We start from the raw sequence: 57,671 nt of genomic DNA on the forward strand, positions 1-57,671 counted from the left end.
GCAGCAGCAGGTACTCCTCACCACGGCCCAGCGCGAGGAACAGCTCGCGGAACGGCACCTCCCGCCCGTCGACGGTGACCGTGACACCCAGGTCGAACCAGTCGGTCTCCCCGTCGGCCTGGTCGGTCGTGACCGTGATCCGCAGTGAGTCGCCGACCTCGCGGTAGTCGGCCGCGGCCCCGGCGACCTCGACCCGCAGCCCGGCCTGGCCGGCCAGCAGCGGCAGCACCTCGGTCGTGACCCGCATGGTCTCGGCGCCCTCGAAGCGGGACGGCGCGGGGGTCGGCAGGGTGGGCTGGTCACCGGGGTGGGCGGCCGGAGCGGGGTGGGCGGCGCCGTCGCGCGCGGCGTGCAGCAGGTCGGCAACGGCCGGCGGCAGGTCCAGGGCGGCCAGCACCTGCCGCTCGGCGTGCGGATCGCGCCACGCCGGGCCGTCGTCCCCGCCGGCCGGCCGCAGTGGGACGCGCCTGGACTCGCCGCCGATCTCGTAGGCCCACTCCCAGGCCAGGTCAAGCTCGTGCGCGTCACCGTAGGAGGCCCGCAGCACCAGGGCCGGCGCGACCGGTTCGGGCACGTCGAACGACTCGTCGCCGGAGACGACGGGCGCGAGCCGGCGCAGCCGGGGAAGGAACTCCTCGCGGAACCGCTCCTCCGCCGCGGCCGGGACGGCCAGTGACCGCCCGTCCGCCGCGAGGCGGCGCAGCGCCGGCGCGGCCGGCTCGCTGAGGCTGGCCAGCCGAATCCGCCAGTCGCGGTGATGGGCGCGGCCATCGAGCTGGGCGCGCTCGACACAGACGACCCCGTGGCCGTCGGCGCCCACGAACGCGACCGGCACCAGGTCCGGCGCCAGCACGCCGTCGAACCGCAGGACGGAGCCGATCGTCAGTGTCGCCCCGTCGTCACCCTCCTCGCGGCGGGCGATGTCGACGACGAGGTCGGCCGCGCGGGGCGGCGCGATCGCTCCCAGGCGCTTGCGGCCGTGGACGAGACCCACCCCGAGCTGCGCGGCCTCGGCCAACATCGGCCACAGGTGCCGGCTGCCGAACGCCGTCAGGTCGATCCGCCTGCCCTCGCCGGCCTGGTAGCCATAGCCGTGGCCCTGCTGGCCGGCGCGGTAGAGCGCGAACACCTCCCGCAGCAGCCGTACCTGCTCCGGGACGAACTCGACCACGTGATGCCAGGCGGTCAGCTGGTCCCAGCCGACCGCGCCGACCCACCCGGTCCGGCCCGGCCTGACCAGGCGGGCAGTCACCCGCGGATCGGATCCTCCCGGCGGTCCGTCCACCTCCAGGCTCAGCTCGATGGCCAGCGGTGTCGCGCCGCCACGGGCACGCGGCTCCCCGTGATCGCCGGACCCGCCGTCGGCGGCCAGGCCGAGCAGGTCGCCCAGCGAACGTGCCCAGCCAGGGGCAGCGAGCCGCGTGGCCCCCTCCAGCGCCCGCGGGCCTGCCGACGGTGTCCGACCCTCCAACGCCGGCGCCGCCGCCCCGGCCTTCGCCGTGCCTCGGCGACCGGGCCCGGATGCCCCGCGCAGGGCCGTCGCGCCGACCGTGACCGGTCCGGCCCTGCGGGCGGCCGCGGCCACGTGCTCCAGGGCCTGCAGCGCCGCGTCGTGCGCCGCCGACCCGCGCGCGGCCGGATCCGGCGCGTCCGCGTCGTCGAGCCCGCCACCGGCGACGGCGAGCACCAGCGCGACGACGTGCTTGCAGTTGACCCCGACGGGGCACGAGCACCGGCCGGAGACGAACCGCCAGGACGCGGGCCCGGCCCCGGCCCCGGCCGTGTGATCGTCCGGCTGGACCCGCGCGATCGTCGTGTACCGCTGGCCGCCGCTGCCCCGGACCAGCCCGCGCAGCTCGCCGAGCTCGCCCTTCCAGGCCGCCTGGTCGACGTTCCCCCGCAGCGCGTAGGACGTGCCGCGAGCATAGGTCGCGCTCGACACGGCCTGCCGCAGGCCGGTCACGCTGGCCGGGGTCCCTCCCGGCGGACCGTCAACCGGCGAGCCGCTACCCGAAAGGCCGTGGCCCACCGGGCCGTTGCCCGGCTCGTTCCCGCGGTCCCCTGGCGCAGGCGACATGTCCGGCAACCTAGCAGCCGGCACCGACCGTCCATCGGCGTGCGCGGCTCCCTGCCGCGACGGGCTACCGGAAGGACACGCGACGCCGGCCGGCTGGCCGAGCGGCTTCGCGAGGAGGCCGACCGGCTTCCGTCGCGCCCGGAGCCCAGGCACCCGGATTCTGTCGATTCGGCCGCCAGGCGGTGGCCGACCGGGGTCGTGCCGCCTCCGGTTGGCTCCCGGATCCGCTGGGCCGCAGGGAAACCGGGCTCCCAACCGCGACCCCGGTCGACAGGTGAGGCGCCCGCGGTGACCATGACCTCGCGCCAGCCGTACTGACCCGACACGGGAGCGTGAACCATGGTCAACCTGGAGCAGGTCGTCTGGGGGCTTCCGCTGCGCCCGCCGCCTGGCGAGGCCGCCGGCGCCGGCCAGCCGACCCGGCGCCACGACCCGATCGAGCTGTGGGGCTGGTTGTGCCACACGATCGTTCCCGCGTTGCTCGCCACGGCCGGGACGCCGTGGGAGCGGGCCCGGGAGGTCGGCCGGGACATCGAGACCCGCGGCCAGCACTTCGCCGGGTGCGGCGTCGCGGCCCGCGACCGGCTGGTGGCGCCGCTCCTCGACGAGGCGGCCGGCCACGAGCCGGCGGCCGCGCGGCTGTGGCTGCGGGCCGCGGTGCTCGCCGTCGTCCGCGACGGGCTGCTCGGCCGGGAGCGCGACCTCGGCCGGCTCACGAGCACGGACGTGGTCGCGCTGACCAGGGCGATGACCTGGCCGCTGAGCCTGTACCTCGCGCTGCACCCCTGCCCGCTCGACGACGACCATCTCGAAGGCGTGTTCGCCGCGTCGGGGACGACGTGATGTCCGGCCGGCAGACCGAGCTGGACGCCTGGTGGGAGCACGCCTGCCGCGAGCTGGTCCCGCGGGCGATGGCCGCGACGACTGGATGCGACCCGGGCTGCGCCCGGGAGGTCGGCGCGGACATCGCCTCCCGCGGCCGGGTCTTCGCCCGCTGCGGCCCGTCGGCCCGGGACGTGCTGATCACCCCGTTCGTCGAGGAGGCGATCCATCACCAGCCGCTGGACGCGCCGCTGTCGGTCCGGTCGGCGGTCGTGGTCGTGGTGCGCAACAGCCTGGTGGAGCGGGACCACGCGCTCGGCCACCTCGCCGACGTCGACATCCGCGCGATCACCAAGGTGATGACGGAGCTGCTGCACGCGTTCCTCGTCATGCAGCCGCGGCCCCGCCAGGGTGGGTGGCTCGCCGGCGAGTTCGCCGGCCTGCCCGGCCGCTACCCGCGGGCGTGGAGCGCCTTCGCCGCGCTGTTCCAGGTCCTCGTCCGGGGCGGCGGAAGCGCGACCTACAAGGTCGACTACAGGGTCGGCCCGCTGCCCAGACCGCGGCTGCCCGGACCGGGCGAGATCGCCGCGCCCCGTGGCACGACCGTCCCGGGCCAGCGGGTGTCGGCCGGCCCGGCAGGGCCCGAACGGGCCGGTCCGGGCCCGTTGGCGGGCTCGGGGCTGGATCCCCGTTTCGGCGCGAGGCTGGTCGCGCGGCTGACCGACCTGGCGGCGGGGCGCGACGAGGTGCTCGCCGTGCCCAGCCTGTCGCGGATCTCCCGGCGGCACGACAAGCTGTTGCGGGTCGTCGAGTTCGCCCTGGCCCAGGGCGCTTCGGTCCTGACGAGCAACTATCTGCTGCGTCCCGGCGCCGTCTACGCGCGGTCCGGGCGGCTGGCCGTCCCGGACCACCGGAACCACGCGGCGAGCTTCGCCGACCAGCGCGGCCTCGCCGACGTCCACCGCGCCTGCGCCGAGGCCGCGCTCGCCTCCCTCGCGGACGCGTCATGACGCGCGGCGGGTGGCTTCGGCGGGCGTTGGTCCGGCTGCGCTCGGGGTGCCGCGGCAGGGCGTCAGGCGCTGCGGGGGCCGGCCACGGGTGCCTGGTCAGCGGCCAGGTCCTGCGTGCCGAGCACGCGCAGCAGCGCGAGGGCCTCGGCTTCGCGGGTGCCGGGCGGGGCGGAGTAGACGATCACAGCCTGGTCGACGTCGGGCACGTGCAGGGTGTCGCAGTCCAGGGTGAGGGCGCCGAGCGACGGATGCTCGACCGTTTTGCGGGCGCTGCGCCAGCCGCCCGCGGGCTCGCTGTCCCACAGCCGGCGGAACTGGGCCGAGCCGGCGAGGAGGTCGGCCAGCAGCGCCGCGAGGCCCGGGTCGCGTGGATAGCGCGCGGCCGTCGACCGCAGGGCGGCGGCCGCCTGGGCCGCGGTGGCCGCCCGTTCCGCTTCGGTCGCGCCGACCGGGTGGCGGACGCCGTCCCGCGCCGGATCGGGCAGGAAACGCAGCAGGTTGATGTTGCGCCGCTCGACGGGAACGATCGACCAGTCCCCGAGCAGCGCGCTGGACATCGCGTTCCAGGCCAGGACGTCGCCCTTCGCGCTGACGACCATCGTGGGCAGATCGACGAACCGGTCGATGAGGCGCAGTACGCTCGGCCGCACGTGCAACTCGATCGCCCCCGGAGCGGGCGGTGCCCCGCCGGCCAGATGGAACAGCTCGTCGCGGCCGGCGGTGTCGAGCCGCAGCGCCCGGGCGAGGGCCGCCAGAACCTGCGTCGAGGGCCGTGGTCCGCGGCCCTGCTCCAACCGGACGACGTAGTCGACGCTGATGCCCGCGAGCATCGCCAGCTCCTCGCGGCGCAGGCCCGGCACCCGCCGGTTGCCCCGCGGGCCCGCGGGCAGCCCGACCTCCTCCGGCCGGACCCGTTCCCTGCCGCGGCGGACGGCTGCCGCCAGGCCCGCGCGATCGATGCTCACCCGTCCAGCATGCGCGCGACGGCGCCCGGTGGGGGCGCCTCCCGCCCTGCGCCGGGTGGGACTGACAGTCCCACGATCGGCTGGTCCTCCCGCCGCCCCGGCCGCGGGCCCAGGCTTGGGCCATGACAACCGTGCTGATCACCGGGGCAAACAAGGGCCTCGGCCTCGAATCCGCTCGCCGCCTGGCCGCGCTCGGCTGGACGGTCTGGCTGGGCGCCCGTGAGGCCGACCGCGGCAAGACGGCGGCGGCAGAGATCACCGCGGAGCAGCCCGGCGCCGACGTCCGGGTCCTCGCGTTGGACGTGACCCGCGATGACTCGGTCGCGTCGGCGCTGGAGACCGTCCGCGCCTCCGGCACCGGTGTTGACGTGCTGGTCAACAACGCCGGCATCGCCGGAACCCGCAAGGCGCCGGCCGAGACCGTGCCCGCCGACTTCCTCGGGGTGTTCGGCGTGAACCTGCTCGGCCCGGTGCGGATGACCCACACGTTCCTGCCGCTGCTGCGCGAGTCGGCCGCGCCCCGCCTGGTGATGGTGTCCAGCGGGATGGGTTCCTTCGGGATCACCAACGACCCGGACCGCCTGGAGTCGACGCTGCACGGCCTGGTCTACCCGTCGTCGAAGGCAGCCCTGAACATGGTCGCGACGATGTACGCGAAGTCGCTGCCCGACATCCAGGTGACGGTCGTCGACCCCGGCTATACGGCCACCGACCTGAACGGCTTCTCCGGATTCCAGACCGTGACCGAGGGATCCGACGCGATTGTCGAGGCCTGCACCGCCACGACCAGGCTGGCGCCTTTCATCAGCCGCTCCGGCCCCATTCCATGGTAAATCACCCGGCTGAATGAGGCCCGGGCAGGACCATGCCCGAGGCGTTCGCGTCGGTCCTGTGGCGTTTCCGAGTGTCTCCTGATCGCCGTTTTAGCCCTCCGGTGGTCCCTACCGGGCCTGTTTCGTAGCCACCAGAGGGCGAAAACTGCGATCAAGAGGACGGGCGGACCTGGCGGTCACGGCGCTAGCGGACGTCGTGGGGGCGGAACTGGACGCTGATGCGGGGGCCGACGGGGCGGGCGGTCTTGGGGACGGCGTGCTCCCAGGTCCGTTGGCAGGAGCCACCCATCACGAGCAGGTCGCCATGGCCCAGCTCGAACCGGATCGTGGTGGCCGCGCCTCCGGCGCCAGAAGGGCTGCTGAGTCCGGTCGGGCTGATGGTCGAGGCGCCGGCACCGGGCGGTCTGGTGATGGCCGATGGGTCGCCGGTGAAGAGGCTGGGGGCCGCCGGGCCGCCGGGGGCGGAGCGCGAACCGGTCCGGGCCGGGGGAGTGCCTGGCCGCGGGCGTAGGAGCAGCGTTCGCGGGGCGCCGAGCACGAGGATCGCGACCATGGTGTCGTGGGTGGAGCCGCGGCCCAGGCGGTCGCCGTGCCAGGCGACGCTGTCGCGGCCGTCCCGGTAGAAGGCGAGCCCGACGGTGGTGAACGGCTCGCCGAGCTCGGCGGCATAGTGCTGGTCGAGTGCCCGCCGCGCCTCGTCGAGGGCCTGGTCGGGCAGTGGCTCACCCGCCGCGTAGAAGGACAGCAGCCGCGGGACGTCGACGGTCCGGTCGTACATCGGCCGCCGTTCGGCCCGCCACGGGACCTCGGCGCGCAGGCGTTCGAACAGGGAGTCCGCCCCCGTCACCCAGCGCCGCCGGACGTCGACCCAGGCGCCGCCGGCCAGCGGGCGCCGGGACAGCCCGGCCGCGACAGGGCCGATCTCCACCGACGCCGCCGTGTCCAGGAGTGACGCCTGAAACGGGGTGCCAGCCACCCGGCCAGGCTATCAAACATGTGTTCGATCCGTGCGTCCGTGACATGCGGGCCGAGGACGGGTCTGGGCGGGTCACCGGCTGTCAAGCGGCGCGGACCACGGTGGACCGGCACGGACCGGAGACCCGGGGAACTGCGTGCCGAATCGCTTGATCAGACAGCGACGTTGACTGAGATGGCACGTCCGGTGGGGAAACGAGGGTTCCGCTCGTATGGTCTCAGGGAACCCGCCCGGATCGGCGCGCGATGGCCGTCATGAGGTCCTGCCCGCAGGCTGATCCGCGCCGGGCGTGGACCTGCCGATGACGAGACCAAAGGGGACGCGCGGTGGCTCGGCTGGGCATCGACAAGGACTTCCTGTTGGACTTCGCGCGACTCGACAAGCCCGTTCAACAAAAGGTCTCCGACACATTCGCGAAGTTTCAGCAGGCCACCCATGCCGGCCTGCACCTGGAGAAGATCAGCAATGCCCGGGACGACCGGTTGCGCACCATCCGAATTGACCAGTTCTGGCGCGGTGTCGTCCTCGCACCGGACCACGGCGACCATTACACGCTGCTGAAGGTGCTGCCGCACGAGGAGGCCTATGCCTGGGCCCAGCGCCGCAGGGTGTCGGTGAACTCGGCCACCGGCCGCATCGAGATCCGCGACAGCGTCGCCTTGGACGCCACGCTGCCCGAGCTGGACCGATCGGCGCGGCGCGGGCGCGGCGGGACGCGTCCCCTGTTCGCCGACGTCGACGCCACGACGCTGCGCCGGCTCGGCATCGACCAGCAGACCCTCGCCTTCGCCCGAGCCGTCACCGACCTCGCCCAGTTGGAGACCGCGCAGGCCTTCCTGCCCGAAAGCCAGTGGACCGTGCTCTACGGCCTGGCCGCCGGCCTGTCGCCGGACGACGTCTGGCAGGAGATCGCCGCGGCCGTCCTGACCGTCAGCGGGCCGGACGAGCCGGTGAGCCCGGCGACCGTCGGGGCCGGCGCGTTCGACCCGGATGACGTGGCCGCCGCCGTGGAACGCAGCCAGGACCGGGTGGTGCTGGTCTCCGGGCCGGCCGAGCTTCTCGAGGTGCTCAACCACCCGTTCGACCTGTGGCGGGTCTACCTGCATCCGGTCCAGTTCAAGGTCGCCCACGCCCGGTATCGCGGGCCGGCAAGGGTCACCGGCGGCCCAGGCACAGGCAAGACCGTTGTCGCGCTTCACCGGGCCCGCCACCTGGCCGCCGCCGGAGCGGGGCCGGTCCTGCTGACGACCTTCACCGGGACCCTGACCGCGACGCTGCAGACGAACCTGGCCCTGTTGGAGGCTGAGGCGGCCATCCGGGACCGGGTCGCGGTCCGCACCGTCGACCAGGTCGCCAACCAGATCTGGCGGTCCGTCCACGGCGCGCCACCGCCGCTCATCCAGGGCGACGACGAGCGTGACCTCTGGAAGGAGCTCATCGACGAGCGGGGGCTGGCGTTCGGGGACCGGTTCGTCGCCGACGAATGGCGCCAGGTGATCCTCGGCAACGGGATCAACGACCTCGCCGGCTACCAGGCGGCGTCCAGGGCCGGCCGTGGCAAACCTCTGACGGCGGCGCAGCGGAGCCGGGTCTGGGCGGCCGTCGAGGCGTTCGAGGCCCGGCTGCGCGAGCAGGGCGTCCTCACCCACGCGCTGGTCTGCGCCGAGGCGACTCGGCTGCTCGACCAGGGCGCCGTGGCACCCAACCTCTTCGGCCACCATCCCGACGCGGCGGGCCGCCGGCCGTTCCGGCATGTCGTCGTCGACGAGGCGCAGGACCTCAGCCCGGCGCAGTGGCGGCTGCTGCGCGCCGCCGTGGCCCCCGCCGAGAACGACCTGTTCCTCGCCGGCGACGCCCACCAGCGCATCTACGGCCACCGGGCGAGCCTGCGCGACCACGGGATCGTCGTCACCGGCCGGGCCAGCCGGCTGACCGTCAACTACCGCACGACCGCCGAGATCCTCGCCTGGAGCCTCGGCATGCTGCGTGACGAGCGGATCGACGACCTGGACGGTGGGCTCGACAGCATCGCCGGCTATCGCTCCGAGCTGCACGGCCGCCGCCCGGTCCTCGCCGGGGCGCCGACGCCGTCGGACGAGGCCAAGGGCCTCATCGACGTCGTGCGCGGCTGGATCGACGCCGGTGTCGAGCCGGCCGAGATCGGCGTCGCCGCGCGCACGAACGCCGTCGTCGACGAGACCCTCACCGCGCTGCTGGACGCCGGCCTGCCCGCCCGGTCACTCGCGAAGCCGAAGCCCCGGGGCCGCAAGGCGGGAACGGGCAGCCAGGTCGCCGTCGGCTCGATGCACCGGATGAAGGGCCTGGAGTTCCGCTGCCTGGCGGTCACCGGCGTCGGGGCGGGCCAGGTCCCGTCGAGCGCGGTCACGCCGGCCGACGAGGACCCGTACGCGCACGCGCTGGACCTGCAGCGGGAACGCTGCGTGCTGTTCGTCGCCTGCACCAGGGCACGCGAGCAGCTCTACGTCTCGTGGCACGGCGCACCCAGCCCGTTCCTCACCGCGGTGCGCTGACCGAGCCGCTGACCGAGCCGCCATGTGCTGACCGACGCCCGGAACGCGCCGCCTCTCCCGACCGTGAGCGCCCCGGCCGGGAGACAGCCGCGCGGAGAACCGGGAAGACCGCCGCTCAGAAGCCAGGGAAGACGGCGCGCAGGGTGTCCAGCTCGATGCCTTCCGCGGAGACCCCCGCCGGGGTGTGGGCGGCGTCGAGGCGGCCGTAGGCGAGCCGCAGGAACGCCTCGGCCGGCGCGGTCAGCGTCGCGTCGGCGGAGGTCGCGCCGTCCCAGGGGGCCAGGGTCACGGCGTCACCCACCGTCAGCGCCAGCTCCCGGGCGGGTTCGGTCAGGACGACGTGGACGACGGCCTTGTCCGCGCCGGGCCGGCCGAGGAAGCCGATCAGCAGGCCGACCCCGTCGACCAGCTGCGCGACCGCGTCGGCGTCGACCGTCACCGCCGGGTCGAGCGCGACCTTGACGTCCCAGGTGTGCAGGGCGTGCTCGGCCAGCCGCAGCCGCATCATCGTCACCCCGTCGAGCTTCATCGGCCCGAGCGGGAGCTGGAGCGCGGTGAGCGTCTCGGCCGGGACGGCGGCGTAGGTGTCGATCAGCGCCTGGTCGGCGGGCAGCACGTCGGCGGCCTGCGCCTCGGGCGTCTTCGCGTTCCAGACGTCCCAGACACCCTGGAAGACGGCCATCTCGGGGAACGGCGCGTCGGCGAGCCCGGCGTCAAGGTTCAGCTTGCCGATGACGGCGCCGGAGCCGAGGTGCGACAGCACCTGCGCGATGGTCCACTCGGACGCGTAGGACGGCCCACGCAGCGCCGGGCCGTCGAGTCCCGCCGTCGCGGCACTCAGCAGGTCGTGCGAGCGGCGAAGCGCCGCGAGTACGGAGCTGGCCTCGTCGGACATCGAGATGCTTCCCTTCGTTGGGTCAGCCTGGTCGAACCGGCGGCCGGGCCGCCACGCGGGCCGCCTCGTGGAACCGCTCAGCCGGGCGCGGGCCCGGGGACGGCCGCCAGCCTGGGGCTCCAGGCCGGCCGTCGGCCACCGATCGGCATCCTGCCCGGTGGGTGCGCCGCCACCGCGGCCAGCCCCTGCGAGGGCACCTGCGCGCCGGCCTGCTGGGGCGCCGCCGGCCCGGCGCCGGCACCGGGCTCGGGAGTCGGGCGCCGCCGCGCGACCCGGCCGACCAGCAGCACGATGCCGGCGGCCAGCACCAGGTCGACGATCCCGCCGACGGCGTCGAAGAAGTAGTGGTTACCCGTCGACATGACGACCAGCGTCGTCAGCACCGGGTAGGAGGCGCCCAGCACCCGGATGACCGGCCGGCGGGCGTGCCGTGCGATGAGGAAGCCGCACCAGAGCGCCCAGGCGCAGTGCAGCGAGGGCATCGCCGCGTACTGGTTGGTCAGGCCGCCGAGCCCACGCGGCGCGCTCGCGTCGTCGTCCCACCAGCCCCAGTCGCTGACCTGGGCCATCGTGTCGTGGAAGCCGGCGCCGTGCAGCAGCCGCGGCGGCGTCGTCGGCAGCAGCCAGAAGCCGACCAGGCCGAGGATCGTCGTCAGCAGGATCGTGCTGCGGGCCCGCCGGTAGTGCGCCGGGTTGCGGCGGTACATCCAGGCCAGCACGACGGGCGTCAGGATGTAGTGCAGCGTCGCGTAGAAGTAGCAGGCGGGCACCGCGAGGACCGTGGCGTGCACGAGGAAGTTGTTGAGCGGGTGCTCCGGGTTCAGGTGCGTGACCTGCTCGAGGTGCAGCAGCCGTCGGGCGGTGCGATCGGCCCCGGCCAGATCGTCGCTCTTGAGGCCTCGGATGCCGGTGTACAGCCCGTACAACGAGGCGATGGCCGGGATCTCCACCCACCAGCGCGGCAGCCGTTCCGCCGCGACCCGGTCGGCCGCGGCGGGCGTGGCCTTCGGATCGGGCCGCTCGCCTGGTTTCTGTCCGGGCTCACCGGCCGGCGCCGGCCCGCTGCCGGCCCTGGCGCCCTCGGGGCGCGGCGGAGGCTGCGCCGAACCGGCGACGTCGTTCGTCGCGATGACCACTGGGGACCTCCTCAGGACTGCGGCAGCGGGCCGGAGCGACCCGCCCGACGGCGAGGTGGGCATGGCAGAGGACTTAACAAAGCTAAAGACCGGCCATCGGCCGATTTAGTCCCAGCAAATCCCCTCGATCCGCGGTCGCCCATGGGGCTAGGCCCACCTCCCGGTGTGGCCTACGCGACAGGGCCGTGGGCTTCCCCCGTGGCTGCCAGGGGCATCCGGCCTGGTTACCGGCCCGGAACGAGCGGGCTGCGCCGGGTCGGACGGTCCGGCGGCGCGTCCCGGCAAGTCGGGTGCGGGGCCGGATGTCGCTGGAGGTCCGGCGTGGCCACGCGGTAAGGTCGAACACAGGTCGAGAGGCGCTGCGACGGGCCGGCTGCTGGTGGGAATCACGAAGCCGGGGCCCGCCACGCTCGGCTGGTTCCACATCCCGAAGGGCGCCTCCCACACAGTCTGCGGGAGGTCTCGATGGGCACCGGCGTGAACCAGAGCCTGACAGCGGGGCACGACGTCGCCGCGCGAGGGCGCCGGATCCAGGAGCTCAGGGACCTGCTCGCCCAGCGGGTCGTCGTCGTCGACGGCGCCTACGGCACCATGCTGCAGTCCGTCGGGCTGACCCCCGCCGACTACCGCGTCGGCGGCGTCGTCCCCGAGGACCATCCGCGTGACGTCACCGGCGACCCGGACCTGCTCAACCTGACCCGGCCGGACGTCATCCGTGACGTCCATCACCAGTACCTGGTGGCCGGCGCGGACGTCATCACCACCAACACGTTCACGGCGACGAGCATCGGCCAGGGCGACTACGCGTTGCAGCCGCTGGTCCGGGAGATGAACCTCGCCGGGGCGGCGCTCGCCAGGAAGGTCGCCGACGAGGTCGCGGCCGAGACCGGCACCACCCGCTTCGTCGCCGGCTCGATCGGCCCGCTGAACGTCACGCTGTCGCTGTCGCCGCGCGTCGACGAGCCCGCCTACCGGGCCGTCACGTTCGACGAGGTCAAGGCGTCCTACGCCGAGCAGATCTCCGCGCTCGCCGACGGCGGTGTCGACCTGCTGCTCATCGAGACCATCTTCGACACCCTGAACGCGAAGGCCGCGATCGCCGCCGCGAAGGAGGCCGCCCCCGAGCTGCCGCTGTGGATCTCGGTGACGATCGTCGACATGTCCGGCCGGACGCTGTCCGGGCAGACGGTCGAGGCCTTCTGGGCGTCGATCGCGCACGCCGACCCGCTGGTCGTCGGGCTGAACTGCTCGCTGGGCGCCGCCGAGATGCGGCCGTACGTCGCCGAGCTCTCGGCCCTCGCCGGTACGCACATCGCCAGCTACCCGAACGCCGGCCTGCCGAACGCGTTCGGCGGCTACGACCAGACGCCCGCCGAGGCCGGGCAGCTGCTGGGCGAGTTCGCGACGTCCGGGATCGTGAACATCGTCGGCGGCTGCTGCGGCACCACCCCGGCGCACATCGCCTCGGTCGCCGGCGCCGTCAAGGGCGTGACGCCGCGCGCCCTGCCGGACCGGCCGGCCCGGACCCGGTTCTCCGGCCTGGAGCCGTTCGAGATCGCGCCCTCCACCGGCTTCGTCATGATCGGCGAGCGGACCAACGTCACCGGCTCGGCCAGGTTCCGCCGCCTCATCGAGGCCGACGACTACCAGGCCGCCGTCGACGTGGCCCTGGAGCAGGTGCGCGGCGGGGCGAACCTGCTCGACGTCAACATGGACGCGGACCTGCTCGACGGCGAGCAGGCCATGACGACGTTCCTCAACCTGATCGCGACCGAGCCCGAGGTCGCCCGCATCCCGATCATGATCGACAGCTCCAAGTGGAGCGTCCTGGAAGCCGGGCTGCGCTGCGTGCAGGGCAAGGGCGTCGTGAACTCGATCAGCCTCAAGGAGGGCGAGGAGCCGTTCCTCGACCACGCCCGGCTGATCCGCTCGTACGGCGCGGGCGTCGTCGTCATGGCCTTCGACGAGCAGGGCCAGGCCGACACGACCGAGCGCAAGGTCGCGATCTGCGGCCGCGCCTATGACCTGCTGACCCAGAAGATCGGCTTCCCGGCCGAGGACATCATCTTCGACCCGAACGTGCTGGCCGTCGCCACCGGCATCGCCGAGCACAACGGCTACGCGAAGGCCTTCATCGACGCCCTTCCGCTGATCAAGGAGCGCTGCCCCGGGGTGCACCTCTCCGGCGGCATCTCGAACCTGTCGTTCTCGTTCCGGGGCAACGACGTGGTGCGCGAGGCGATGCACTCGGCGTTCCTGTACTACGCGGTGACCGCCGGGCTCGACATGGGCATCGTCAACGCCGGCCAGCTCGCGGTCTACTCGGACATCCCCGCCGAGCTGCTGGAGCTCGTCGAGGACGTGCTGTTCGACCGTCGCGAGGACGCCACCGACCGGCTGGTCACGTACGCCGAGGAACTGCGTGCCTCCGGTGGCGGCGCGACCGGCCCGCGCAAGGGCGCCGACCTGTCCTGGCGGGCGGGCACCGTCGAGGAACGGCTCTCGCACGCGCTCGTCCGCGGGATCGTCGACTTCATCGAGGAGGACACCGAGGAGGCCCGGGCGAAGTCGGCCCGGCCGCTCGACGTCATCGAGGGCCCGCTGATGGACGGGATGAAGATCGTCGGCGACCTGTTCGGCGCCGGCAAGATGTTCCTGCCGCAGGTGGTCAAGTCCGCCCGGGTGATGAAGCGTTCCGTCGCCTACCTCGAGCCGTACATGGAGGCCGAGAAGGCCCAGGCGCTCGCCGAGGGCCGGATCGCGCCTGGCCGCGGCGCCGGCAAGGTGGTCCTCGCGACCGTCAAGGGCGACGTCCACGACATCGGCAAGAACATCGTCGGCGTGGTGCTGGGCTGCAACAACTACGAGGTCATCGACCTGGGCGTCATGGTGCCCACGGCGAAGATCCTCGACACCGCCGTGGCCGAGGGGGCGGACGCGGTCGGTCTGTCCGGACTGATCACCCCGTCGCTCGACGAGATGGTCTCCGTCGCCGCCGAGATGGACCGCCGCGGGCTGAAGCTGCCGCTTCTCATCGGCGGCGCGACCACCTCCCGCCAGCACACCGCCGTGCGGATCGCGCCCGCCTACCAGGGCACGACCGTCCATGTGCTCGACGCGTCCCGGGTCGTCGGCGTCGTCTCCGACCTGCTCGACGCCGACCGCGCCGCCGCGTTGGACGTGCGCAACCGGGCCGACCAGGCGACCCTGCGCGAGCAGCACGAGAACCGGCAGGTCCGGCCGCTGCTGTCGCTCGCGGCGGCTCGGGCCAACCGGGAGCAGATCAGCTTCGACAACCTGCCCACCCCGTCGTTCACCGGCCTGCGGACGCTGACGCCGTCGATCGCCGAGCTGCGCGAGTTCATCGACTGGCGGTTCTTCTTCCTCGCCTGGGAGCTGAAGGGCAGCTACCCGGCGATCCTCGACGAGCCCGTCGCCCGTGAGCTGTTCGACGACGCCACGGCGCTGCTCGACCAGGTCATCGCCGACGGGACGCTGACCGCGCACGGCGTGCACGGCGTCTGGCCGGCCCACGCCGACGGCGACGACCTCGTCGTCGCGTCGTCCGACGGCGACGTCCGGTTCCCGATGCTGCGCCAGCAGACGGAGAAGCCGGCCGGCCGGGCCAACCGCAGCCTCGCCGACTACGTCGCGCCCGCCGGCGGCGGCGACCACCTGGGCGCGTTCGCCGTCTGCATCCAGGGCGCCGACGCGCTGGCCGCCGGTTTCGAGGCCGACCAGGACGACTACCGCTCGATCATGATCAAGGCGTTGGCCGACCGACTGGCGGAGGCGTTCGCCGAGTTCATCCACCTGGAGGCGCGCCGGGCCTGGTTCGAGCCCGACGCCAGCCCGGCGATGGCCGACCTGCACGCCGAGCGTTTCCGCGGAATCCGGCCGGCGCTCGGCTACCCGGCCTGCCCGGACCACACCGAGAAGCGGGAGCTGTTCGACCTGCTCGGCGCCGAGACCCTCGGCATGCAGCTGACCAGCTCGTTCGCGATGACCCCGGCGGCGGCCGTCAGCGGCCTGATCTTCGCGAACCCCGAGGCGCGCTACTTCACGGTCGGGCGGATCTCCCGCGAGCAGGTCGAGGACTACGCCGCCCGCCAGGGCAAGCCCGTCACCGAGGTCGAGCGCTGGCTGCGGCCCAACCTCGCCTACGACCCCGCGTAGGCCCCCCGCGGCTCTGCCGGCCGGTCGGGCCGGCTCTGCCACAGGTCGGGCCGGATGATCGGCCCAGCGTAGGCCGCGGTGGCTCTGCCGGCCGGTCAGGTTGCATGATCGGCGTTTTGGCCCTCGGGTGGTTGTTGTCCGGCCTGGTTGGCAACCACTGGAGGGCCGAAACGGCGATCATGCGCCTCGCCGGGAGCCGCTCGCGGCTCGCTGGGGCGGGCCGGCTGGGGCCGCCGGGCCGGTATCGTCGTTCGGTGCCGTTGCTGGATGCCGATGACCCGTTGCCGCGCCTGCCTCGGCGGGTGGTCGTCGCCGGCACGTCGGGCTCCGGCAAGACGACGCTCGCGCGCCGGGTCGGCGCGATCCTCGACATCCCGCACGTCGACATGGACGGGCTTTTCCACGGCCCGAACTGGGTACCGCGGGAAAGTTTCCTCGACGACGTGGAGGCTTTCACCAGCCAGCCCACCTGGGCGACCGAGTGGCAGTACAGCTCGGTACGCGGACTGCTCGCCGACCGGGCCGACCTCGTGCTCTGGCTGGACCTGCCCCGCAGAACCGTCATGCGCCAGGTCATCTTCCGTACGGTGCGTCGCAGGCTGCGGCGGGTGGAACTCTGGAACGGCAACTACGAGCCCCCGCTGAGTGCCTTCTTCACCGACCCTGAGCACATCGTCCGCTGGGCCTGGCGAGGGCATCACAAGACCGCGGCGCGGATCGCGTCACTGCGTGAGCGGTGCCCCGACCTGACCATCGTGCGCTTTCCCAACAACTCCGCGGTCGACCGCTGGTGCGACGGCCCGTTACGGGCCTCTCAACAGGAGAAACCGGCGCCGGATCCGCCCCAGTCATCCTGAAACGGGCACCCGCCGCCCGAGTGCCCCTGACGGTTTGATCCCCGTCCGCGGTCGACCACGGTGTCTTCGCGACCCGCGGCGGTGACGAGCTGTGACCTATGAGCGTCCATTTCAGTCTGGCAAGCTGTGCATATGGGCTCGGGTGGGGAGTCGGGCGGCTCGCCCCCCGCGCGGATCGACTTTTTCGTGTCCTATACCGGTGCTGACGAGGCGTGGGCGACCTGGGTCGCCGCGGCGCTGGAGAAGGCCGGCAGGACGGTCTCCCTGCAGGTGTGGGACTCTCCCGCCGGGACCAACGTCGTCGTCTGGATCAACGAGCAGATGACGGCCGCGAAGTGGACGATTGCCATCTGCTCGCCGGCCTATTTCGACGCACACTGGTCCACCTACGAGTGGGCCGGGGCGCTGGCCGGAATGAAGCTGATCCCGCTGCGGGTCGCCGACTGCCCGCTGCCTCCGATACTGGCCGCAGCGAAACGGCGAACTATAGTGCGAATGGTGACCCAGGTCACATGGCGCTACGCCCGTGCCGGTGCGCTGATCTTCGGGGGTTCGCGTCGCTGTTCGTTGCTTGCGAGGTGAGCACCCGCGTCCGGGCTTGGTCGGCTCGGGTTGGCGTGGACCTGGTGGCCCTCGACGCGCATTGTCCCCGGGTCGGTTCGGCCTTTCATTTGGGCGGCGGTGCATTCCACGGTAGCGGTCGAATTCGCGCCGTATTGGCTCCACTGTATTCCGTGAATCGACGGTTTTCGGCGGCCGGCTCGACTAGAATCAGAGGTAACTAAATAAGGCGGCCCGGAGCGGTGGTGGAACACCAACTCCGGGCCTTGACCCAAACCTTGATGCAACCAAGGAGTGGACCCAATGGTGATTGTGCCAGATGGGGTGCGGGCGCTGTCCTTCACCCGTCATGCGGTTGGTTCGATGCGGGAGTTGCCGGTTCAACGGGCGGTGTTCACGGCGGCGTGTGAGGCGCATGGCTGGTCGGCGGGTGGCTCGGTCTGCCAGATCGGCCGGGGGCTGCGGGCCTGGTGGTCGGTGGTGCGGATGGTCCGGTCGGGTGCGTATGACGTGGTCGTGGTCGACACCTGGGAGCGGATGTCCGCGACCGAGGCCGGTCAGCTCTGGGTCTTGTCGCTGCTCCAGCGCTCGGGGGTGCGGCTGCTGGTGGCCCGGGACGGCATCGACACCGGTGAGCCGGTCGGCTACGGCCTGGTGGGTGCGCTGCTGGACATCTGGGGCCGTGAGGCGGTGGCCCGGTGAGCGGGTCGGGTGAGCGTCCGGGCGTGCGGCTGGTGGAAGTGTCGGCCGGGGATGACGGCTGGCATTTCCTGACGGTGCGCTCGGGTGCGACGACACCGGAACTCGTCGCGGGTGTCGCGGCGCTCCCGGCGTCGATCCTGGTCGACGCGCTGTCGATGGACCGGGCCGGCTCGGGCGTGGTGATGACGTTCCGGGACTTCCCACCCGGCGTGGTCATCGACTCGGCGCCCTGGCCCGGCCAGACTGCTCCGGAAGATCCGGCAGACGCGATAACGGCCGCACCGGTCGAGGGCTCCGGTTGGGTTCCGGAGGTCGGTCAGGCGGTCGGTCCGGATCGGGGCCTGACGCCGTTCGAGCAGGCGGTGTGGGAACTTGTCTCGGCGGCCCGCGACGGCGCGGCGGCGGCCTGGATCGCCGTGCTGATCCGCCGCGTTCCCCCACAAGGCGTCGTGGCCCTGGCCGACCTTGCCCTCGGCCGACACTGCGGCTGCCGAAACGGCGGTCGGCACTCGTAGGCGGGGGCGTACCGTCGAGGACGGCCGGCAGCTTCCATCCCCCCGTTGGAGGCCGCCGGCCCTTCGCATCGCCGGGGCCTCGGGGCTTTGCCCCTGCATTCCTCGGGCTGAGCGGGGCTCCTCCGGCGGGCAGGCAAGCCTTGCTTTGCTCCAGGGTTCTCGGCCGCGCAAGACCCGCCGTCGCCTCTCGCGCCGATCGACGCGGGTGCGGGTCTTGCGCGGTCGGGGTTCCTGGAGCAACCCTCCGGGTGCCTGCCTGCCTGCCGGAGGAGACACGCGGACTCCCGCCGTCCCTCCCCCTCCTCTGGTGGAAGGGCCGGGGTCCGGGGCAGAGCCCCGCTCGTCTTTGTTCCGCTCTGCGAGGTCATCGGCGCGCCCGCTTTCCGCTGGCTCCGGGCCTGGCTGACCGGCTGGGTCCGTCCGCTGTCATGCTGCGGGTATGCAGGTGGACGAGTTCTGGTCGATCATCGAGGATTCGGCCGGCGCGGTCGATCTCGGTAAGGAAGACCGAGCCGACGGGCTGGTGGCTGACGCGGTCGAGGCGCGGCTTGCCGGGCTGACGTTGGACGACATCCTTCAGTTCGACACGCACTTCCGGCTCGCGCACATCCGCGCCCATACGTGGAGCCTCTGGGCGGCTGCCGACCTCATGCTGCGGTTCTGCTCGGACGACAGCTTCATCGACTTCCGCGCGGGTGTTATCGCACTCGGTCGCGAGACCTATGAGCAGGTCGTCACGGCGCCGGACACGCTCGCCGAGCATCCACTGGTGATCCGGATCGCCAGCGGGGAGGCGGACAGGTACGCCTTGCAGATGGAGCAGCTCAACTATGCGGCGGGGAAGGCTTACGACCGGCTCGCGGGCAAGGAACACGCCTACTGGGACAGAACAGCCGACGAGCCGCGCGGACCGTTCGCCGCCGCGTACGCGCCGGGTGAGAAATTCCAGTTCCAAGACCCAGCACAGCAGCAGGCTCGCCTTCCGAGACTCTGGAGGTTGTTCCGCGGCTCCGATGGCGCGCCGGCCGCCCTCAGATAGCGAGACGACCTCTCGCCGGCCAAGGCGCGCAGCGATCATCGTTTTCAGGTGCGACGGGGCGACGCTCCGACAGGCGCGGGCGGGGTGGCAGGCCGACACGCCCGGGGTGCCGAGCGAAGCGAGGCGGGGCCCCGGGGCGTGTCGGCCTGCCGGGGCCCCGGCCGTGCGTGGCGCGTGCGGCGGCACGGCGCGGCGGCCGAAGGCCGCCCTTGAACCCGTACAGATTTTTGGCGACGATCTTTGGTGTCGGCGTTTGGTGTCGGCTTCGGGTGGGCTCGGGATGCCGGGGGGCGTGTGAGCGTGGGGTTGTCGGTGGTGGAGGTCGCGGAGTTCGCTGAGGTGTTCGCGGATGTGGTGGCGGCGCGGGTGGTGTTGGAGTCGGCGGGGTTGGTGCGGTCGCGGCATCCGGGGTGGACGACGGCGGTGGAGTTCTGGTCGGAGGCCGGCCGGCTTTTGGCTGCCGGCGTGGTGGTGGATGGTCGGGCGCGGTTGATGGGGGTGGCGGCGGGTCTTTTCCCGGGGAATGAGGTGTTCGCCGCGGGTGTGGCCGGCGGACTTGGTGATGGTGGGCGGGGTTTGTCGGTGTGGGGCGTGCCGGAGCGGCTGGTGCGGTTCGTGGGTCGTGAGGATTTGTTGGAGGAGGTGCATGCGGCTGCTGGGGCGGCGGCTCGGGTGTCGCTGGTTGCGTTGGATGGGCTGGGGGGTGTGGGGAAGACGGCGTTGGCGCTGGAGTATGCGCATCGTCATCGGGCGGAGTTTGACGTGGTGTGGTGGGTGGTGGCGGAGCGGGCAGAGTTGGTGGAGGCGCGGCTGGCGGAGTTGGCGGGGCCGTTGGGGTTGCCGGCCGAATCGGATGCGGATGCGGTGTGGGCGGCGTTGCGGGGGGTGGCTTCTTGGCTGGTCGTGTTCGACAACGTCGAGGAGGTAGCGGCGGTGGCGCGGTTTCGGCCGTCAGGGGGTGGTCGAGTGCTGGTGACGTCGCGGAATCGTGCGGTGCGGGGATTGGGGTCGGCGTGGATCGAGGTGCCGACGTTGGAACGGTCGGCGTCGTTGGAGCTGCTGGAATCAGGGCCGGCTGGGGCGGATCACGTGGGTGCGGACCGGGTGGCGGCCTTGTTGGGGGATTTGCCGTTGGCGGTGGATCAGGCGGCGGGTTACTTGGCGAGGACGGGGATATCGGCGCAGCGGTATGCGCGCCTGGTGGAGGCCCAGCCGGGGGTGATGTTGGGTCGGGGTCAGGTGGTGGATCGGCCGGACACGGTGGCGTCGGTGTGGCAGGTGTCGGTCACGTGGTTGCGGGCGGAGAATCCGGCGGCGGTGGGGCTGTTGGAGCTGTGTGCGTGGTGTGGGCCGGAGCCGATCCCAGTGGATCTGTTCACGGGGGACCACGTCGACTGGCCGGAGACTGCCGGCGATCGGGGTGGTCTGGCGGCGTTGCGGGTGGCGGCGGGTGATTCGGTGGCGTGGGAGGAGGCTGTGGGGGCGCTGGTGGGGTATAGCTTGGCGCGCCGTGATGGGGATGCGCTGGTGGTGCATCGCCTGGTGGCGGCGGTGACCCGGGAGGACGCGCCGGACGGGCGGTCTGACGAAGCGTTGCGGGTGCTGGCAGGTTTGCTGTGTGAGGTGCTGCCTGGTGACGTTTGGGGGAATCCCGGGGGTTGGCCGGCGTGGCGGGTACTGCTTCCGCACGCGCTGGCCGTGGCCGAGAGTGCACGTGGTGGAGAGGGCCAGTTGTTCGCGGATGGTTGCTGGCTGGCGGACCGGACAGCGACCTACTGGCAAGGTCATGGCCAACTCCCGGCCGCGATCGGCCTGTTCGAGCAGACCCTCACCGACCGGGAGCGGGTGTTGGGCGCGGAGCACCCGGACACGCTGATCTCGCGGAACAACCTGGCCTACGCCTACCGGGCGGTGGGGCGGGTGGAGCAGGCGATCGGTCTGTTCGAGCAGACCCTCACCGACCGGGAGCGGGTGTTGGGCGCGGAGCACCCGGACACGCTGATCTCGCGGAACGACCTGGCTGGCGCCTACGAGACAGCGGGGCGGGTGGAGCAGGCGATCGGCCTGTACGAGCAGACCCTCACCGACCGGGAGCGGGTGTTGGGCGCGGAGCACCCGGACACGCTGATCTCGCGGAACAACCTGGCCGGCGCCTACGAGACAGCGGGGCGGGTGGAGCAGGCGATCGGCCTGTACGAGCAGACCCTCACCGACCGGGAGCGGGTGTTGGGCGCGGAGCACCCGGACACGCTGATCTCGCGGAACAACCTGGCCGGCGCCTACGAGACAGCGGGGCGGGTGGAGCAGGCGATCGGCCTGTACGAGCAGACCCTCACCGACCGGGAGCGGGTGTTGGGCGCGGAGCACCCGGACACGCTGATCTCGCGGAACAACCTGGCCGGCGCCTACGAGACAGCGGGGCGGGTGGAGCAGGCGATCGGCCTGTACGAGCAGACCATGGCTGTTGCGCAACGGGTGTTGGACCAAGAGCATCCATGGTTGGCGACGTTTCGCGCGAATCTAAAGCGGGCTCGGGAGGCTACCGCCACATGCGACAGTTCGGCGCCTAGCTGAGTCGATCAGGTGGTATTGAGCGCGCGCTGACCTTGTCGTGCGCGAGAAGGGGCGAGTTCTCGCGCACTAGAGAACGGACATCACGGACACGCCTGTGACCGGCCTCGGTAGATGGCAGGGTCGCCGGCGTGCCCTGGCCTGGGCGTCCTGTCCTCGTCTAGGCCCTCGATGACAGCGGAACGAAGAGTCCCGGCAGTCGACGGCGTACGGGTGGCTTAGCGGGACTGGCTATGCGGCCGCTTCGGGGACCGATCCTGTTGGAGCGTCCGTGTCACCACTGGACCCCCATCCCCTGTACAAGCGCCGTTAGTAGCGCGATCGCCGCCCCGGCACCGACCCCAACCAGCAGGTAGCTGCGTAGCCAGGATGGCGATTGTTCGCCGCGCATTTCCACCGAGTAGCCAGGACTACGTGGCAGGTAGAGGACCGCGATCCTCACGCCGATCGGCAACGCCCGCCCGACGGTGATCTCATGTGTCCCGCCGTCGGCATCGGCGTAGACGCAGACAGTCTCAGTCCGCCAGAGGGCGGGCGCGCGCCGCACGAGAACCTCCCTGCGACTCTGCGCGACGGCGACCGCCCGTAGGCCGTGGCGCAGAAAACGCCCGTAGGAGCCGACGTCCGCAGCGCCGACCAGGCCGAAGCCGAGGACAGTCGCGCCGAACACGATCAGCGGTACCCAGCTCACCGCGCCACCCCTTACAGTCGGCGACGATCACCAGTCTTGATCTCGGGATGACATGTCAGTCGAGTACAAATCCGCCGAACCACCGTTGACGACACCCTCCCTCACCCGCACCCACGAAGATCGTCGCCGATGCGCGATCGACCGCGCGGTCTACGGCAATGAGGACGTTGTTTTAGTCCGCTCGGACCGTCAAGGCGTCCTCGGACCGCACCAGCATCCACCGGTGATCGGTCGCCCGCCAAACGTTGCCGCGTCCAGGCGCGGTCGCCGCCCAACGGCAGGCCTCGGGCAGCCACCGATCCACGATCCGCGGCGCTAGGGCGGATCGAACACCGGCGGGCACGGCATTCCATCGCATCAGGAGCCGGTCACGATCCAGGGCTGGGCCGCGAGTGCGCGACCTGCCGTCCCCGAGCCAGTACACGTCGAAGACCATGGAGAAGCGCTCGCCGGCTTCGGACCAGGGCGGCCCGGGCCCTCCAAGACTCAGGGATCCGATCTCTGCACCGGCGCTACGGAGAGCCTGCTCGACCCTGTCGCGGCCCACCGCGTGCGAGAAGCCGCCCGGCAAGCGATCCTTCGTGTACTCCGACCAGGGCAGCCCGGCTTCCATGTGCCCGAATACTAGCTATTGCCCGGTAGGCCGTCGCAGACTTTCTCTTCACTTTTTTCAAGGGCGGCCTTCGGCCGCCGCGCCGTGCCGCCGCACGCGCCACGCACGGCCGGGGCCCCGTCAGCCCGCCACGCCCCGGGGCCCCGCCTCGCTTCGCTCGGCACCCCGGACGTGTCGGGCTGCCACCCCGCCCGCGCGTGTCGGAGCGTCGGCCCGTCGCTGAGGTCGTCGGTCTCCGTCAGCCCGCATCAACCGCGACTGGCCCTCTCGGCGTCCGGTGCGTCCGACACGCCGCCCGCCCGCGAAGGCTCGATTGCCGCAGCCTTGCGTGCCTCGCGCCGTCGGATCAGCTCCGGGCCGACCACGACGAAGGGAGATACGACGGCCATGCCTATGCCCCCCCAGACCCCGACCCCTATGAATGCCACGGGTATCAGGAGGGCGCTCACGGCGATCCGTAGGACCGTCAGCGTCCACTCACCAGCGCGCTCCCCGTACCGGTTCCGGAACAGCACCGCCATGACATAGCCAACCACGTTCACGAAAGCGAACACGACGATCAGCAGGGGAAGCACGACCCGATCGTCCCACACCGCAGCGCCCTGACGTCCCGCTGTCCCCATGAACGCGCGAACCAACGGAACGGCGAGGCCAGGCGCAGCCGACAGCCGGCGTCGCACGGCGGCTGTCTGTGGGTTGCCCATTCCCCGGCTGTGCCGATGATCTAACGGCCTGGCACCGGCATCACGGGCGGGCTACGCCCGTCGGCTGCGCCGATCACCCTTCGGGCGACCCTTGACACCGCCACCATGCCGCTAAGTGCGGCACCCATGGGGGATGGGGGAGGAAAAATGGGAGGGCCGAAGACAGCCGCTCCAAGCCGTCTACCTGGGCAGCACCGGAAGGAGTCGGACGCTATTAGCGCGTGAAGAAAGAAACGCCAAGCGGTCACGAAACCCCACGTCGCACGGCACGGAGAGTACCGTCGGAGAATACAGGAAAGGTTCCACGTGAAACCAGGAAAGCACGCGGAGGCCATGTTCACCCAGCCGGTAAATGTTCGCTTTTCGGCCGCTCGAATTTGTCGAATCGGCTGCATTCCACGGCCTGGCCAGGTTTTCTGAGAAGCGAAGTACAAATCAATAGGGCGGCCCGGGAAGGTGCGCTAACACCAATCCCGGGCCTTGACCCAAACCTTGAGCGAACAAGGAGTGGACCCAATGGCGAGTATGTCAGATGGGGTGCGGGCCGTGTGCTTCGCCCGTCGCGGAGTCGGAGCCGCTTCGCTGGCGGACCAGCGGGCGGCGTTCGAGACCGAGTGCGCCCAGCGCGGCTGGATCGCGGACACCGGGATCTGCCAGCTCGGACGCGGCGGAGGCGACGGCCGCACGTGGGCAGCGGTCCGCCGACTGGTCCGGACCCGCCGGGCGGACGTCGTCGTGGTCGACAAGCTGGAGACGATCGGCAGCACGGAGCGGGAGATCGCCCAGGAGTTGGTGTTGCTGCGGCACGCCGGGGTCCGGCTGCTGATCGCCGAGTTCGGGTCGGACACCGCCGACGCCGCCTCGTTCGGCCCCCTGGTCGCCGAGTTCGGCGCGAGCGTCTCCCTGACGGCGGTAGCCGCATGAGTAGTTGGCCGCTTGTCCGCGTCGTCGTCCTCCCGGACAACGGCTACGGCCTGGAGATCCTCATCGGAGCGACCCCCGCCGAGATCGCCACCGTCGCGGCAGGACTACCCCCGGCCGCGTTCGTCGGTCACACCTCGCTGGACGGCGGGACCACGCTACTGTTCCGCCGGTTCCCACGCGGCGTCCCCGACCCCTCCGCACCCGACACCACCTACCAGGCCGACCCGGACGCGCCGACCGTGGCCGACGGCTGGATACCCGACGTCACCGGCATGCCCGACCGAGGACTGACCCCCTACCAGGTCGCGGTAGGAACACTCATGACCGCCACCAACGACCCAGCACTCGGCGCCCGCCTCTAAGGCCTCATCCAACGCGAAGACCCCAACGCCGTCATCGCACTCGCCAGCATCACCCGGCCACCAGGCTGCACCTGCCCACCCCCGTAGACCAACCCTCACACCAGGTCACATGTTCTAAATGAAAGATGGGTACGGGAATTGGCCTCAAGAGCTGCCGCGAGGAGGCCGCGATCAGCCGGTCCCGCGGTTTCCGCTGGTCCTGCGGGCGCGGCGGTGGGGCCGTAGCGCGGCGAGCCAGCCGGCGGTGGCGATCGCGCCACCGACCGGGTTCCCGGGGTTCGCGATCGCCCCGGCAGCGGCCGCGTCGAGTTGGTCCGAGCAGTCCGGGCACAGCCGCCGGCCGGTGACGGTCAGCGTGCTCGCGCCGGTCCTTCGCTGGTGGCAGCTCTCGCAGACGAAGGCCGGTTTCGCGTTGCCCATCGCCATGACGTCACCCCTCGCGAGCCGGCCGTGCGGCGGGCCCGCGCCGGACGGCGCCTTCAGTGTGCGGCCATCCGCGCCGCGCGGGAGAGGATTTCGACAGCGGCCGACTCAGCGCAGGGCGTCGACTACGAGAACGGCCAGCGCCATGGACGTGAAAAGGCTGTAGGCGAACAGCGCACCGCCGCGGTCGCCGGCGCGAAGCTGCCGAAACAGCACCCACCCGAACACGGCGGCCTCCAGAGCGGCGCCCGCGACGCCGACGGCGGGCAGCCAGATCCCGACGATGACCGCGGCGCCGCCGATCAGGTGGACCGTGCCGAGGGCCGGGAGGACCCAGAGGTGACGGCCGTCCGCCAGACCCAGCCGGGTCAGCTCGTCCAGCCGTTTCAGCCCGACCTCGAACCGCCCGAGCTGGGCGCCGGCCGACGGGAGAACCTCCAGCAGCAACAGAACCGTCAGCGCGATGCTGAGAACGAAGATTTCTCCTCCTCCTCGGCAGCCGCCCTCGCCCGCCGCGAAACGCGACAACTGCCGCCTTACCGGCATCGTATGGCCGCGCGCGTCCGACGGGATGACGTACGGAAGCCGACCGCGCGTCCGGCGGAATGGTGGCGGCCCGCCGCGAGAGTTCCCGGCGGGGCCGTTCTAGGACCGCGTCGCCGGGAGGTCGGCGGCGAGCAGTTCGGTACGCAGCTCGTGGGTCCCGTCGGGCCGGCTCGCCTCGTAGAAGAGCCGGTGGGCGCCGCCGGGCAGGTCGACGACGGTGACGTAGCGCAGCGCGCCGTCGCCGTCGGGGGAGACCGCGTGCGGGGCGGTGCCGACCGCGACGAACCGGCCGAGGCCGCCGCCCTGCGCGGGCACGCCGGTGGCGAGCCCGGTGCGCTCGTACCAGTTCTCGGCCGCGCTGGCCCGGCCGTCGTAGAGGGCGACCGGGGTCGGGCCCTCCAGCAGCACCTCGCTGATCCGGACCCCGCGGGCGTCCCAGTGGCCGGGGCGGGGCGCGAGCGCGACGCCCTGCCAGGTCCAGCTGATGCCGTCGGGGCTGGTGGCGTACTGGCTGTCCATCCGGTCCGTGGCGGCCGGGTCGTCGAGCGGGTGGCAGGACGCCCACAGATGCCAACCGCCGTCATGCCAGCGGACCACGGGGTCCTTGACGGCGGTCGACGCGTCGCCGGGCAGCACGGTGCGCCGCTGGCTCGGGTCGAAGGACTCCGGGTCGTCGGCCTCCAACAGGTCGACCCACCAGTGCGGGCTGCCGGGCGTGGCGCAGCTGACGTACAGCCGCCAGCGACCGTCCGGGGTGTGCACCAGCGCGGGGCGCTCCAGCGACTCGGCGCCGAAGGGCTCGCGGTCGATACGCGCGATCTCGGTGAAGTGCTCACCGTCCGGCGAGCGTGCGATCACCACCGCGTGGCCACGGCCGGCGCCGACGGGCCGGCGTAGCCGATAGGCCAGGTAGAAGATGCCGTCGACCAGCAGCGCGCTGGGCGCCCCGGCCCAGTAGCCAGGACCGTCCCCCTCGGGGGCGGCCACGGTCACCGCCGCCGCGAGACGGGGGAGCGGCACGCCGGGCGGGGGTGTCGTTGCGTCCAGGACTGGCGAGGCGGTCGGCACCCCGGAAACTCTACCGCCCGGGTGAACAATGCTGTCCCGGTCACTTATCACAAGTTTTCCCGTCGAAATGATGGGTTATCGGTTACGGTTCGGAGGTCGCTGCCCCGGCACTGGCGCCCGGGCGGGGACGTTGATCCGTCGCCGCGCCCGAGGCTGACACCGTCGGCGCTCCGCAGCGGCCGTCGGCTCGTGACCGTCCTCATCCGTGCCAGGAGCGTGCCGACGATGGCCCTACCCGACTTTCTCGTGATCGGCGTGCCGAAGGCCGGGACGACCGCGCTGCACGCCGCCCTCAGCCGGCATCCCGGGTTGTTCCTTCCGGCGGTGAAGGAGCCGAAGTTCTTCCTGTCCGAGGGCCCGCCGCCGGCGCGGGGCGGCCCCGGCGACGCGCAGACATACCAGGAGCACGTCTGGCGGCGCGCCGACTACGAGGCCCTGTTCGACCCGGCGGCGGAGGACGCGCTGCTGGGCGAGGCCACGCCGTTCTACCTGTACGACCTGGACGCGCAGAACCGGATCCGGCGGCTGCTGCCGAAGGCGCGGCTTGTCGTGCTGCTGCGCAACCCGGTGGACCGGGCGCACTCGAACTGGACCCATCTGTGGGCGGCCGGACTCGAGGCGGAACGGGACTTCGTCCGGGCCTGCGCGCTGGAGGAGCAGCGTCGGGCCGCCGGCTGGGCGCACTTCTGGCACTACGTCTCCCAGGGCCGGTACGGCGCCCAGCTCGCGCACCTGTTCAGCCTGTTCTCCCGGGATCAGGTCCTGCTGCTGCGCTACCGCGAGCTACGCGAGGAGCCCGTCGCGACCCTGGACAAGGTGTGCGACTTCCTCGGGGTGGCCACCGGCCAGCTCGGGGTGGTGCCGTCGGAGAACGTGACGCCGTTCGTCGCGGACACCCCGGTCAACGCGGTCCTGCGGGCCTTGCTGCGCACGGGCGGCCAGATCGGCCACCACTTCCCGGTCCCCGTCCGCCAGGTCGCGCGTGGCCCGCTGCTCACGGCGCTTCAGCGGCAGAAGGGCGGACGGCCGGCCCTCACCCCGCGACAGCGGGCCGCCGTGCTGCCCTACTTCGTCGAGGACATCGCGCTGCTGGAGGAGGTCACCGGCCTGTCCTACGCCGACTGGCTGACCACCGGCGTCGAGCCGGACACCATCGACGACGGCTCCTGACCGGCGGAACACGTGGCCCGCCGCGACCACCGCGCCGGCGGCTGCCGCGCGGTTGGGGAGCAGGCGGGACGCTCCGCCGCCGTGCTTCAGGCCCGGCGCGCTCAGGCCGGAGCGCTCCGGGGCCGGTGTTCGCGGCCTCAGTAGCGGTCGCCGGCCGCGTCGCGGGCGATGACCTGGGCCGCGATGACGTTGCGCTGGATCTCGTTGGTGCCCTCGCCGAGGATCATCAACGGGGCGTCGCGGAAGTAGCGCTCGACGTCGAACTCCTTGGAGTAGCCGTAGCCGCCGTGCACCCGCATCGCGTCGAGCGCCACCTTCATCGCGGTCTCGGAGGCGAACAGCTTCGCCATCCCGGCTTCCAGGTCGCAGCGGGCGCCGGAGTCGAACCGGTCCGCCGCGTCGGTGGTCAGGAGCCGGGCCGCCCGCATCTGGGTCGCCATGTCCGCGATCAGATTGCCGACGCTCTGATGCTTCCAGATCGGCTGGCCGAAGGTCTCCCGCTGCTGCGCGTAGGCGATCGCGGCCTCCAGCGCGGCCTGGCCGACCCCGAGTGCCCTGGACGCGACCTGGATGCGGCCGACCTCAAGCCCGCGCATCATCTGTCCCCAGCCCTTGCCAGGCGCTTCGCCGAGGACCGCGGTGCCAGGCACCCGCATGTCGTCGAACGACAGCGTGCAGGCCTCGACGCCCCGATAGCCGAGCTTCGGGATCTTCGCCGAGATGTCGAGCCCGGGGCCCGGCTCGACCAGGATCACGGACATGCCACGGTGCGCTGGCCGCGCGTTCCGGTCGGTCCGGCACAGCAGGCCGATCAGCCCGGAATGGGCGGCGTTCGAGATCCAGGTCTTGGCGCCGTTGATGACCCAGTCGTCGCCGTCCTGGACGGCGTAGGTGCGCATGCCCTGAAGGTCGGAGCCACCGGATGGCTCGGTCAGCGCCATCGTCGCGCGGACCTCACCGGTCGCCATGCGGGGCAGGTAGGCATGCCGCTGCGCGTCGGTCCCGAACGTCCTGATCAGATAGGTGATGACGGAGTGGCCGCCGATCGCCCCGGCCAGGCTCATCCAGCCGCGGGCGAGCTCCTCGGTGACCCGGGCGAACCCGGCCATCGAGATGTCGACGCCACCGAACTCCGCGGGGGCCAGCAGGCCGAAGAACCCGAGCTGCTGCATCTCCTCGATGAACGCGGCGGGATAGGTGTCGGACGCCTCGAACTCGCGTACCCCGGGCCTGACCCGCTCCTCGACGAACTCCCGCACCAGCGCGACCATGTCCAGCTCGTCCTGGGTCAGCCCGCTCACCCGACTCCTCCCCACCGTCCACCCGCGCCACCGGTCCTCGCCGGACGTTAGTAGCCCCAACCGCCTCGTGCCGACGCTGGTGGGCCCGTCCAGTGGCCATCCCGAACCGGGCAGGTCGGCGCGCGGGTGCGCCAAGCCGCCTCCGGCAGATCCTGAGGTCGGCCGCGGCGCCGATTCCCATACCCGGTCACGGATCTTCAGCGGCGTCTGGTCGCCGCAATCGGCAAGATTGCAAACCTGGTATCGAAATCGTCAGTTCGTGACCGTTATGCGCCTTTGATCCATACCAAACTGGCGATCACCGCGTCCAAGCGGGCTGCCGACCGCCGATGATCGCCGTTTTGGTATGGATATCGGCGTCGAGCCGATCCGCGAGAGGTACATCTGTCGCCGATTGTGCGATGCCCCGACCCGCAACGTCACCGCCATGGTGTTGATCGCGGTTTCGGCCGGTGGATCCTCCCGGCCAGTTCCGGCCTTGATCCCCTGCGACTCCTGCCTGGAAGACGATCCCGGCTCGCGGCCGTCGGCGGCCCCGGCAGAGACGCCCGCCGGCGGCGGTGTGGTGAGCGGCGCTCCGGGGCAGGTTGACCGGCCGAACGGGCCGCGGCTAGCGTCGGGAGCGTTCTCGGGTATCACCTCCAGCGTCGGAACGGCGGCCCGGTGTCTGCCACCGACCTGGAGACGTGATGGCTGCCGTTCCCGCGGCGCGGGTACCCGTGCTCGATTTCCCGACCACCTCCGCCGGCGCGCTGGTCGAGGCCCTGCGCGCGCATTCGTGCGTGTTCCTCACCGGGCTGGACCGATTCTCAGCAGCAGGCTCCTTCGGCGCGGATCTCGCGGCGATGGTCGAGACGTCCCAGGAGTTCTTCGCGCTCGACCCGGAGGAGAAGGCGCGGGTGCGCTGGTCGGGCACGGGGGAGTGGGCCGGCTGGCAGCCGTTGTACGAGGGTGGCGCGGATGCCCTGCTGTTGGAGCGTTACGAGCTCGCTCTGCCCGACCCCGCCGGGTTCTCCGGCGATGCCGCCTGGGCGGCGGCCTTCTCCCCGTGGCCGGCGAATCCGGCCCGGCTGGCGCCGGCCTGGACCGCCTACTACCGAACGGCGCGGGCGCTGACGATCCGGCTGGTCGAGATGATCGCCGAGGCGCTCGGGCTGCCCGCCGCCGACCTGCCGGCCTGGACGTCCCGGCAGCACTCGAACCTGTGCGTGAACCACTACCTCGCCCAGCCCGACGAGCCGGGGCCGGGCCAGACCCGGCAGCGCGCCCACGCCGACATCGGCGGCCTCACCCTCCTGTGGGCCGACGGCCGAGGCGGCCTGGAGGCCGCGATCGGCCCGGACGGCGGGTGGGCGTCGGTCGAGTTCCCGCCGGGCGCGGTCCTGCTCCAGGCCGGCGACCTGCTCCACCTGTGGACCCGCGGCCAGATCCCGAAGAACCTCCACCGCGTCGTCAACCCGCCCCGCACCCCCGGCGTCCCGCAGACCGACCGGTTCTCGGCGGTGTTCTTCCACCACCCGGATCTCGACACGTGGGTCGCCCCGGCCGCCGTCGGCACCGACGAGGTCGACAGCTCCGGCGTCGCCGCCCGCGACCACGTCCTGGCCCGCCAGCGCGCCGCGTACACCGCGACCTGAGGCGCCCGCGCCGACGCCCGGCCGGCCGGCGCACGCTGACGTCTGGCTCGTCAGCGTGACGGCGGGGCGCCTCCCGTGCTCGGCGGGAAGCTGGGCTTCGTGTTGGGCTTCGTGCGGCCGCCGAGCGCGGCCGCGACCCCGGCCAGCAGGCGGGCAGCGGTCTCGTCCTCGGGCAGATCGAACAGGTCGACGCCGACGACGGTCGCCAGCAGCGTCGGCCGCTCGCAGTCCTCGACCCGCACCGGGATGACCTTGCGCTTGAACCCGTCCGGGTCCGCGCGCAGCGCCGCCTGCCATTCGGCCGTTCCCCACACCGAGTCGATGTAGGCGTGGGAAAGCACGGTGATCGTCCGGTTGGCGCGCTGGATTCCCCGCGTCATCATGTTCATCCAGTTCGAGCCCGGGACGAAGTCCCACGCCTGGATGTAGACCGTGTAGTCGGCCTCCTCCAACTGCCAGGCGATCCACTCGGCCCAGCCCTTGTCGGCGGCGGTATAGGAGACGAAGAAGTCCCACGGGCGTTCCGTGGCCGGTCCCGCCCCCGCGACCACGCCGGTCGTGGGAGAAGAGCCGCCGGCCGACGGGACGCCGGGTCGCGCATCGTCCCGAGGCACGCTTGTTGTGCCTGTCGCGGCCGCCGGGGGAGCGGTCTGCCGCTCAGGTCCGGCGGCGGCCGACGTGGCAGGGTCGGTACCGCCCTGCGCCGGCGGTGGGGATTCCGCCCGCGGCGACGATGCCGTGGCGTCGGCGACCCCGGCGGCGAGCGCCGCCGCGCGGATGATCGGGTTGGCTGGCCGTTGGAGATACGCCTCCCGCAGCACCAGCGGCCAGCCACCGACGACCGCGCCGCCCTCGTAAAGGCGGTAGACCTCGGACCAGAAGAGTTCGGCGTTCCCCACCTGCCAACTCGGCTGTCGCGCGGGCCGCAGGCGCGCCGCCGCGATCAGTGTCTTCGCGGCCGTAGGGTCCGAGAACTCGTCCGCCAGCGCGCCGATCACCGTGCGTACATCGGGCGGACTGATCACCTCGGTAACGGGATTGGCGGCGTCCGGACCTTCAGTGACGCGGTAACCGATCACGACGTCCGATAGCAGCCGGTTTCCGGGATTTGCCCGAGCGGCCTCGTCCAGGAGCTGGGTAAGCCAACCTTCGGCGAGCGCGCCCTCGACGACGGCATACACCACATCCGGCAGTGGTGTGCGCTCGGCCCCGAAGTCGGTGATCCTGCGGTTGATGCGGTCGAGCAACTCCGCGAACCGTCCCCAGGATGGGAAGGCCGCCCCCAGTGCCTCTCTGACGGCGCGCCGTTGTCGCCCGTCCATTCCCTGGACCCGCGCGTCATCCAGCCCTGCCACCAACAGCCGCCTCCCCGTCATCGCTGCCGCGGCTTCTCACGTTTCCAGAACGGGCATTGCCGGGCGCTGGTTCCGGATCCGAAGCCGTGCGGTGACTGTAACGACATCGCGGTGGGGAGGCAGCCCGACGCCCTCGCGGCGACACGCGTCGACCGGCGCCCTGGGCTGCCGGCCAGGGCGCCGGCCGGCAGCGCTCAGGCCGACGGAACTGGCTGGGGCGGGGGCGGGCCCACGTAGCGGGCCGCCGGGCGGATGATTTTGCTGTCCGCCGCCTGTTCGAGAATGTTCGCGCTCCAGCCGACGACCCGTGCCGCCGCGAAGGTCGGCGTGAACATCTCGCGGGGCAGCCCGCACAGTTCCATCACGACGCCGGCGTAGAACTCCACGTTGGTGTAAAGCTCCCGGCCCGGCTTCAGCTCGGCGAGAATCCCGAGCACCTGCTTCTCGACCTCGACGGCGAAATCGACCTGCCCGCCGCCGATACCCTCCGCGATCTCCCGCAGCATCCGGGACCGCGGGTCCTCGGTCCGGTAGACGGCGTGGCCGAAGCCCATGATCCGGTCGCCGGTGAGGACTCGTTCGCGAATCCAGCCGTCGATCCGGTCCGGGGTGCCGATCGCGTCGAGCGTGTCCAGGGCCCGGCTCGGGGCGCCGCCGTGCAGGGGCCCGGAGAGTGCGCCGAGGCCACCGACCAGGCAGGCGACGAGGTCCGCGCCGGTGGACGCGATCACCCGGGCGGTGAACGTCGAGGCGTTGAAGCCGTGGTCGACCGTCGAGATCAGGTACTGCTCGATCGCGCGGGCCTGCTCGGGACGAGGCGCCTCGCCGGTCATCATGTAGAGATAGTTCGCCGCGTGCGGAAGGTCGTCGCGGGGCTCGACCGGCGCCAGCCCTCGCCCGAGCCGGTAGAGCGTGGTCAGCAGAGTCGGGACCAGCGCCGTCACGAACAGCGCGTCGGCCCGGCGTTCCTCGGGCGTGAGGTCGTACAACGGCCGGATTCCGCGTTCCCCCGCAGCGGCCGTCAGCGCCGCGCCGAGCACGGACAGCGGATTCGCGCCGTTCCCGGACCTGGCCAGTGCCGGCAGGATCTCCGCCAGCGAGCCGGGCAGATGGCGAAGCGGCGCCGTCCGGGCCTGGAAGGCGGCCCGCGTCGTGGCGTCCGGCAACTCGCCGAACAGCATCAGGTGCCACACGTCCTCGAAGGTCCGCCGCTGGGCCAGCTCGATCGCCGAGTACTGGCGGTAGTGGTAGAAGCCCTCGCGTCCCCGGACGTCGCCGAGCTCGGTCTCGGTCACGACGACCCCGCTCAGGCCCCGGGGAACCGTGACCGTCTGCGTCCCGCGGCCGGCCGAGCTGGGGGCCGGTTCTGTTGCGATCGACATCGTTATCGCCTCCGGCGACCACTTTCGATCGGGTGTATCAATGCTGTCAACGTTGACTACAATCAACGTGAGCGGAGCCACCGGACGGGCCGTGCCAGCTGGTCAGCCGGCTGACCAGGGGAGTGGGACTGTGGCGGACGAGGCGCGGCTGACGACCCAGGAGGTCGCCGAGCTGCTCGGGGTCAAGACGCAGACCGTCTACGCGTACGCCAGCCGAGGCCTGCTGACCAGCGAGCCGGCACCCGACGGACGGGGCAGCACGTTCGACGCCCGCGAGGTCGACGCCCTCGCGGCCCGGCGTGGGCGGGCCCGCCCGCGCCCCGCCGAAGCCTTTGACGACACGTTTCCGATGCGGTCTGGAATCACGCTGAGTGAGGGAGGCCGGCTCTACTACCGTGGCCGTGACGCCGTCCAGCTCGCCGAGAGCCAGGGTTTCGAGGCCGCCGTCGCCTGGCTCTGGGAGGTCGGTTCCGGCGCAGGCAGCGACGGCCGGCCCGTCGTTGGGCCGTCCTCGGGGGAGCTGCCCGCCGTCGAGCTGCGGGCGCCGGAGGAGCTGGTGGCCGCGGTGCGCCGGACGACCGAGACGCTACCGGCCCAGGCACGGCTCAACGACCGGCTCCGGGTCGCGGTGGCCGTGGCCGCGTCCGCCGACCCGCTGCGGTTCGACCTGCGCCGGCAGAACGTGCTGGCCATGGGCGCCGGTCTGATCGCCGTCCTGGTCGACGCCCTGCCGCCGGCGAGCGAAACGCAGCCAGCCGGCCCGGCCAACGGCCCGGCCACCGGGTCGGTCGCCGAGCGGCTCTGGCCGAAGCTCACCCCGGTGCCGGCCACCCCGGGGGCCGTCGCCTGCCTTGACCAGGCACTGGTCCTGCTCGCCGACCATGGCCTGGCCGCCTCGACGCTGGCCGCCCGAGTCGCGGCCTCGGCCCGGGCCAGCCCCTACGCGGTGGTCTCGGCCGGCCTCGGCCCCCTTGACGGCCCCCTCCACGGTGCGGCGAGCGGCCTGGCCCACCGGATGCTCGCCGAGGTCGTCGCCAGCGGGAACGCCATCGGGGTGATCTCCGAATACCTGCGCTCCGGCCGACCGATCCCAGGCCTGGGCATGCGCCTCTACCCGGACGGCGACCCCCGGGCCCGGGCCCTGCTCGCGTCGCTGCGCGGGCTCCCGGGCGCTGCGGAGATCCTGGACGCGGCGGCCTCGGTCGTCCGGGCCGCGTCCGGCCGTGCCCTGACGCCGGTGCCGGCCACGCGCGCCGAGACCCACGCCAACATCGACCTTGCCCTGGCCGCGCTGACCCTGCACGCCGGAATGCCCGCCGAGGCCGGCGAGGTCATCTTCGCCGTCGCCCGCACCGCCGGCTGGATAGCCCACGCCCTGGAGGAATACGCCGAACCCGCCCTGCGCCTGCGCCCCCGCGGCACCTACACCGGCCCCCGCCCCGCCTGACGCCCCTCCACCAACCCGGCCCAGCCGTCAGCCGCTCCGCAAAGCCGCCGCCGACCCCTTACTGGCCTCGCGGGGCGCTCCACCCTTTCATGATCGGCGTTTGGGCCCTGGGGTGGTCGTGGAAACGTCGCGACTACGACCACCCCAGGGCCAAAACAGCGATCAAGACAGGGCCCTCGCGGTCGTGGAGCTAGCCGGGCGGCTCGGTGTGGCCGGTGGCCTGGTCGAGGAGTTGGGCCAGGTGGTGGGACTCGGTCGCGGCCAGCTGGGTCAGCTGGGTACGGCAGGAGAAGCCGTCGGCGAGGACGGTCGGGTTCGGGCCGGCGGCTCGGACGGCCGGGAGAAGGGCGGTCTCGGCGACGGCCACCGAGACGTCGTAGTGGCCCTTCTCCGCGCCGAAGTTGCCGGCCAGGCCGCAGCAGCCGCCGACCTGGGTGACCTCGGCGCCGGCCTTCGCCAGCAGCGCCGCGTCCGGCGCCCAGCCGAGGACCGCGTGGTGGTGACAGTGCGGCTGCGCGACGGCGCGGACGCCGTCCAGGCGTGGCGGCGACCAGCCCGGCGTCGCGGTGAGCAGCTCGGCGAGGGTCCCGGTGGCGGCCGCGGCCTGGGCGGACCGCGGATCGTCCGGCAGCAGCTCCGTGACGTCGCGGCGCAGCACTGCCGTGCAGGACGGTTCCAGGCCGACGATCGGGATTCCGGCGCTCAGCGCGGGTTCCAGGGCGTCGAGGCTGCGGCGCAGCTGGCGCTTCGCGGTGTCGAGCTGACCGGTGCTGATCCAGGTCAGGCCGCAGCAGACCGACTGACCGACCACGCTGACCTCGTACCCGGCGGCCTCCAGCACCCGGACCGCCGCCTGGCCGACCTCGGGCGTGAAGTGGTTGGTGAACGTGTCGACCCACAGCAGCACCGGGCGAGCGGTCCCGTCGGCGCCCGCCACCCGGGCCCGCTTCGCGAACCACTGGCGGAAGGTGCGCGAGGCGAAGACCGGGAGGTCGCGGCGGGGGTCGACGCCACCGGCGGCCTTGGCCAGCCGGGCGGCGCCCGGGGCGCGCAGCGCCGCGTTGGCCAATCGGGGAGCCCGGGCGGCGGCCCGGGCCAGCCGGGGCAGCCAGCCCAGGCTGTAGTGCGAGGCGGGCCGCAGCCGGCGGCGGTACTTCTGGTGCAGCACCTCGGACTTGTAGGTGGCCATGTCGATGCCGGTGGGGCAGTCGGAGGCGCAGCCCCGGCATGACAGGCACAGGTCCAGGGACTCGGCGAGCTCCTTCGACCGGTAGCCCGAGACGAGGCCGCCGTTCGCGAGCTCCTGCAGGACGCGGGCCCGGCCGCGCGTCGAGTCCTTCTCGTCACGGGTCGCGAGGAACGACGGGCACATCACGCCGCCGACCCCGGTGTTGTCCGAACGGCAGCGCCCGACGCCGACGCAGCGATGGACCGCGACGGACAGGTCGCCCTGGTCGTGCGGGTAGGCGTAGGCGAGGCCGGCGCGCAGCGGCTTCGCGGCCGGGACGCGCAGGTCGGCGTCGACGGGCGCCGGGTCCACGAGAATCCCGGGGTTGAGCAGGTTGTCCGGGTCGAAGACGTGCTTGACGGCGCCGAAGGCGGCCAGCGCGTCGGGCGAGTACATCTTGCTGAGGAGCTCGCCGCGGGCCCGGCCGTCGCCGTGCTCGCCCGACATCGACCCGCCGTGCGCGGCGACGAGGTCGGCGGCGGCGAGCATGAACTCCCGGAACGGCCCGGCGCCGTGCCCGTACGTGAGCGGGAAGTCGATCCGGACGTGCACGCAGCCGTCGCCGAAGTGCCCGTAGAGCAGCCCGTCCAGCCGGTGCGCCGCGAGCAGCGCCTTGAACGCGCGCAGGTAGGCGGCGAGCCGCTCGGGCGGCACCGCCGCGTCCTCCCAGCCCGGCCAGGCGGGGTCACCCGACGGCGTGCGGGTGCCGAGCCCGGCGCCGTCCTCCCGGATGCGCCACAGCGCCCGCGCGGTCGCCCCGGTCACGACCGTCGCGTCCAGGCAGCCGGAGTCGGCGACCAGCCGCCGGGCGGCGGCGACCGCCTCGGCCTCGGTGGCTCCGGCGGTTTCGACGAACAGCCAGCCGCCGCCGCGCGGCAGGTCCGGCACGGCCGCCGCCCCGCGCCGGGCCCGCAGCACGTCGACCATCTGGGCGTCCATGCCCTCCAGCGCCACCGGCGCGTGCGGGCGCACCGCCGCGACAGCCTCGGCCGCGGTGAAGATGTCCTCGTAGCCGAGCACCGCCAGGGCGACCGCTGCCGGTGCCTCGACCAGCTCGACGGTCGCCGCCGTGACGAGGCCGAGCGTTCCCTCGGTGCCGACCAGGAACCGGGCCAGGTCGGCCCCGTTCTCGGCCAGGAGGTGCTCCAGTGAGTAACCGGACACCTGGCGGGTGAAGCGGCCGAACTCGGTGCGGATCAGCCCGAGGTTCGCGTGGACGACCTGGTCGAGGGCCTTGCCCAACGGACCGGCCGCCGCCAGCCCGTCCCGCCCGAACCGCCGCGCGGTGAGCCGCTCGCCGGACGAGGTGAGCAGGTCGAGGGCGACGACGTTGTCCGCGGTCCGCCCGTAGCGCAGCGCGCGGGAGCCGCAGGCGTTGTTGCCGATCGCCCCGCCGATCGTCGCCCGGCTGTGCGTCGACGGGTCGGGCCCGAACCGCAGCCCGTGCGCGGCCGCGGCGGCCGTGACGGCGTCGAGGACCACCCCGGGCTGGACGAGCGCGGTCCGCGCCGCCGGGTCCAGGGACAGCACCCGGTTGAGGTGCCGGGAGAAGTCCAGCACCAGGCCCGGTCCGACGGCGTTGCCCGCGATCGAGGTTCCGGCGCCCCGGGCCGTGACCGACGCGCCGACCTCGCGGGCCGCCGCGAGCGCCGCGGCGACCTCGTCGGCGTCGCGCGGGTAGGCGACCGCGGTCGGCACCACCCGGTAGTTCGACGCGTCGGACGAGTACTCGGCCCGCCGCCGGGCCGAGCCGTCCACCTCGGTGACGCCGGCCCGGGTCAGCGCCTCGACCAACGCCTGCTGATCTTTGCCCACCGGTCCATCCTGTCGCAGGCCGGCGGTCGGCTCACGCCCGCGTCCGGCGAACCGCCACATCGCCGGCCTGGCACGTGACGAGCAGCGGCCCGCCGCGGCGGAGCGGAGGCGGGCCGGGCGCGGCGCGCCTCAGAGCTGGGAGATCGACCAGTCGACCTTCTGCGGCGCTGGGGTGGTCGAGCCCACGTCGAGCTGGATGTCGGCGCGGCTGGTCAGCGGGATCGTCGCCGGGTCGCCGGTGAACAGCTTGCCGTTGACGTAGGCGGTGACCTTGCCCGAGGCCGAGCCGACCTGGGTGGCGCTCAGCGTCTGCTTCCAGATCCCGAAGAAGTTGCCCAGCGTGTAGGTCGCGCTGTTCGGGGCCTCGATGTGGATGACGCCGTCCTGGGCGTGCGTGTGCAGCCAGTAGTAGCACTGGGTGGCCGAGTCCATCTCGGGCTCACCGGCGCCGGACGAGTTCTGCGGCTCGACGATGCCGATACCCGGTGGCACCGGCCGCAGCGCCCCGTTGACGTAGATCGTCAGGTGCGCGTGGATGTGGTAGACGACCTGCTCCTGGGCCTCGCACTTGACGCCGTCGACCGTCTCGCCGTTGGCCGCGGCGGTGACGGGCGCGAGCACCGTGCCCTGTTCGAGCACGATCCCCTCCGGGCCCTGCGGGCCGGTCAGCGTGCTCGTCGCGACGTCGGCGCTGGTGCTGGTCGCCGACGGCTTGTCGTTGCCGACGGTGACGACCAGGACGATCACGACGACGGCGAGCACGACGATCGAGCCGATCCCGGCCGACCAGCCGAGGACCTGGCGGCGCTTCTCGCGCCTGGCCTGCTCGGCCCGCAGCGCCGCGGCCTTCTTGCGGGCGGCGTTGGTCTTGGCGTTCTGCTGGCCGCCGGACGGCCCGCCCGAGCCGCGCGGCGCGGCCGGGCTCGGCCGTGACTTGCCCTCCGACGAGGACGGGCCGGCAGCGGACTCCTGCGCGGTCGTCGAGCCGGGTCGCGGGCGCTTGTTGGCCATCAGGTGGGCCTTTCCGGTGGTCGGCCGGCGGGCACGGAACAGCGGCGCCGGCGGGCACCGAGTCGAACGGCAGGTCAGGCGTGGGACGACGCGCCGCGGCTGGCGCCTCGTCACGACACAACGGTGATACCAGCGGAACCTGTGAGACGTCCTGCCTACTGTGACAAACGGGCCGCCGCCGACGCTCGTCAGGGTGCTGAACCGCCCGAGATGTCGGTGTACGGTGCAGTCTCGCCGCGCCCCGCGCGGGGCGCGGATCTCACTTCACTACGGATCGTCCGGCACGTGCCTGCCGGTGAAGGAGAACCGATGGCTAGCGTGACCTTCGAGAAGGCCGAGCGGAGATACCCGGGAGCGCCCACCGCGGCGGTCAACGGCATCGACCTGCTCATCGAGGACGGCGAGTTCATGGTCCTCGTCGGCCCGTCCGGGTGTGGCAAGTCCACCACCCTGCGGATGCTGGCCGGGCTGGAGGAGGTGACCGCGGGCCGCATCCTGATCGGCGACCGCGACGTCACCGGCCTCGCGCCCAAGGACCGCGACATCGCGATGGTCTTCCAGAGCTACGCCCTCTACCCGCACATGACCGTCTTCGAGAACATGGAGTTCTCCCTCAAGGTCAACAAGGCGCCCAAAGAGGAGCGCGAGCGCCGGGTGAAGTCGGCGGCGGCGCTGCTCGGCCTGACCGACTACCTGGACCGCAAGCCGAAGGCGCTGTCCGGCGGCCAGCGCCAGCGGGTGGCGATGGGCCGGGCGATCGTGCGGGAGCCGCAGGTCTTCTGCATGGACGAGCCGCTGTCGAACCTCGACGCCAAGATGCGGGTGCAGACCAGGACCGACATCGCGAAGCTGCAGGCCGACCTCGGCGCGACCACGGTCTACGTCACGCATGACCAGGTCGAGGCGATGACGATGGGCGACCGAGTCGCGGTGATGAACGCCGGCGAGCTGCAGCAGGTCGCGACGCCGATGGAGCTCTACAGCCGCCCGGCCAACCTGTTCGTCGCCGGCTTCATCGGTAGCCCGCAGATGAACCTACTCGCGGCCGAGGTGTCCGGCGGCCTCGTCCGGCTCGGTGGCTATGACGTGCCGGTGCCGGCCGCGACGCTGGCGAAGCTGCCGAAGGACGTGACCGTCGGGGTCCGGCCCGAGGCGTTCCACGTCGTGCCCGACGGCGGCCTCCCGGTGGAGGTGGTGGTCGTCGAGCACCTCGGCTCGGACTCCTACGTCCACGGCACCGTCGCGCTGGGCGGCGGCGACCGTGGCTCCGAGAACCCTGGGCGCCTGGTGGTCCGGGTCTCGCCCAGGAGCGAGGTCGCGCGAGGCGATCATCTCCAGGTGTCCGTCGAACCGGGCGACATCCACCTCTTCGACACCGCCACCGGCCGGCGCCTGACCGCCTGACCCGCGGCTGACGAGTGGCCGTCCGGTCGTCCGGGCGGCCACTCGTCGCATCTCGTTACGTTCCGGTGAATCCGGGTCAAACGTCTTGACTCGAATAAGTAAGGCTGCTGAACTAACAAAAATTCTGGGCGGCCGGGGCGACTGGGCGGCCCGGACCACCTCCATGGCAGAGATGAGGGGCCGATGAACAGAAGGCTCACCGGTCGGGTCGCGGGCGGGGTCGCGTTCGCGGCCGCCGCCGCGCTCGCGCTGGCCGCGTGCGGGAGCAGCGGCGGTGGCTCGTCGTCCGGCGGCGCGACGACGCTGAAGCTCGTCGTCGCCGACTACGGCACCGGCCCGTCCAACACCAGCACCAAGTACTGGCAGGACATCGCCGACGCCTTCCACACGGCGCACTCCGACATCACCGTCAAGATCACGACGATTCCCTGGACCCAGTTCGACCAGCAGGTCCAGACGATGATCCAGAACAAGCAGTACCCGGACATCACCGAGGGCGACTACTTCTCGAACTACGCCCAGGACGGCCTGCTCTACTCGGCCTCCGACGTCCTCTCGAACCCGGGCAACCTGCTGCCAGCCTTCAAGGACCAGGGCACCTTCGAGGGAACCCAGTACGGCCTGCCGTTCACCACGTCGAGCCGGACGCTGTTCTACAGCAAGAAGCTCTTCGCGCAGGCCGGCATCACCGACGCGCCGAAGACCTGGGCCGACGTCCAGGCCGACGCCGAGAAGATCAAGGCCACCGGCAACATCGGCTTCGGGCTGCCGCTCGGCTCCGAGGAGGCCCAGGCCGAGTCGCTGCTGTGGATGCTCGGCGCGGGCGGCGGCTACCAGACCGGCGGCAAGTACACCATCAACAGCGCGGCCAACACCGAGGCCTTCACCTTCCTCAAGGGCCTCGTCGCCGCCGGTGACACCGAGCCGAACCCCGGCACGGTCAACCGCACCGACCTGTGGCAGAAGTTCGCCCAGGGCCAGGTCGGCATGGTCAACGGCTCGCCGGCGCTCATCCCGATCATCCAGGCGGCCGGCAAGCTGACCGACAGCGGCTGGACCTCGGTCCCGATCGCCGGCAAGTCCGGACCGCTCTCGACCACCCTCGGTGTCTGCGACAACGTCGCCGCGTTCAAGCCGAACGGTCACCAGACCCAGATCAGGCAGTTCCTGGACTTCGCCTACCAGGACAAGTACCAGCTGCAGTTCGACAAGGAGTACGACCTGCTGCCGGCGACCAGCACGGCCAGCACGGCGCTTTCCTCGGACCCGGTGTTCGCGCCGTTCCTGACCGCCCTGCCGAAGTCGATCCAGTACCCCAGCGACACCGCCTGGGCGAACGTGAAGACGAAGATCCAGCAGACCATCGGCACGGCCGTCACCGGTGACCCGGCGGCGGTTCTCGGAAACCTGCAGCAGTCGGCCACGGCCGGCGGCTGAGCCCGCTGGTCAGGGGTCCGGCCGTGAGGCCGGGCCCCGTCTGCGCCATGCTCGGTGGGCCTTTCCCGCTCATTCCGGAAAGGCCCACCGCAGCGTCATCCCAGTAGTCGAACATCCCCTAGTCGAGCCAGGAGCGTGAGGACCGGATGGCCACCCTGAGTCCCCTGACGCCGGACGTGGCCCAGGGTCGCCTCACACCAGCCGTGGGTTCGGGCCGGTCGTGGCCGCGCGCCGCGCTGGCCCGGCTGGCGCCGCTGGCGTGGCTCGGCCCGGCGCTCGTCCTCATCGGCGTCGTCGTGGTGTGGCCCGTCGTCGTCATGGTGCAGTCGTCGTTCCAGCACATCGGCGGCGAGGGCTTCGTCGCCGGCTACAACGGCACCCACAACTACCGGCACCTGTTCCGCGAGCCGGACTTCGTCTCGGTGCTGGTGCGCACGGTGCTGTGGGTCGTCGCCGTCGTCGTCGTGACCATGCTGCTCGCGCTCGGCCTCGCGCAGCTCTTCCACCAGCGTTTTCCCGGGCGCCGCGTCGCGCGCTGGGCGCTGATCGTCCCGTGGGCCGCGTCGGTGATGATGACCGCGCTGATCTTCCGCTGGGCGCTCGACCCGAACAACGGCGTCATCAACCTGTTCCTGCACCAGATCGGCGTCGTGAAGAAGCTCGGCTCGCACCAGGCCTACTGGCTCGGCGAACCGAGCCACGCGCTGGTCTGGATGATGGCGGTGGCCGTCTTCGTGTCGCTGCCGTTCACGACCTACGCGATCCTCTCCGGGCTGCAGGGCATTCCCGACGACGTGTACGAGGCGGCCTCGATCGACGGGTCGACCGGGCTGAGCTCCTACCTGCACATCACGCTGCCGCTGCTGCGGCCGGCGATCATCGTCGCGACGCTCATCAACGTCATCAACGTGTTCAACTCGTTCCCGATCATCTGGGAGATGACGCGGGGCGGGCCGGGCTACCAGACGAGCACCTCGACCATCTACATGGTCGACCTCAAGCAGGGGAACGTCGGTGAGTCCGCCGCGATGTCGGTCATCAACTTCGGCCTCGTGATCCTCATCGTCGTGATCTACCTGTCGACGACCCGCTGGAAGGAGCAGGTGGACCGGTGAGGACCTCCCGCGCGCGCACCGCCGTCCTCGCCACCGGGGCGTACCTGGTCGCGATCGTCTTCCTGCTGCCGTACGTCGAGATGATCATTACGGCTGGCCGGCCGAAGAGTGAGCTGGGCGAGAGGAACTACTTCCCGAGCCACTTCACCTTCTCGAACTTCACCTCGCTGTGGTCGGCCGGCGGGCTCGGCGGCAATATCGGGGTCAGCCTGGAGGTCGCCGGCGGGGCCACGCTGCTGGCGCTGCTGGTCGCCGTGCCGGCCGCGTACTACACCGCGCGGCACCGGTTCCGCGGGCGGACGGCGTTCCTGCTGCTCGTCCTGGCCACCCAGATGTTCCAGCCGGCCGCGATGCTGGTCGGGCTGCAGCGCGAGTTCACCAACTTCAACCTGCCGTCGGCGACGGTCTCCCTGATCATCGTGAACGCCGGCTTCAACCTCGCCTTCGCGGTCTGGATTCTCAACGCGTTCTTCTCCTCCATTCCGGTGGAGCTGGAGGAGGCCGCGCAGGTCGACGGGCTCGGCAGGCTCGGCGCGCTTTTCCGGATCACCCTGCCGCTGGCCGCGCCGGGCATCGTCACCGCGCTCATCTTCACCTTCATCACCGCGTGGAACGAGTTCCTCGTCGCGCTCACGCTGAGCCTGGGCTCGCCGGCCGGGAACCGGCCGCTGACCGTCGCCATCGACGGCTACGTCGGGGAGTACGCCACCGACTGGGGGCACCTGTTCGCGGGCGGGCTGGTCGCCACGGTGCCGGTGATCGTCCTGTTCGCGATCATCGAGCGCCGCGTCGTCACCGGCCTGACCGCCGGAGCGGTGAAGTGAGCCCAGCGAGGATCCCAGGGCCGCGCCCCGCGACGGAGGGGGAGCGGTCCGGCGGCCCGCGCCGCCGGTCGCTGCGGCCGACAGGCAAGCTGCTCGGCCAGGACGCCCGGCGCCACCATCGCGCGCTGATCCTGCAGCAGCTGTTCAGCGAGGGCTCGAACAGCCGCGCCGACCTGGCCCGGGCCACCGGCCTGACGCGGGTGACCGTCTCCGACCTGGTGGGCGGGCTGATCGAGGACGGTCTCGTCGCCGAGCTCGGCTCGCCGGTCGAGACCAGGATCGGCAAGCCGCCGACGCTCGTCGGCATCGTCGCCGACGCGGCGCACATCGTGGCGCTCGACCTGTCGCCCGACGACCGGATGATCGGCGCGGTCCAGGACCTGTTCGGCGTGGTCAAGGCGCGCGTCGAGCTGCCCCGCGAGGGCCGGTCCGGCGCCGAGGCGGTCCGGCTGGCGGTGCGCCTGGCCGAGGAGCTGCGGGCGGCCACGGACCGGCCGCTGCTCGGCGTCGGCGTCGGCAGCCCCGGCGTCGTCGACGCCCGCGGTGTCGTGCTGGACGCGCCCAACCTCAGCTGGCGCGACGTCGATCTCGCGGGCACGCTGCACCGCGAGCTCGGCGTCCCCGTCTACGTCGCCAACGACGCGAACACCGCCGTCCTCGGCGAGCACACCTTCGGGGAGGCCGGCGACGGGGACTTCATGCTGCTGCGCATCGCGACCGGTGTCGGCGCCGGCCTCGTCATCGGCGGCGTCCTCGTCCAGGGCCACGCCTGGGCCGCCGGCGAGATCGGCCACGTGGTCGTCGACCCGGCGGGCAAGCCCTGCGCCTGCGGGCGGGCCGGCTGCCTGGAGACGGTGCTCGCGGTGCCCCGGCTGCGGGCACAGGACCGGGCAGGGCTGACCCAGGTCGGCGAGGTGCTCGGCGACGCGCTGGCGCCGGTCATCGGTCTGCTCAACCTGCACGAGCTCGTCCTCGCCGGGCCCCCCGACCTGCTTGACGGCCCGCTGCGGGAGGCCGTCGACCGTGTCGTCCGGGAACGGACGATGGCCGTCAGCACGGCCGACTTCGTGGTACGTACCTCCACGCTGGGCGACGACGTCGTCCTCGCCGGCGCCGCGGTGCTGGTCCTGTCCGGCGAGCTGGGGGTCGCGTGACCGGGGTTCGCGTGGGGCTGGACATCGGGGCGACCAAGATCCTCGGGGTGGTCGTGGCCGGTGACGGAACCGTGCTGGCTCAGGCGCGCGAGCAGACGGTCGCCGGGCCCGACGGGGTGCTGGCCTCCGCGGGAGCGGTGCTCGAACGGCTCGCCGAAGCGGTCGACGGCCCGCTGCCGCCGGACGTCGGCGTCGGGGTGCCGGGCATCGTCGACCGCCGCCGGGGTGCCGTCAAGCACGCCGTGAACCTCGGACTCGGCGGCGACTGGTTCCCGCTGGCCGACCAGATCGGCGCGCGGGCCGGCGCGCTGCGCCACTTCGGGGCAAACACGGCCCGGAGTCACTTCGGGGCAAACACGGCCCGGAGCCACTTCGGGGCAGGCCCGGCCCGGGTGACGCTGGAGAACGACCTCAACGCCGCGACCTGGGGCGCGCACGTGCTCAGCGGTGCTGACGATCTTGCCTACGTGAGCCTCGGCACCGGGCTCGCGGCGGGTTTCGTGCTCGACGGCGTGCTGCGGCGCGGGGCGCACGGCGCCGCCGGCGAGATCGGGCACGTGCCGGTCGACCCGGCGGGCGAGCTCTGCTCGTGCGGGCAGAAGGGGTGCCTCGAACTGGTCGCCTCCGGCTCCGCGGCGTCGGCGGCCTGGCCGTCCCGCGACGTGCCACCCGCGCAGGCGCTGTTCGCGGCCGCGGCGGCGGGTGACCCGACGGCGGTCGCGGCCCGTGACCGCTTCGTGGACGGGGTCGCCGACGCGATCCGGATGCTCGGCCTGACCGTCGACCCGCGCACGATCATCCTCGGCGGCGGGGTCGCCAACCTCGGCGCTCCGCTGCTGGACGCCGTGGCCGGGGCGCTGCGCGCGCAGGCGGCGACCTCGCCGTTCCTGTCGTCGCTGGACCTGGCGAGCCGGCTCACCCTGGTGCCCCGGGGAGTCCCGGTCGGCGCGCTGGGCGCCGCCATGATCGGCGACGCCGGATGACCGGCGACGCCGGATGACCAGGACGCCGCGGTGACCGGTGACCTTCGCGTCGTCGGGGGTGTGGCCGCCACCGGCCGCCCGGTCGAGGTCGTGATCGTGGGCGGCCGGGTCGTGGCCGGCCCACCACCTGACGACGGGCCGTCCTACGACGCCACGGGCTGCTACGTGCTGCCCGGCCTCATTGACCTGCAGGTCAACGGCGCCGCCGGCCACGACCTGACCGACCAGCCGGACCGGCTGTGGGACGTCGCGGCCGCGCTGGCCCGTTTCGGGGTGACCGCGTTCGCGCCGACCGTGATCAGCTCCGCGCCGGAAGCGCGGGCCCGGGCCCTGGCGGCGTTCCGGGCGGGCCCGCCCCCCGGCTGGGCAGGCGCCGTCCCGCTCGGGCTCCACTACGAAGGGCCGATGATCGCGGCGGGCCGCAAGGGCGCGCATCCGGAGCGCTGGCTCGTGCCACCGTCGTCGGCCGTGATCGACGGCTGGTCCCGGGACAGCGGCGTCCTCCTGGTGACCCTCGCCCCCGAACTGCCCGGCGCGCTGGACGTGATCCGTGACCTGACCGCCCGCGGCGTGCTGGTCTCGGTCGGCCACACCGAGGCGACGGCGGCGCAGGTCGCGGACGCCCTCGACGCCGGGGCCAGGCTCGTCACCCACCTCGGCAACGCCATGCCGCCGCTGCGGGCCCGCGAGCCGGGACCGATCGGCGCCGCGCTCGGCGGGTCGTGGCTGGTGGCCGGGGTGATCGCCGACGGTCACCACCTCGACCCGCTCACGCTGAGCCTCGCCTGGCGCGCGCTCGGGCCGGACCGGTTCCTCGCGGTCTCCGACACCACCGCCGCGCTCGGCCTGCCCGACGGCCCGGCCAGGCTCGGCGACCAGGACGTGATCGTCTCGGCCGGCACCGTGCGTCTGCCGGCCGGGACGCTGGCCGGCTCGGCCGCGTCGCTGCCGCAGTGCCTGCGCACCCTCGTGGCGACGACCGGCTGCGCGCTGGGCGAGGCCGTCACGAGCGCCACCGCGACGCCGGCCGCGCTCGTCGGCGACCCGGCCCGCGGATCGCTGCGGCCAGGCGCGCGCGGCGACCTGACGATCCTGGACCAGGAACTCGACGTGGTCGCCACGATCGTGGCCGGGCACGTCGTCCACGACCCGAACGGACGGTACTGATGGAGGTCGTGCCCCTCACCACGGCCGAGCAGGTCGCGGTGCTCGCCGCCGACGTCATCGAGGCGCAGGTCCGCCGGACGCCGGCCGCCGTGCTCGGGCTGGCCACCGGCTCGACCCCGCTGCCGACCTACCGGGAGCTGATCCGCCGCCACCGGGCCGGCGCCGGCCCGTCGTACGACGAGGTGCGCTGCTTCAACCTGGACGAGTACGTCGGCCTGCCGCCCGGCCACGAGCAGAGCTACCTGGTCACCATCGCCCGGGAGCTGACCGACGGGCTCGGCATCGACCCGGGCCGCGTGCACGGCCCCGACCCGGACGAGGACCGGCTGGCCACGGCGGGCGAGCGGTACGAGTCCCTGATCGTCGGAGCCGGGGGCGTCGACGTCCAGCTGCTCGGGATCGGGTCGGACGGCCATCTCGCGTTCAACGAGCCCGGCTCGTCGCTGGCCAGCCTCACCCGGCTCAAGACGCTGACCGCCCAGACCCGGGCCGACAACGCGCGCTTCTTCGGCTCGCTGGAGAAGGTGCCGCGCCACGTGCTGACCCAGGGGCTGGGCACCATCCTGCGGGCCCGGCACCTGCTGCTGATCGCGACCGGCGCCGGCAAGGCCGAGGCGGTCGCGGCCGCCGTGGAGGGCCCGGTCTCGGCGTCCTGCCCGGCGTCGGTGCTGCAGCTACACCGGCACGCCACGGTCCTGCTGGACGAACCCGCCGCCGCGGCCCTGGCCCGGGGCTCGTACTACCGCGAGGTCTACGCCGGCAAGCCCCCCTGGCAGGGGCTCTAACCCCCAGACCGGCACGGCCGTGGCCACCGTCGGCGTGCCTGGCGTGTGAAGATCGCTGTTTCGGCCCTCGGGTGGTCGTGACCAGGGCATTGGTCCAACCACCCGAGGGCCCAAACGGCGATCACAGCCTGAAGGTGGTGCCGGGCCGCGGCTGGCGCGGGCGCCGGAACGGGCTGCGGGGGAGTCGTAGCGCGTGGCCGCCCCTTTCGGCTGGTCGCCGGGCGCCAGGGTGGCGGCGCACGGGCGACGGCGCGGAAGGGGCGGCCAACGCGTGGGGGCGGGCGACGGCGGGCCGCTCGGGCCGGCGGACGACCGTGATCGGCGCCGGCGGGAATGCCGGCCGTACGCCCCCGGCCTACTCGGCGATCGCCACCCGGCGGCGGGCCAGGACCACCGCGGTGGCCGCGGCCAGCGCGGTCGCGGCGGCCAGCGCCCAGCCGGTGGCGTACTCGGCGTGCCGGGTCGAGTGGCTGTCGGCGGTGACCGTCAGGAACACGGTGCCGATCGTCGCGACGCCGATGACCTGGCCGAGCTGCATCACGGTGAGCAGCAGGCCGCTGGCGTCCGGCGCGACCTCGAAGGGGACGTGCTCCAGCGCGACCGTCATGATGATCGGCATGACGCCCAGGCCGAGCCCGATCAGCCCGGTGATCACCTCGTAGCGGGCCCCGCCGCCGGCCAGCGGCCCGATGCCCAGGTAGGACACGGCAGCCAGCGTGAACCCGGCGGGCACGAGCCACCGGTGCCAGGCGGCCGGCAGCCGCTGCCAGGTAAGGCTGACCAGCGCGAACGCCGCGATGCACGGGACGAACGCGAGCCCCGAGCGCAGCGGCGTCATCCGCAGGTCACCCTGCAGGTGCAGCGTGGTGGTGAACAGGAACGCCCCCCACGTCGCCGGAGCGAGCAGCAGCACGCCGACCGCCGGCAGCAGACCGGGCACCCGCAGCACCTGCCCGGAGATCAGCGGGCGCCGGCCCTGGGCGGCGATCCGGCGCTCGACGGCGATGAAGAGGCCGAACAGCGCCACCCCGGCGATGATCGAGATGACGCACCACGCCGGCCAGCCCTCGTCGTGGCCGAGGATCAGCGGCAGCACGACCAGCAGCACCGCCGGGCTCATGACCAGCAGGCCCGGAATGTCCAGTCCCTCGCCACGCTCGCCGTGGTCCTTCGGCAGGGACCGCGGCCCGGCGATGAGCAGCGCGACGCCGATCGGCACGTTCAGCAGGAACACCGGCCGCCAGCCGGAGCCGGCGATGTCGGCACTGACCAGCAGCCCGCCGGCCGCCTGCCCGACGACGACGCCACCGGCGACCACGGCCGTGAACAGGCCGAGGGCCCTGGCCCGGGCCGCGCCCGTGAAGGTCCGCTGGATCAGGCTCATCACCTGCGGGGTCATCAGCGCCGCCCCCGCGCCCTGGACGAACCGGAACGCGATCAGCGAGCCGGACCCGGGCGCGAGCCCGCAGGCCAGCGACGCCACCGTGAACACGGCCAGGCCGGTGAGGAACGTCCGACGGTGGCCCAGGATCCCGCCGAGCCGCGCCCCCGTGATCAGCAGCACGGCGTAGGACAGGATGTAGCCGGCCACCACGAGCTGCAGGCCGGAGTCGGACGTGTGCAGGTCGGTGCGCAGCGTTGGCAGGGCCACGTTGACGATGCTGACGTCGAGGATGGCCATGAACTGGCCGAGCAGCAGCAGGGCCAGCGCCAGCCGGCCGCCGCTGCCTGCCCTGGTGGGGGCGGGGGCCGGCGCCGGCGCGGCGGGAAGCCGGCCCGGCGCCCCGGGTTGGGTGGGGATGCCGGCGACGCTCGCCGGCGTGGCGTCCGCATGGTCAGGGTCGGGCGGGGGAGTGCCGGGGCGCTCCCCGGCCGTCTCGATCGCTTGTGTCATGGGTGCCAGCCTGCGGCCTGGCCAGTACCGGTAACGAGAGCCTACTCATCCTGGTATCGAGAGCACCTGGCTACGAAGCCCGGCTTCGGGCAGCCTGGAGAGCGTGACGACGATCGAGCCGGACCTGGGCACCCCGGACCTGGGCACCCCGGACCTGGGCGTACAGCGGCCCGCGGGCCCGCCTGCGCACCGGACCGCCGGCGGTGAGCGGCGGGCCGAGCTGGCGTCGTTCCTGCGCAGCCGGCGCGAGCGGATCACCCCGCAGGACGTCGGCATGCCCGGTGGGGCGCGCCGCCGCACGCCGGGGCTGCGCCGCGAGGAGGTCGCGCAGCTCGCCGGGGTCGGCGTCACCTGGTACACCTGGCTGGAGCAGGGCCGGCCGATCAACGCGAGCGCCCAGGTGCTCGGCGCGGTCGCGCGGACGCTGCGGCTGGACGAGGCGGAGTGTGAGCACCTCTACCGGCTGGCCGAGGTGACGCAGCCGGCGGTCGCCGTCGCCGAGCGCGACACCGCGCCGAGCGACCTGCGGGCCATCCTCGAAGGCCTCGAGCCGATGCCGGCCGCGCTGGTCAACCACCGGTCCGACGTGCTCGGCTGGAACCAGACCTACGCGGCGATGTTCCCCGACCTCGTCTACGGCCCCCCGGCCCTGCGGAACTCCTTCTGGTTCATGTTCGTGACGCAGCGCGGCCGCGAGACACTGGTCAACCTGGACGAGCAGGCCCACCGCGCGGTCGCCGTCTTCCGGTACCGGTACACCCAGCACCTGGGTGACCCGGAGTGGCGGGAGTTCGTCGACCGGCTCAGCGACGCCAGCCCGCTGTTCGCGCGGATGTGGGCCACCCACGACGTCGCGCCGCCCGGGCCCTGCGACAAGCGGTTCCGGCTCCCGGAGGTCGGCGAGGTCGCGCTGCGCACGACCAACCTCGACGTGGCGGACATGCCGGGCGTCCGGCTTGTCGTCTACAACGCGGTCGACGAGGTCAGCCGCGAGCGGATCGTCCGGCTGCACGGACGGCCCCGGCTGGTCGCCGTGCGCGGGGAAGACGTGACGGAAAGCGGCGCGCGGGCCACGCTCGCGGCTGGCTGACGGCCCGGCGAAAACCAGTTCCTCGTAGCACCCGTCACAACACGCCCGGCTTTCTTGCTGGGTAGCAGGGATTGCCACGCACGGTCGGCGACCGGGTCCTAATCCGGCCTTTGCCGAATGGCGCCCCGGTGTTTACGTTGGTGCTCGTCCGGTCACGGCGTGGTTTTCAGAAAAGCGCCGCCGGGCTCCCACACCGGGGCGTCACCAGTGTCTGCCCGCGGCCCCGGTGCATTGTCGTCTCCTCACTGGGACGCGAGGGCAGAAACGGGCGGAACCCGCCAATACGGGGGTTTCCCGGGAAGCAGCCATGTTCCCGGCCGTGAGCACCGTGCTCACCGCGTCCCCTGGTCGCCGTAAATGCGGCGAGATGGGGCGCGATGTCCGTAGGTGTCGCGTGGAAAGAATCCTCCTTGTCGATCCGACGCAACCGTACGAGCAGCAGCCTTCGGACCCGTCTCGCCGCCGTCATGGCGGCGGGCGCCCTCGTCACCACCGGTGGCGTCCTGGCGGCTGCGTCGCCGGCTAGCGCCGCCTCCGGCAGCACCGTCTCCGACGTCACGATCGCGAAGGCGGCGAAGCGGGCCGGCCTGGCCGGCTGCCGCGGCGTTCCGGCCAGCACCTGGGTGGCCATCGCGCTGGCCGAGTCCAGGGGCAACACCCACGCCCACGCGACCGGTATCGAGGACTCGCGCGGCCTGTGGCAGGTCAACCTCTGGGCCAACAGCGACCTGGTCGGCGGCCGCAACCTGTACGACGTGTCCAACAACGCCTGGGCCGCCAAGCGCGTCTGCGCCCGCCAGGGCCCGACCGCCTGGTCGACCTACACCAACGGCGCCTACAAGCACTTCCTGGCCCGCGGCCACGCGGCCGCCGCGAAGGCCTGACCTGCGCGGCGTGACTGTCAGTGCTTGACCCCCGCGGATCCCGAGCGACCAGCGGCGTCCGCGGGCTGAGCATCAGGGCCTCCCCGAACTTCGGTTCGGGGAGGCCCTGTCGCGTCTCCGGGCGCGTAGCGCGAGCCCCCAGTCCCACGCGATGGCCGTGGTTCGGACCGTTCCCGAGGCGCAGGGCATGAGTGACTGGCCCCGAGAGGCGCTGTCCCGTCGAGGGGTGCACGGGGTGTGAGCGGGGCTGGGCCGAGTACGCGACGGCGGGTAGCCGCTGGCCGGGGCATTCCGCCCGGCCTCGCCGCCCGCGCCCCTGCTTCGCCGGCCCCACAGCGACTCCGGCCGGGAATGGACCAGGACCGGGAACCCGCGATTCCTTGACGCATTGTGGCCACCCCGTCACCGAGAAGTGGGAATCCTCGAAAGCAATCACGTGGCGGCGGTCACATCCGGTGTCGGGTAATTACTGCGGGCCACCGGGAGCCACGAAAAGTCAGTGGTCTGGCACGTGTTTGGCTACCGAGAGTGCTTGCCTTCGGTTCTTGATCCCAGCTAAGTTGGTTCTCGTCCGGCCGTGAGAAACGAAAACACGAGCCGGGCGCACACACACCGGGCCGATGCCGAATTCTGCCCAAGGCCCCGGTGCATCCCGTCTCCCATGACGCGAGGGCAGAAACGGGTGGAGCCCAGCGAGCTCCCCGGGGAAGCCAAATCCCTGTTCGTGGTCCAGGCCGAAATCGGCCCTGCCACATGCGCCTTTCACTGGCGTAGGAATCCGTAGGTGTCGCGAGAAAGCATTTCTTTGTCGAACCGACGCAACCGCACGAGCAGCCTGCGTAGCCGCCTCGCCGCCCTCGCGGCAGCGGGAGCGGTCGTCACCACCGGTGGCGTCCTCGCGGCTGCCGCTCCGGCGAGCGCCGCGCCCGGCAGTCACGGTGCGACCAGCACCGTCTCCGACACCGCTATCGCCCAGGCCGCCAAGCGGTCCGGCCTGGCCGGCTGCCGCGGCGTGTCCACCGGAACCTGGGTGGCCATCGCGCTGGCGGAGTCCCGCGGCAACACCCACGCCCACGCGACCGGTATCGAGGACTCGCGCGGCCTGTGGCAGGTCAACCTCTGGGCCAACAGCGACCTCGTCGGCGGGCGCAACCTGTACGACGTCTCGACGAACGCCTGGGCCGCCAAGCGCGTCTGCACGCGCCAGGGCCCGACCGCCTGGTCGACGTACACCAACGGCGCCTACAAGGCGTACCTCGGCCGAGGTGCCTCCGCCGCTGCCCGCGCCTAGTTCTGTACCCGCGGCTAGTTCGGAACCCGCGGCCAGTTCCCCCGGCCGCGCTCCCCGCTGACCTCCAGCGAGCTTCCTGAGCGGTCCGCGCTCCACCGGCGGGCGGGTCTTCTCTGCCCGCCGGTGGCCCCGCGGCCCCCGCAGCCGATCTACCTCTGTGCCTGGGACGTCTGATCCCGGTGCCTTTCGAAAGGACACCTCTCTTGCTTCGTGGCCTCTCCACCCGTGCCCGTGCGATGGTCGCCACTCCGGTGCTGGCCGCGGCGGTGGTCGGGACCGGTCTGGTCGCCACCCAGCCCGCCTCCGCCTCGGCCCGGCCGTCGGCGGCGCACTTCCTCTCGGCCGTCGTGCCGTGTGAGTCCGGGGGCAACCCCCGCGCGGTGAACTCGATCGGTGCCGGTGGGCTGTTCCAGTTCCTGCCCTCGACCTGGCACGGCCTCGGCGGCAAGGGCCTCCCGCAGAACGCCTCGGTCTCCGAGCAGTGGGCCAAGGCCTACAAGCTCTACGCCCAGCAGGGCACCAGCCCGTGGTACGCCTCGAAGGGCTGCTGGGGCCACAAGATCTGATAGCCGCATGGCCAGCGAGGCCCCACACCGTCACGGTGTGGGGCCTCGCTTGGTCTGTCGGGCGGCCGGGCTGGCTAGCCCACGCGGCCGGCGAACCGGTAGCGGAAGCCCCCGAGCGAGGTGACGACGACGTCGTAGTAGCCCCACTGGTCGACCGGCCAGGTGACCGTCGACGTGGCGCCGGCGTTGACCGTGAGCGTCTGCGTCCTCGTCACGAAGTCGTTGGCGGTCAGGGTGAACGCGAGCGGCCCGCGTGACGGGTTGCCGAGCGTCAGCTTCAGCCCGAGGACCTTGCCGAGCACCAGGTCGGCGCTGACCACCGGCGACGTCCCGGTCGCGTCGCCGGCGAACCGGCGCAGGAACCGGTCCGGGCCGTAGACGCTCAGGTCGTAGGTCCGGTCCGGCGTCGTCCCGCCGGGCCAGGTGTGCGTCGCCTGCCCGCCCGGGGCCAGGGTGTAGGGCGTCGCGGCGAACGGCAGCACCTTGTTCGGGTAGACGAGGTGGTTCACCCCGACGGAGCCCTTGTTGGACAGCGTCACCGTGACGTTGCCGGACGCGATGTCGATGGTGGCGTTCGCGGTCTGCCGGTACGGCAGTGCCCGGTGCCGGGCCGAACCGGTCTGCGTCGGCAGCGCCTGGGCGCCGGGCAGCGGCAGCGGGACGGGCGGCTTGAGGTTGTCCGCGTCGGCCGCGAGCGTGAGCGCCTTCGTCGCCGCCAGGGTCGGCACGACCTTGCCCGACGGGATGCTGAAGTCGGGCCGGCCGAAGTCGAACGCGCTGGTCAGGTCGCCGGCGACCGTGCGCCGCCAGGCCGAGATACCGTCGAGGCGCACCCCGGTGACCTGCTCCAGGAACCGGATGACCGAGGTGTGGTCGAACACCTGCGAGTTGACCCAGCCGCCGCGTGACCACGGCGAGACGACCGTCATCGGGACCCGGGTGCCGAGACCGATCGGCAGGCCGCCGACGAACTCGCCCGCGGTGCCCGGCTCGGGCAGTGGCGGCACGACGTGGTCGAAGAAGCCGTCGTTCTCGTCGTAGTTGACCAGGATGACGGTCTGCGCCCACAGCGTCGGGTTCGCGAGCACCGCCTGCACGACCTGGTTGACGTAATGGCCGCCGTAGTCCGGGCTCGCCGCCGGGTGCTCCGACCAGCCGTAGGGGGCGACCACATAGGAGACGGTCGGCAGCGTGCCCGCCTTCGCGTCGGCGACGAAGTCACGCAGCAGGTAGGAGACGTCCAGGCCCCGGTCGGACGCCGGCTTCCAGCCGTCGTGCAGGCCGGCCTGCGCCGCCAGCTTCTGCCGCGCCGGGTCCGTCGAGGTGAGCGCGTCGTGGTACTGGGAGAACAGCCAGAGCGGGTTGTCGCCGTAGTCGCCCAGGTACGGGTGCAGGCCCGAGTCGCCGACCTCGTCGTTGGCGTACGTCCTGAAGCTGACGCCCGCCCCGAACAGCTTCTCGGCGTACGTGCCGTAGCTGAGCGCCCCGATGTAGTCGGCCGGGTTCGACGTGACGGGCCCGCCGTGGCCGCCGTTCGGGTCGATGTTCCCGGCCCACTGGTAGAGGCGGTTCGGCGTCGTCGGGCCGAGCACGGAGCAGAAGTAGTGGTCGCAGACCGTGAACGCGCTGGCCAGGGCGTGCTGGTAGGGGATGTCGTCCCGGGTGAAGTAGCCCATGGTGCGCTCGGTCTTCGCCCCGACCCAGCCGTTCCACGCCCCGTTGTTCAGCGCCTTGTGGCCACCTTCCCAGGAGTGGTCGAGGTCGCCGGCGTTCTGCCCGTTGTACCGCGAGCTGTCCATCCGGAACGGCAGCAGGAAGCCACCGTCGGGCCTCGCCGGGTCCGGCTGGTGGAAGATGTCGCCGCCGCCGGGGTACTCGAGGACCTGCTTGTCCCCGAAGCCGCGCACGCCGGGCAGCGTGCCGAGGTAGTGGTCGAACGAGCGGTTCTCCTGCATGAGGATCACCACGTGCCTGACGTCCTTGATCGTCCCCGTGAGGGCCGTGTCGCTCGTCGCGCTCGCGGGCGTCGAGCCGCCGCTCGCGAGGGTCGCGCCGACGCCACCGGCGACGCCCGCGGTGACCGCGGTGGCGGCCCCCGCGATCAGGACGTGGCGGCGGGAGACGCCCCGGCTGGCCGGCGCCTCGCCGGGCGAGCCGGGGGAGCCTGCGGAGCCGGGGGAGCCTGAGGCGGAGTCTCCGCTGGCCTCGGGAGCGTGGGAGTCGGACTTCCGTTGGCTCATGTACCCATTCCGTCGGCCGGCGGGGCGGCGCGCAACCAGATACCGGTGAACCTCCCGGTACCGTTACGCTCCGCGCCGCCCAACCGACCGTCAACGCCCTCGCGGGTCACGCAGCGTCGGCTAGGCCATCTGGTCCGGGGTGCTGGATCGTTCGATCATGCCGATGGCCGACTCGCCGTCCCAGGTGTAGCGGGCCAGGCCCTGCTGCAGCTGCATGCCGCCACCGACCTCCGGTGGCATCACCATGAACGTCGAGAGCACCGTCTCGCCGGCGACCTCGATCGTGCCCTTCGCGGTCTCCAGCACGACGGTCACGTCCTGGCCGCTGGCCTGCAGGGTCCGCAGCCAGGGCGCGCGCACCACCCGGGCGGGGATCAGTTCGCCGCCGTCGACCACGTAGCCCTCGTTGTAGGTGGTCTTGCCGTCCGCGCGCGGCGGATAGACCTGGAAACCGAAGCCCCGGCCGCTGGGGAACAGCGCCGCCTGCCAGACGTGGCCCCAGAACTTCGCCAGCCGCCGGATGCCCTGCCGGCGGATCCGGTCGGCTCCGCCGTTGATCTGGTGGGTCTCGTCGCCGATGGTGATCGTGCCGCTGGCCCGGCACAGCTGCTCGAACCGCCAGGGGTAGCCGATGAGGTCGCCCTCCTCCTGGGTCGCCAGGATGTGGCGCGCCTCGTCGCTGGTCGAGCCGTTCTCCCAGGGCGGCGCGGCCGGGTGGAGGTCGATCTCGGCCCGGATGGGCACCTGCTCGCCGCCGCTCCAGGGCGTCCAGCCGTTGATCTGGGCCTCCGAGGTGGTCGCGACCGCGGTGCCGTCCAGCCGCAGGCGCAGGTGGCGGTAGGGCTCGACCAGCTCGAACGACAGCGGCCCGGCGCCCAGGACGCGAGCCCGTCCGTCCGGGCCGGCCGGGTCGTGCACCGGGCCCGGACCGAACACGTTGTAGACGCGCCCGTCGGCGAACCCGAGGTTGACCTGGATGTCATGGGTGTCCCACTGGTCGGCGACGGCCTCGACGCCGATGCGCGGGAGGCCGAACGTGCCGCTGTCGTCCCAGATCCAGGCGTTGACCGACTCGCGGGCCTCGGGATCGTCGGGCTGGCGGGGGAAGACGAACTCCCAGTCCTCGTCGAGGCCGCCGGTGAGGTCGATCGTCACGGGGTGGTCACCCTTCTCTCGGTGCGGTCCAGCGCGCGGACCGCGTCACGTAGTCGGCGAACAGCGGCCGCACCGCGGCCAGGTCGAGGCCGAAGTCGGCCGGGTCCGGGTGGACGGTCTCCTCCCGGTTCTCCGCGTTCTCCCGCCACCAGCGCCGCATCCCGGCCTCGAACGCCGGGGTGACGGGCTCGTCGAGCCAGGCGTACAGACGGCGCACCTCGCCGACCGGGTCGCGGCGCATGGCGCGGAAGTCCAGGTCGAAGAAGCGGTCGTCGTTGCCCGCGTCGCGGAACTCCAGCGCGCGCCGCATCCCGACCGCCCACTGCTCGACGTTGAGGG

The 57,671-nt window shown here is 72.5% G+C and carries 47 protein-coding genes (2 of these 47 only partly in view); 28 read left to right on the forward strand and 19 right to left on the reverse strand.

Annotated features, from left to right (window positions below; translation table 11 throughout):
* Positions 1 to 2,077: the 5' portion of a DEAD/DEAH box helicase gene (locus tag FRAEUI1C_RS41025; protein WP_013424133.1), read on the reverse strand. It extends 1,772 nt beyond the left edge of the window; only the first 2,077 of its 3,849 coding nucleotides appear in the window; its start codon is at positions 2,075 to 2,077; its stop codon lies beyond the left edge, outside the window.
* A 339-nt stretch (positions 2,078 to 2,416) separates the two neighbouring features.
* Between FRAEUI1C_RS41025 and FRAEUI1C_RS14890 the strand changes: the two genes are divergently transcribed.
* Together FRAEUI1C_RS14890 and FRAEUI1C_RS14895 are read left to right on the forward strand one after the other, a co-directional pair.
* Entirely contained in the window at positions 2,417 to 2,920 is a 504-nt protein-coding gene (locus FRAEUI1C_RS14890; RefSeq protein ID WP_013424134.1) for a hypothetical protein, read from the forward strand.
* Positions 2,920 to 3,909 carry a hypothetical protein gene (locus tag FRAEUI1C_RS14895; protein ID WP_013424135.1) on the forward strand — a complete coding sequence of 330 codons (990 nt, stop codon included), beginning with the start codon at positions 2,920 to 2,922 and terminating at the stop codon, positions 3,907 to 3,909. The genes FRAEUI1C_RS14890 and FRAEUI1C_RS14895 overlap by 1 nt, the downstream gene beginning before the upstream one ends.
* 62 nt (positions 3,910 to 3,971) lie before the next feature.
* On the opposite strand, the gene FRAEUI1C_RS14900 is transcribed toward FRAEUI1C_RS14895, so the two are convergent.
* Positions 3,972 to 4,874 carry a helix-turn-helix domain-containing protein gene (locus tag FRAEUI1C_RS14900; protein WP_013424136.1) on the reverse strand — a complete coding sequence of 301 codons (903 nt, stop codon included), beginning with the start codon at positions 4,872 to 4,874 and terminating at the stop codon, positions 3,972 to 3,974.
* Between the two features lie 122 nt (positions 4,875 to 4,996).
* On the opposite strand from FRAEUI1C_RS14900, the gene FRAEUI1C_RS14905 reads away from it, so the two are divergent.
* Positions 4,997 to 5,707: an SDR family NAD(P)-dependent oxidoreductase gene (locus FRAEUI1C_RS14905; RefSeq protein ID WP_013424137.1), complete on the forward strand. Its 711-nt coding sequence runs from the start codon at positions 4,997 to 4,999 to the stop codon at positions 5,705 to 5,707.
* A 184-nt stretch (positions 5,708 to 5,891) separates the two neighbouring features.
* On the opposite strand, the gene FRAEUI1C_RS14910 is transcribed toward FRAEUI1C_RS14905, so the two are convergent.
* Positions 5,892 to 6,683, reverse strand: coding sequence for an alpha-ketoglutarate-dependent dioxygenase AlkB (locus FRAEUI1C_RS14910; RefSeq protein ID WP_013424138.1), 792 nt, complete (start codon positions 6,681 to 6,683; stop codon positions 5,892 to 5,894).
* Positions 6,684 to 7,009: 326 nt separating this feature from the next.
* On the opposite strand from FRAEUI1C_RS14910, the gene FRAEUI1C_RS14915 reads away from it, so the two are divergent.
* Complete coding sequence (locus tag FRAEUI1C_RS14915) at positions 7,010 to 9,214, forward strand: UvrD-helicase domain-containing protein (RefSeq protein WP_013424139.1); 2,205 nt, start codon at positions 7,010 to 7,012, stop codon at positions 9,212 to 9,214.
* Positions 9,215 to 9,329: 115 nt separating this feature from the next.
* Here FRAEUI1C_RS14915 and FRAEUI1C_RS14920 read toward each other — a convergent pair whose 3' ends face one another.
* Entirely contained in the window at positions 9,330 to 10,109 is a 780-nt protein-coding gene (locus FRAEUI1C_RS14920; RefSeq protein ID WP_013424140.1) for a maleylpyruvate isomerase family mycothiol-dependent enzyme, read from the reverse strand.
* A gap of 77 nt (positions 10,110 to 10,186) precedes the next feature.
* Positions 10,187 to 11,245 (reverse strand): phosphatase PAP2 family protein, encoded by a 1,059-nt coding sequence (locus FRAEUI1C_RS14925; protein WP_013424141.1) that lies wholly within the window; start codon positions 11,243 to 11,245, stop codon positions 10,187 to 10,189.
* Between the two features lie 465 nt (positions 11,246 to 11,710).
* On the opposite strand from FRAEUI1C_RS14925, the gene metH reads away from it, so the two are divergent.
* The 7 genes from metH (at position 11,711) to fxsT (ending at position 21,669) form a co-directional block, all read left to right on the forward strand.
* Positions 11,711 to 15,421 carry a methionine synthase gene (gene metH / locus FRAEUI1C_RS14930; protein ID WP_013424142.1) on the forward strand — a complete coding sequence of 1,237 codons (3,711 nt, stop codon included), beginning with the start codon at positions 11,711 to 11,713 and terminating at the stop codon, positions 15,419 to 15,421.
* 254 nt (positions 15,422 to 15,675) lie between these two features.
* Entirely contained in the window at positions 15,676 to 16,278 is a 603-nt protein-coding gene (locus tag FRAEUI1C_RS14935; RefSeq protein ID WP_049806910.1) for a P-loop NTPase family protein, read from the forward strand.
* 186 nt (positions 16,279 to 16,464) lie between these two features.
* Positions 16,465 to 16,860, forward strand: a complete 396-nt coding sequence (locus FRAEUI1C_RS36325) for a toll/interleukin-1 receptor domain-containing protein (protein WP_232425435.1) — start codon at positions 16,465 to 16,467, stop codon at positions 16,858 to 16,860.
* 282 nt (positions 16,861 to 17,142) lie between these two features.
* A complete protein-coding gene (locus FRAEUI1C_RS14945; protein ID WP_013424145.1) occupies positions 17,143 to 17,541 on the forward strand; it encodes a recombinase family protein in 399 nt (132 codons plus the stop codon).
* Positions 17,542 to 17,564: 23 nt separating this feature from the next.
* Entirely contained in the window at positions 17,565 to 18,056 is a 492-nt protein-coding gene (locus tag FRAEUI1C_RS14950; protein ID WP_041259343.1) for a hypothetical protein, read from the forward strand.
* Between the two features lie 439 nt (positions 18,057 to 18,495).
* On the forward strand, positions 18,496 to 19,095 hold the full coding sequence (locus FRAEUI1C_RS14955; protein WP_013424147.1) for a DUF4240 domain-containing protein: 600 nt from the start codon (positions 18,496 to 18,498) through the stop codon (positions 19,093 to 19,095).
* Between the two features lie 315 nt (positions 19,096 to 19,410).
* Positions 19,411 to 21,669 carry an FxSxx-COOH system tetratricopeptide repeat protein gene (gene fxsT / locus FRAEUI1C_RS14960; protein ID WP_198318754.1) on the forward strand — a complete coding sequence of 753 codons (2,259 nt, stop codon included), beginning with the start codon at positions 19,411 to 19,413 and terminating at the stop codon, positions 21,667 to 21,669.
* A gap of 271 nt (positions 21,670 to 21,940) precedes the next feature.
* Here the strand turns inward: fxsT and FRAEUI1C_RS14965 are convergent, their stop codons facing one another.
* Both FRAEUI1C_RS14965 and FRAEUI1C_RS14975 read right to left on the reverse strand, forming a co-directional pair.
* Entirely contained in the window at positions 21,941 to 22,357 is a 417-nt protein-coding gene (locus FRAEUI1C_RS14965) for a hypothetical protein (protein WP_013424149.1), read from the reverse strand.
* A gap of 861 nt (positions 22,358 to 23,218) precedes the next feature.
* Positions 23,219 to 23,545, reverse strand: coding sequence for a hypothetical protein (locus FRAEUI1C_RS14975; RefSeq protein ID WP_157734943.1), 327 nt, complete (start codon positions 23,543 to 23,545; stop codon positions 23,219 to 23,221).
* A gap of 645 nt (positions 23,546 to 24,190) precedes the next feature.
* On the opposite strand from FRAEUI1C_RS14975, the gene FRAEUI1C_RS14980 reads away from it, so the two are divergent.
* Both FRAEUI1C_RS14980 and FRAEUI1C_RS14985 read left to right on the forward strand, forming a co-directional pair.
* Positions 24,191 to 24,598, forward strand: a complete 408-nt coding sequence (locus FRAEUI1C_RS14980; protein WP_013424151.1) for a serine integrase family protein — start codon at positions 24,191 to 24,193, stop codon at positions 24,596 to 24,598.
* Positions 24,595 to 24,960, forward strand: coding sequence for a hypothetical protein (locus tag FRAEUI1C_RS14985; protein WP_013424152.1), 366 nt, complete (start codon positions 24,595 to 24,597; stop codon positions 24,958 to 24,960). Before FRAEUI1C_RS14980 ends, FRAEUI1C_RS14985 begins: the two co-directional genes overlap by 4 nt.
* A 171-nt stretch (positions 24,961 to 25,131) precedes the next feature.
* Here the strand turns inward: FRAEUI1C_RS14985 and FRAEUI1C_RS14990 are convergent, their stop codons facing one another.
* The 3 genes from FRAEUI1C_RS14990 to FRAEUI1C_RS15000 all read right to left on the reverse strand — a co-directional run bounded on the left by FRAEUI1C_RS14990 (position 25,132) and on the right by FRAEUI1C_RS15000 (position 26,997).
* Positions 25,132 to 25,386 (reverse strand): hypothetical protein, encoded by a 255-nt coding sequence (locus FRAEUI1C_RS14990; RefSeq protein ID WP_013424153.1) that lies wholly within the window; start codon positions 25,384 to 25,386, stop codon positions 25,132 to 25,134.
* A gap of 105 nt (positions 25,387 to 25,491) precedes the next feature.
* Positions 25,492 to 25,911, reverse strand: a complete 420-nt coding sequence (locus tag FRAEUI1C_RS14995; protein ID WP_198318755.1) for a hypothetical protein — start codon at positions 25,909 to 25,911, stop codon at positions 25,492 to 25,494.
* Between the two features lie 117 nt (positions 25,912 to 26,028).
* Complete coding sequence (locus FRAEUI1C_RS15000) at positions 26,029 to 26,997, reverse strand: glycoside hydrolase family protein (RefSeq protein WP_013424155.1); 969 nt, start codon at positions 26,995 to 26,997, stop codon at positions 26,029 to 26,031.
* A gap of 225 nt (positions 26,998 to 27,222) precedes the next feature.
* On the opposite strand from FRAEUI1C_RS15000, the gene FRAEUI1C_RS15005 reads away from it, so the two are divergent.
* On the forward strand, positions 27,223 to 28,167 hold the full coding sequence (locus FRAEUI1C_RS15005; RefSeq protein WP_013424156.1) for a sulfotransferase family protein: 945 nt from the start codon (positions 27,223 to 27,225) through the stop codon (positions 28,165 to 28,167).
* A gap of 137 nt (positions 28,168 to 28,304) precedes the next feature.
* Here FRAEUI1C_RS15005 and FRAEUI1C_RS15010 read toward each other — a convergent pair whose 3' ends face one another.
* The gene (locus FRAEUI1C_RS15010; protein ID WP_013424157.1) at positions 28,305 to 29,468 is read right to left on the reverse strand and encodes an acyl-CoA dehydrogenase family protein; all 1,164 of its coding nucleotides are present in this window, start codon (positions 29,466 to 29,468) and stop codon (positions 28,305 to 28,307) included.
* A 689-nt stretch (positions 29,469 to 30,157) separates the two neighbouring features.
* Here FRAEUI1C_RS15010 and FRAEUI1C_RS15015 point away from each other — a divergent pair.
* A complete protein-coding gene (locus FRAEUI1C_RS15015; protein WP_013424158.1) occupies positions 30,158 to 31,105 on the forward strand; it encodes a 2OG-Fe(II) oxygenase family protein in 948 nt (315 codons plus the stop codon).
* Positions 31,106 to 31,155: 50 nt separating this feature from the next.
* Here the strand turns inward: FRAEUI1C_RS15015 and FRAEUI1C_RS15020 are convergent, their stop codons facing one another.
* A complete protein-coding gene (locus FRAEUI1C_RS15020; RefSeq protein WP_013424159.1) occupies positions 31,156 to 32,460 on the reverse strand; it encodes a toll/interleukin-1 receptor domain-containing protein in 1,305 nt (434 codons plus the stop codon).
* A 194-nt stretch (positions 32,461 to 32,654) separates the two neighbouring features.
* Positions 32,655 to 33,842: a citrate synthase/methylcitrate synthase gene (locus FRAEUI1C_RS15025; protein WP_013424160.1), complete on the reverse strand. Its 1,188-nt coding sequence runs from the start codon at positions 33,840 to 33,842 to the stop codon at positions 32,655 to 32,657.
* Positions 33,843 to 33,972: 130 nt separating this feature from the next.
* Between FRAEUI1C_RS15025 and FRAEUI1C_RS15030 the strand changes: the two genes are divergently transcribed.
* Positions 33,973 to 35,289: a citrate synthase gene (locus tag FRAEUI1C_RS15030; protein ID WP_013424161.1), complete on the forward strand. Its 1,317-nt coding sequence runs from the start codon at positions 33,973 to 33,975 to the stop codon at positions 35,287 to 35,289.
* A 190-nt stretch (positions 35,290 to 35,479) separates the two neighbouring features.
* Here the strand turns inward: FRAEUI1C_RS15030 and FRAEUI1C_RS15035 are convergent, their stop codons facing one another.
* Together FRAEUI1C_RS15035 and FRAEUI1C_RS36330 are read right to left on the reverse strand one after the other, a co-directional pair.
* Complete coding sequence (locus FRAEUI1C_RS15035; RefSeq protein WP_013424162.1) at positions 35,480 to 38,332, reverse strand: FAD-binding and (Fe-S)-binding domain-containing protein; 2,853 nt, start codon at positions 38,330 to 38,332, stop codon at positions 35,480 to 35,482.
* Positions 38,333 to 38,461: 129 nt separating this feature from the next.
* On the reverse strand, positions 38,462 to 39,343 hold the full coding sequence (locus FRAEUI1C_RS36330; RefSeq protein ID WP_013424163.1) for a hypothetical protein: 882 nt from the start codon (positions 39,341 to 39,343) through the stop codon (positions 38,462 to 38,464).
* A 309-nt stretch (positions 39,344 to 39,652) separates the two neighbouring features.
* Here FRAEUI1C_RS36330 and FRAEUI1C_RS15045 point away from each other — a divergent pair, with 309 nt between their 5' ends.
* From FRAEUI1C_RS15045 to nagB, 8 genes are all read left to right on the forward strand, one after another.
* Positions 39,653 to 40,747 (forward strand): ABC transporter ATP-binding protein, encoded by a 1,095-nt coding sequence (locus tag FRAEUI1C_RS15045; RefSeq protein ID WP_013424164.1) that lies wholly within the window; start codon positions 39,653 to 39,655, stop codon positions 40,745 to 40,747.
* Between the two features lie 183 nt (positions 40,748 to 40,930).
* Positions 40,931 to 42,184 carry an extracellular solute-binding protein gene (locus FRAEUI1C_RS15050; RefSeq protein ID WP_013424165.1) on the forward strand — a complete coding sequence of 418 codons (1,254 nt, stop codon included), beginning with the start codon at positions 40,931 to 40,933 and terminating at the stop codon, positions 42,182 to 42,184.
* Between the two features lie 146 nt (positions 42,185 to 42,330).
* Complete coding sequence (locus tag FRAEUI1C_RS15055; protein WP_013424166.1) at positions 42,331 to 43,299, forward strand: carbohydrate ABC transporter permease; 969 nt, start codon at positions 42,331 to 42,333, stop codon at positions 43,297 to 43,299.
* Positions 43,296 to 44,123 (forward strand): carbohydrate ABC transporter permease, encoded by an 828-nt coding sequence (locus tag FRAEUI1C_RS15060; RefSeq protein WP_013424167.1) that lies wholly within the window; start codon positions 43,296 to 43,298, stop codon positions 44,121 to 44,123. Before FRAEUI1C_RS15055 ends, FRAEUI1C_RS15060 begins: the two co-directional genes overlap by 4 nt.
* Positions 44,120 to 45,277 carry an ROK family transcriptional regulator gene (locus FRAEUI1C_RS15065; RefSeq protein ID WP_013424168.1) on the forward strand — a complete coding sequence of 386 codons (1,158 nt, stop codon included), beginning with the start codon at positions 44,120 to 44,122 and terminating at the stop codon, positions 45,275 to 45,277. Before FRAEUI1C_RS15060 ends, FRAEUI1C_RS15065 begins: the two co-directional genes overlap by 4 nt.
* On the forward strand, positions 45,274 to 46,260 hold the full coding sequence (locus tag FRAEUI1C_RS15070) for an ROK family protein (RefSeq protein WP_013424169.1): 987 nt from the start codon (positions 45,274 to 45,276) through the stop codon (positions 46,258 to 46,260). The genes FRAEUI1C_RS15065 and FRAEUI1C_RS15070 overlap by 4 nt, the downstream gene beginning before the upstream one ends.
* Positions 46,261 to 46,290: 30 nt before the next feature.
* A complete protein-coding gene (locus FRAEUI1C_RS15075; RefSeq protein WP_013424170.1) occupies positions 46,291 to 47,427 on the forward strand; it encodes an N-acetylglucosamine-6-phosphate deacetylase in 1,137 nt (378 codons plus the stop codon).
* Positions 47,427 to 48,212, forward strand: a complete 786-nt coding sequence (gene nagB / locus FRAEUI1C_RS15080; protein WP_013424171.1) for a glucosamine-6-phosphate deaminase — start codon at positions 47,427 to 47,429, stop codon at positions 48,210 to 48,212. Before FRAEUI1C_RS15075 ends, nagB begins: the two co-directional genes overlap by 1 nt.
* Before the next feature lie 355 nt (positions 48,213 to 48,567).
* Here nagB and FRAEUI1C_RS15085 read toward each other — a convergent pair whose 3' ends face one another.
* On the reverse strand, positions 48,568 to 50,106 hold the full coding sequence (locus tag FRAEUI1C_RS15085; protein WP_013424172.1) for an MFS transporter: 1,539 nt from the start codon (positions 50,104 to 50,106) through the stop codon (positions 48,568 to 48,570).
* A gap of 103 nt (positions 50,107 to 50,209) precedes the next feature.
* Here FRAEUI1C_RS15085 and FRAEUI1C_RS15090 point away from each other — a divergent pair, with 103 nt between their 5' ends.
* The 4 genes from FRAEUI1C_RS15090 (at position 50,210) to FRAEUI1C_RS15105 (ending at position 53,937) form a co-directional block, all read left to right on the forward strand.
* A complete protein-coding gene (locus FRAEUI1C_RS15090; RefSeq protein ID WP_013424173.1) occupies positions 50,210 to 51,196 on the forward strand; it encodes a helix-turn-helix transcriptional regulator in 987 nt (328 codons plus the stop codon).
* Positions 51,197 to 51,663: 467 nt separating this feature from the next.
* A complete protein-coding gene (locus FRAEUI1C_RS15095; RefSeq protein WP_232425436.1) occupies positions 51,664 to 52,080 on the forward strand; it encodes a transglycosylase SLT domain-containing protein in 417 nt (138 codons plus the stop codon).
* Positions 52,081 to 52,885: 805 nt separating this feature from the next.
* Positions 52,886 to 53,371, forward strand: coding sequence for a transglycosylase SLT domain-containing protein (locus FRAEUI1C_RS15100; protein ID WP_041259349.1), 486 nt, complete (start codon positions 52,886 to 52,888; stop codon positions 53,369 to 53,371).
* Positions 53,372 to 53,607: 236 nt separating this feature from the next.
* Entirely contained in the window at positions 53,608 to 53,937 is a 330-nt protein-coding gene (locus FRAEUI1C_RS15105) for a transglycosylase family protein (RefSeq protein ID WP_049806913.1), read from the forward strand.
* A 74-nt stretch (positions 53,938 to 54,011) separates the two neighbouring features.
* Here the strand turns inward: FRAEUI1C_RS15105 and FRAEUI1C_RS15110 are convergent, their stop codons facing one another.
* From FRAEUI1C_RS15110 to FRAEUI1C_RS15120, 3 genes are all read right to left on the reverse strand, one after another.
* Positions 54,012 to 56,177 carry a phosphocholine-specific phospholipase C gene (locus tag FRAEUI1C_RS15110; protein WP_013424177.1) on the reverse strand — a complete coding sequence of 722 codons (2,166 nt, stop codon included), beginning with the start codon at positions 56,175 to 56,177 and terminating at the stop codon, positions 54,012 to 54,014.
* Positions 56,178 to 56,297: 120 nt separating this feature from the next.
* Positions 56,298 to 57,332 (reverse strand): DUF7064 domain-containing protein, encoded by a 1,035-nt coding sequence (locus FRAEUI1C_RS15115; RefSeq protein ID WP_013424178.1) that lies wholly within the window; start codon positions 57,330 to 57,332, stop codon positions 56,298 to 56,300.
* A 7-nt stretch (positions 57,333 to 57,339) separates the two neighbouring features.
* A protein-coding gene (locus FRAEUI1C_RS15120) for a sulfotransferase family protein (RefSeq protein WP_013424179.1) crosses the window boundary here: on the reverse strand, positions 57,340 to 57,671 show its end. Its footprint extends 823 nt past the window's final position; 332 of the gene's 1,155 nt are visible here — the last part of the coding sequence; its start codon lies off the right edge, out of view — the gene reads right to left on this strand; it ends in the stop codon at positions 57,340 to 57,342.

Source organism: Pseudofrankia inefficax (assembly GCF_000166135.1).
In the GTDB taxonomy this organism is placed as follows: Bacteria; Actinomycetota; Actinomycetes; order Frankiales; family Frankiaceae; genus Pseudofrankia; species Pseudofrankia inefficax.

Excerpts from the sequence above, each read along its gene's own strand:
- FRAEUI1C_RS14890 (WP_013424134.1), top strand. The coding sequence starts at position 2,417 with ATGGTCAACCTGGAGCAGGTCGTCTGGGGGCTTCCGCTGCGCCCGCCG.
- FRAEUI1C_RS14895 (WP_013424135.1), top strand. The coding sequence starts at position 2,920 with ATGTCCGGCCGGCAGACCGAGCTGGACGCCTGGTGGGAGCACGCCTGC.
- FRAEUI1C_RS14905 (WP_013424137.1), top strand. The coding sequence starts at position 4,997 with ATGACAACCGTGCTGATCACCGGGGCAAACAAGGGCCTCGGCCTCGAA.
- FRAEUI1C_RS14920 (WP_013424140.1), bottom strand. The coding sequence starts at position 10,109 with ATGTCCGACGAGGCCAGCTCCGTACTCGCGGCGCTTCGCCGCTCGCAC.
- metH (WP_013424142.1), top strand. The coding sequence starts at position 11,711 with ATGGGCACCGGCGTGAACCAGAGCCTGACAGCGGGGCACGACGTCGCC.
- FRAEUI1C_RS14945 (WP_013424145.1), top strand. The coding sequence starts at position 17,143 with ATGGTGATTGTGCCAGATGGGGTGCGGGCGCTGTCCTTCACCCGTCAT.
- FRAEUI1C_RS14955 (WP_013424147.1), top strand. The coding sequence starts at position 18,496 with ATGCAGGTGGACGAGTTCTGGTCGATCATCGAGGATTCGGCCGGCGCG.
- FRAEUI1C_RS14980 (WP_013424151.1), top strand. The coding sequence starts at position 24,191 with ATGGCGAGTATGTCAGATGGGGTGCGGGCCGTGTGCTTCGCCCGTCGC.
- FRAEUI1C_RS14985 (WP_013424152.1), top strand. The coding sequence starts at position 24,595 with ATGAGTAGTTGGCCGCTTGTCCGCGTCGTCGTCCTCCCGGACAACGGC.
- FRAEUI1C_RS14990 (WP_013424153.1), bottom strand. The coding sequence starts at position 25,386 with ATGGCGATGGGCAACGCGAAACCGGCCTTCGTCTGCGAGAGCTGCCAC.
- FRAEUI1C_RS15005 (WP_013424156.1), top strand. The coding sequence starts at position 27,223 with ATGGCCCTACCCGACTTTCTCGTGATCGGCGTGCCGAAGGCCGGGACG.
- FRAEUI1C_RS15015 (WP_013424158.1), top strand. The coding sequence starts at position 30,158 with ATGGCTGCCGTTCCCGCGGCGCGGGTACCCGTGCTCGATTTCCCGACC.
- FRAEUI1C_RS15025 (WP_013424160.1), bottom strand. The coding sequence starts at position 33,842 with ATGTCGATCGCAACAGAACCGGCCCCCAGCTCGGCCGGCCGCGGGACG.
- FRAEUI1C_RS36330 (WP_013424163.1), bottom strand. The coding sequence starts at position 39,343 with ATGGCCAACAAGCGCCCGCGACCCGGCTCGACGACCGCGCAGGAGTCC.
- FRAEUI1C_RS15045 (WP_013424164.1), top strand. The coding sequence starts at position 39,653 with ATGGCTAGCGTGACCTTCGAGAAGGCCGAGCGGAGATACCCGGGAGCG.
- FRAEUI1C_RS15050 (WP_013424165.1), top strand. The coding sequence starts at position 40,931 with ATGAACAGAAGGCTCACCGGTCGGGTCGCGGGCGGGGTCGCGTTCGCG.
- FRAEUI1C_RS15055 (WP_013424166.1), top strand. The coding sequence starts at position 42,331 with ATGGCCACCCTGAGTCCCCTGACGCCGGACGTGGCCCAGGGTCGCCTC.
- nagB (WP_013424171.1), top strand. The coding sequence starts at position 47,427 with ATGGAGGTCGTGCCCCTCACCACGGCCGAGCAGGTCGCGGTGCTCGCC.
- FRAEUI1C_RS15085 (WP_013424172.1), bottom strand. The coding sequence starts at position 50,106 with ATGACACAAGCGATCGAGACGGCCGGGGAGCGCCCCGGCACTCCCCCG.
- FRAEUI1C_RS15095 (WP_232425436.1), top strand. The coding sequence starts at position 51,664 with ATGGCGGCGGGCGCCCTCGTCACCACCGGTGGCGTCCTGGCGGCTGCG.
- FRAEUI1C_RS15105 (WP_049806913.1), top strand. The coding sequence starts at position 53,608 with ATGGTCGCCACTCCGGTGCTGGCCGCGGCGGTGGTCGGGACCGGTCTG.
- FRAEUI1C_RS15110 (WP_013424177.1), bottom strand. The coding sequence starts at position 56,177 with ATGAGCCAACGGAAGTCCGACTCCCACGCTCCCGAGGCCAGCGGAGAC.